General features: G+C 69.9%; 55 protein-coding genes and 1 pseudogene (2 of these 56 running past the window's edge). 30 read left to right on the top strand and 26 right to left on the bottom strand.

The window, feature by feature from the left end; translation table 11 throughout:
• From MKK65_RS27905 to MKK65_RS27890, 4 genes are all read left to right on the top strand, one after another.
• Window positions 1-409: the 3' portion of a sigma-70 family RNA polymerase sigma factor gene (locus tag MKK65_RS27905; protein WP_243961396.1), read on the top strand. 134 nt of this gene lie to the left of the window's left edge; 409 of the gene's 543 nt are visible here — the last part of the coding sequence; its start codon lies off the left edge, out of view; the stop codon is at window positions 407-409.
• Complete coding sequence (locus MKK65_RS27900) at window positions 406-1,173, top strand: anti-sigma factor family protein (RefSeq protein ID WP_243961395.1); 768 nt, start codon at window positions 406-408, stop codon at window positions 1,171-1,173. The genes MKK65_RS27905 and MKK65_RS27900 overlap by 4 nt, the downstream gene beginning before the upstream one ends.
• A gap of 85 nt (window positions 1,174-1,258) precedes the next feature.
• Window positions 1,259-1,936 (top strand): helix-turn-helix transcriptional regulator, encoded by a 678-nt coding sequence (locus MKK65_RS27895; protein WP_243961394.1) that lies wholly within the window; start codon window positions 1,259-1,261, stop codon window positions 1,934-1,936.
• 83 nt (window positions 1,937-2,019) lie between these two features.
• Entirely contained in the window at window positions 2,020-2,247 is a 228-nt protein-coding gene (locus tag MKK65_RS27890) for a hypothetical protein (RefSeq protein ID WP_058191927.1), read from the top strand.
• Window positions 2,248-2,318: 71 nt separating this feature from the next.
• Here MKK65_RS27890 and MKK65_RS27885 read toward each other — a convergent pair whose 3' ends face one another.
• Together MKK65_RS27885 and MKK65_RS27880 are read right to left on the bottom strand one after the other, a co-directional pair.
• Complete coding sequence (locus MKK65_RS27885; protein WP_243961415.1) at window positions 2,319-2,984, bottom strand: NUDIX hydrolase; 666 nt, start codon at window positions 2,982-2,984, stop codon at window positions 2,319-2,321.
• Window positions 2,985-3,015: 31 nt separating this feature from the next.
• A complete protein-coding gene (locus tag MKK65_RS27880; RefSeq protein ID WP_243961392.1) occupies window positions 3,016-3,900 on the bottom strand; it encodes a PhzF family phenazine biosynthesis protein in 885 nt (294 codons plus the stop codon).
• Between the two features lie 154 nt (window positions 3,901-4,054).
• On the opposite strand from MKK65_RS27880, the gene MKK65_RS27875 reads away from it, so the two are divergent.
• Entirely contained in the window at window positions 4,055-4,534 is a 480-nt protein-coding gene (locus MKK65_RS27875; protein ID WP_243961391.1) for an OsmC family protein, read from the top strand.
• Between the two features lie 27 nt (window positions 4,535-4,561).
• On the opposite strand, the gene pdxY is transcribed toward MKK65_RS27875, so the two are convergent.
• Complete coding sequence (pdxY, locus tag MKK65_RS27870) at window positions 4,562-5,410, bottom strand: pyridoxal kinase PdxY (RefSeq protein ID WP_243961389.1); 849 nt, start codon at window positions 5,408-5,410, stop codon at window positions 4,562-4,564.
• A gap of 166 nt (window positions 5,411-5,576) precedes the next feature.
• Here pdxY and MKK65_RS27865 point away from each other — a divergent pair.
• Window positions 5,577-6,656: pseudogene (locus tag MKK65_RS27865) on the top strand (IS3 family transposase); the annotation flags it as partial.
• 458 nt (window positions 6,657-7,114) lie between these two features.
• On the opposite strand, the gene MKK65_RS27860 reads toward MKK65_RS27865, so the two are convergent.
• Window positions 7,115-7,384, bottom strand: coding sequence for a hypothetical protein (locus MKK65_RS27860; protein WP_243961387.1), 270 nt, complete (start codon window positions 7,382-7,384; stop codon window positions 7,115-7,117).
• A gap of 673 nt (window positions 7,385-8,057) precedes the next feature.
• Between MKK65_RS27860 and MKK65_RS27855 the strand changes: the two genes are divergently transcribed.
• The 5 genes from MKK65_RS27855 (at window position 8,058) to MKK65_RS31315 (ending at window position 11,752) form a co-directional block, all read left to right on the top strand.
• Window positions 8,058-8,579: a DedA family protein gene (locus tag MKK65_RS27855; protein ID WP_243961385.1), complete on the top strand. Its 522-nt coding sequence runs from the start codon at window positions 8,058-8,060 to the stop codon at window positions 8,577-8,579.
• A gap of 16 nt (window positions 8,580-8,595) precedes the next feature.
• Entirely contained in the window at window positions 8,596-9,381 is a 786-nt protein-coding gene (locus tag MKK65_RS27850) for a cobalamin-binding protein (RefSeq protein WP_243961383.1), read from the top strand.
• Window positions 9,382-9,493: 112 nt separating this feature from the next.
• The gene (locus MKK65_RS27845; protein ID WP_058193507.1) at window positions 9,494-10,000 is read left to right on the top strand and encodes an MmcB family DNA repair protein; all 507 of its coding nucleotides are present in this window, start codon (window positions 9,494-9,496) and stop codon (window positions 9,998-10,000) included.
• A gap of 142 nt (window positions 10,001-10,142) precedes the next feature.
• Window positions 10,143-11,195 (top strand): cation:proton antiporter, encoded by a 1,053-nt coding sequence (locus MKK65_RS31320; protein ID WP_279597002.1) that lies wholly within the window; start codon window positions 10,143-10,145, stop codon window positions 11,193-11,195.
• A complete protein-coding gene (locus MKK65_RS31315) occupies window positions 11,186-11,752 on the top strand; it encodes a cation:proton antiporter (RefSeq protein WP_313902067.1) in 567 nt (188 codons plus the stop codon). The genes MKK65_RS31320 and MKK65_RS31315 overlap by 10 nt, the downstream gene beginning before the upstream one ends.
• A gap of 25 nt (window positions 11,753-11,777) precedes the next feature.
• Here the strand turns inward: MKK65_RS31315 and MKK65_RS27835 are convergent, their stop codons facing one another.
• Together MKK65_RS27835 and MKK65_RS27830 are read right to left on the bottom strand one after the other, a co-directional pair.
• Window positions 11,778-12,053 carry a hypothetical protein gene (locus MKK65_RS27835; RefSeq protein WP_058193509.1) on the bottom strand — a complete coding sequence of 92 codons (276 nt, stop codon included), beginning with the start codon at window positions 12,051-12,053 and terminating at the stop codon, window positions 11,778-11,780.
• A 143-nt stretch (window positions 12,054-12,196) separates the two neighbouring features.
• Window positions 12,197-12,655 (bottom strand): GNAT family N-acetyltransferase, encoded by a 459-nt coding sequence (locus tag MKK65_RS27830; RefSeq protein ID WP_243961381.1) that lies wholly within the window; start codon window positions 12,653-12,655, stop codon window positions 12,197-12,199.
• Window positions 12,656-12,802: 147 nt separating this feature from the next.
• On the opposite strand from MKK65_RS27830, the gene MKK65_RS27825 reads away from it, so the two are divergent.
• Window positions 12,803-13,711, top strand: coding sequence for a glycine--tRNA ligase subunit alpha (locus tag MKK65_RS27825; protein ID WP_058193511.1), 909 nt, complete (start codon window positions 12,803-12,805; stop codon window positions 13,709-13,711).
• A gap of 4 nt (window positions 13,712-13,715) precedes the next feature.
• Here the strand turns inward: MKK65_RS27825 and MKK65_RS27820 are convergent, their stop codons facing one another.
• Both MKK65_RS27820 and MKK65_RS27815 read right to left on the bottom strand, forming a co-directional pair.
• On the bottom strand, window positions 13,716-14,006 hold the full coding sequence (locus MKK65_RS27820; RefSeq protein WP_409565506.1) for a DUF6883 domain-containing protein: 291 nt from the start codon (window positions 14,004-14,006) through the stop codon (window positions 13,716-13,718).
• Between the two features lie 44 nt (window positions 14,007-14,050).
• Window positions 14,051-14,254 (bottom strand): DUF4926 domain-containing protein, encoded by a 204-nt coding sequence (locus MKK65_RS27815; protein WP_243961377.1) that lies wholly within the window; start codon window positions 14,252-14,254, stop codon window positions 14,051-14,053.
• Between the two features lie 177 nt (window positions 14,255-14,431).
• On the opposite strand from MKK65_RS27815, the gene MKK65_RS27810 reads away from it, so the two are divergent.
• Window positions 14,432-14,878 carry a hypothetical protein gene (locus MKK65_RS27810; protein WP_243961375.1) on the top strand — a complete coding sequence of 149 codons (447 nt, stop codon included), beginning with the start codon at window positions 14,432-14,434 and terminating at the stop codon, window positions 14,876-14,878.
• Window positions 14,879-14,936: 58 nt separating this feature from the next.
• Window positions 14,937-17,120: a glycine--tRNA ligase subunit beta gene (gene glyS / locus MKK65_RS27805; RefSeq protein WP_243961373.1), complete on the top strand. Its 2,184-nt coding sequence runs from the start codon at window positions 14,937-14,939 to the stop codon at window positions 17,118-17,120.
• A gap of 225 nt (window positions 17,121-17,345) precedes the next feature.
• Here glyS and MKK65_RS27800 read toward each other — a convergent pair whose 3' ends face one another.
• Window positions 17,346-18,026, bottom strand: coding sequence for an aldolase (locus tag MKK65_RS27800; protein ID WP_243961372.1), 681 nt, complete (start codon window positions 18,024-18,026; stop codon window positions 17,346-17,348).
• On the bottom strand, window positions 18,023-19,030 hold the full coding sequence (locus tag MKK65_RS27795) for a LacI family DNA-binding transcriptional regulator (RefSeq protein WP_243961371.1): 1,008 nt from the start codon (window positions 19,028-19,030) through the stop codon (window positions 18,023-18,025). The genes MKK65_RS27800 and MKK65_RS27795 overlap by 4 nt, the downstream gene beginning before the upstream one ends.
• A gap of 272 nt (window positions 19,031-19,302) precedes the next feature.
• Here MKK65_RS27795 and MKK65_RS27790 point away from each other — a divergent pair, with 272 nt between their 5' ends.
• The 5 genes from MKK65_RS27790 to denD all read left to right on the top strand — a co-directional run bounded on the left by MKK65_RS27790 (window position 19,303) and on the right by denD (window position 24,807).
• Window positions 19,303-20,622 (top strand): MFS transporter, encoded by a 1,320-nt coding sequence (locus MKK65_RS27790; protein WP_058193517.1) that lies wholly within the window; start codon window positions 19,303-19,305, stop codon window positions 20,620-20,622.
• A 193-nt stretch (window positions 20,623-20,815) separates the two neighbouring features.
• Window positions 20,816-21,730, top strand: coding sequence for an L-threonate dehydrogenase (ltnD, locus tag MKK65_RS27785; protein WP_243961370.1), 915 nt, complete (start codon window positions 20,816-20,818; stop codon window positions 21,728-21,730).
• A gap of 14 nt (window positions 21,731-21,744) precedes the next feature.
• The gene (otnI, locus tag MKK65_RS27780) at window positions 21,745-22,527 is read left to right on the top strand and encodes a 2-oxo-tetronate isomerase (protein WP_243961369.1); all 783 of its coding nucleotides are present in this window, start codon (window positions 21,745-21,747) and stop codon (window positions 22,525-22,527) included.
• Window positions 22,524-23,798, top strand: coding sequence for a 3-oxo-tetronate kinase (gene otnK / locus MKK65_RS27775; protein WP_243961368.1), 1,275 nt, complete (start codon window positions 22,524-22,526; stop codon window positions 23,796-23,798). Before otnI ends, otnK begins: the two co-directional genes overlap by 4 nt.
• Window positions 23,799-23,829: 31 nt before the next feature.
• Window positions 23,830-24,807 carry a D-erythronate dehydrogenase gene (denD, locus tag MKK65_RS27770; protein ID WP_058193521.1) on the top strand — a complete coding sequence of 326 codons (978 nt, stop codon included), beginning with the start codon at window positions 23,830-23,832 and terminating at the stop codon, window positions 24,805-24,807.
• 3 nt (window positions 24,808-24,810) lie between these two features.
• On the opposite strand, the gene MKK65_RS27765 is transcribed toward denD, so the two are convergent.
• Window positions 24,811-25,212, bottom strand: coding sequence for a type II toxin-antitoxin system VapC family toxin (locus tag MKK65_RS27765; protein WP_058193522.1), 402 nt, complete (start codon window positions 25,210-25,212; stop codon window positions 24,811-24,813).
• Window positions 25,212-25,448 (bottom strand): type II toxin-antitoxin system VapB family antitoxin, encoded by a 237-nt coding sequence (locus tag MKK65_RS27760; RefSeq protein WP_058193523.1) that lies wholly within the window; start codon window positions 25,446-25,448, stop codon window positions 25,212-25,214. The genes MKK65_RS27765 and MKK65_RS27760 overlap by 1 nt, the downstream gene beginning before the upstream one ends.
• Window positions 25,449-25,530: 82 nt before the next feature.
• Between MKK65_RS27760 and recQ the strand changes: the two genes are divergently transcribed.
• The 7 genes from recQ to rlmN all read left to right on the top strand — a co-directional run bounded on the left by recQ (window position 25,531) and on the right by rlmN (window position 33,823).
• Window positions 25,531-27,372, top strand: coding sequence for a DNA helicase RecQ (recQ, locus tag MKK65_RS27755; protein WP_243961367.1), 1,842 nt, complete (start codon window positions 25,531-25,533; stop codon window positions 27,370-27,372).
• Window positions 27,373-27,509: 137 nt separating this feature from the next.
• On the top strand, window positions 27,510-28,703 hold the full coding sequence (locus MKK65_RS27750; RefSeq protein ID WP_243961366.1) for a hydrolase: 1,194 nt from the start codon (window positions 27,510-27,512) through the stop codon (window positions 28,701-28,703).
• A 194-nt stretch (window positions 28,704-28,897) separates the two neighbouring features.
• Window positions 28,898-31,123, top strand: coding sequence for a phosphoribosylformylglycinamidine synthase subunit PurL (gene purL / locus MKK65_RS27745; protein WP_058193526.1), 2,226 nt, complete (start codon window positions 28,898-28,900; stop codon window positions 31,121-31,123).
• A gap of 25 nt (window positions 31,124-31,148) precedes the next feature.
• The gene (locus MKK65_RS27740) at window positions 31,149-31,385 is read left to right on the top strand and encodes a BolA family protein (RefSeq protein ID WP_007568343.1); all 237 of its coding nucleotides are present in this window, start codon (window positions 31,149-31,151) and stop codon (window positions 31,383-31,385) included.
• Between the two features lie 24 nt (window positions 31,386-31,409).
• Window positions 31,410-31,904, top strand: coding sequence for a DUF29 domain-containing protein (locus MKK65_RS27735; RefSeq protein ID WP_058193527.1), 495 nt, complete (start codon window positions 31,410-31,412; stop codon window positions 31,902-31,904).
• Window positions 31,905-31,946: 42 nt separating this feature from the next.
• Window positions 31,947-32,285: a Grx4 family monothiol glutaredoxin gene (grxD, locus tag MKK65_RS27730; protein ID WP_058193528.1), complete on the top strand. Its 339-nt coding sequence runs from the start codon at window positions 31,947-31,949 to the stop codon at window positions 32,283-32,285.
• Window positions 32,286-32,548: 263 nt separating this feature from the next.
• A complete protein-coding gene (rlmN, locus tag MKK65_RS27725) occupies window positions 32,549-33,823 on the top strand; it encodes a 23S rRNA (adenine(2503)-C(2))-methyltransferase RlmN (RefSeq protein ID WP_058193529.1) in 1,275 nt (424 codons plus the stop codon).
• A gap of 130 nt (window positions 33,824-33,953) precedes the next feature.
• Here rlmN and MKK65_RS27720 read toward each other — a convergent pair whose 3' ends face one another.
• The 4 genes from MKK65_RS27720 to MKK65_RS27705 all read right to left on the bottom strand — a co-directional run bounded on the left by MKK65_RS27720 (window position 33,954) and on the right by MKK65_RS27705 (window position 42,121).
• Window positions 33,954-35,078: a mechanosensitive ion channel family protein gene (locus MKK65_RS27720; RefSeq protein ID WP_243961365.1), complete on the bottom strand. Its 1,125-nt coding sequence runs from the start codon at window positions 35,076-35,078 to the stop codon at window positions 33,954-33,956.
• A 188-nt stretch (window positions 35,079-35,266) separates the two neighbouring features.
• Complete coding sequence (locus tag MKK65_RS27715; RefSeq protein WP_243961364.1) at window positions 35,267-40,564, bottom strand: alpha-2-macroglobulin family protein; 5,298 nt, start codon at window positions 40,562-40,564, stop codon at window positions 35,267-35,269.
• Window positions 40,565-40,941: 377 nt separating this feature from the next.
• The gene (locus tag MKK65_RS27710) at window positions 40,942-41,241 is read right to left on the bottom strand and encodes an antibiotic biosynthesis monooxygenase family protein (RefSeq protein WP_243961362.1); all 300 of its coding nucleotides are present in this window, start codon (window positions 41,239-41,241) and stop codon (window positions 40,942-40,944) included.
• A gap of 19 nt (window positions 41,242-41,260) precedes the next feature.
• On the bottom strand, window positions 41,261-42,121 hold the full coding sequence (locus MKK65_RS27705) for a Kdo hydroxylase family protein (protein ID WP_058193541.1): 861 nt from the start codon (window positions 42,119-42,121) through the stop codon (window positions 41,261-41,263).
• Between the two features lie 210 nt (window positions 42,122-42,331).
• Between MKK65_RS27705 and MKK65_RS27700 the strand changes: the two genes are divergently transcribed.
• The gene (locus tag MKK65_RS27700) at window positions 42,332-42,784 is read left to right on the top strand and encodes a hypothetical protein (RefSeq protein ID WP_058193533.1); all 453 of its coding nucleotides are present in this window, start codon (window positions 42,332-42,334) and stop codon (window positions 42,782-42,784) included.
• 150 nt (window positions 42,785-42,934) lie between these two features.
• Here the strand turns inward: MKK65_RS27700 and MKK65_RS27695 are convergent, their stop codons facing one another.
• Together MKK65_RS27695 and MKK65_RS27690 are read right to left on the bottom strand one after the other, a co-directional pair.
• Entirely contained in the window at window positions 42,935-43,936 is a 1,002-nt protein-coding gene (locus MKK65_RS27695) for a GNAT family N-acetyltransferase (RefSeq protein ID WP_243961360.1), read from the bottom strand.
• A gap of 154 nt (window positions 43,937-44,090) precedes the next feature.
• A complete protein-coding gene (locus MKK65_RS27690) occupies window positions 44,091-44,573 on the bottom strand; it encodes an Hsp20 family protein (protein WP_058193535.1) in 483 nt (160 codons plus the stop codon).
• 194 nt (window positions 44,574-44,767) lie between these two features.
• Here MKK65_RS27690 and MKK65_RS27685 point away from each other — a divergent pair, with 194 nt between their 5' ends.
• On the top strand, window positions 44,768-45,796 hold the full coding sequence (locus tag MKK65_RS27685) for an alpha/beta fold hydrolase (RefSeq protein WP_243961358.1): 1,029 nt from the start codon (window positions 44,768-44,770) through the stop codon (window positions 45,794-45,796).
• Between the two features lie 174 nt (window positions 45,797-45,970).
• Here the strand turns inward: MKK65_RS27685 and MKK65_RS27680 are convergent, their stop codons facing one another.
• From MKK65_RS27680 to MKK65_RS27665, 4 genes are all read right to left on the bottom strand, one after another.
• Window positions 45,971-46,495 (bottom strand): SixA phosphatase family protein, encoded by a 525-nt coding sequence (locus tag MKK65_RS27680; RefSeq protein WP_243961356.1) that lies wholly within the window; start codon window positions 46,493-46,495, stop codon window positions 45,971-45,973.
• A 103-nt stretch (window positions 46,496-46,598) separates the two neighbouring features.
• A complete protein-coding gene (locus MKK65_RS27675; RefSeq protein WP_243961354.1) occupies window positions 46,599-47,450 on the bottom strand; it encodes an AAA family ATPase in 852 nt (283 codons plus the stop codon).
• A 71-nt stretch (window positions 47,451-47,521) separates the two neighbouring features.
• Entirely contained in the window at window positions 47,522-48,166 is a 645-nt protein-coding gene (locus tag MKK65_RS27670; RefSeq protein WP_007568312.1) for a hypothetical protein, read from the bottom strand.
• A complete protein-coding gene (locus MKK65_RS27665) occupies window positions 48,163-49,425 on the bottom strand; it encodes an ATPase (RefSeq protein ID WP_243961352.1) in 1,263 nt (420 codons plus the stop codon). The genes MKK65_RS27670 and MKK65_RS27665 overlap by 4 nt, the downstream gene beginning before the upstream one ends.
• 378 nt (window positions 49,426-49,803) lie before the next feature.
• Here MKK65_RS27665 and MKK65_RS27660 point away from each other — a divergent pair, with 378 nt between their 5' ends.
• A complete protein-coding gene (locus MKK65_RS27660; RefSeq protein ID WP_243961350.1) occupies window positions 49,804-51,639 on the top strand; it encodes a cation:proton antiporter in 1,836 nt (611 codons plus the stop codon).
• Between the two features lie 20 nt (window positions 51,640-51,659).
• Here MKK65_RS27660 and MKK65_RS27655 read toward each other — a convergent pair whose 3' ends face one another.
• The gene (locus tag MKK65_RS27655; protein WP_058193747.1) at window positions 51,660-52,067 is read right to left on the bottom strand and encodes a hypothetical protein; all 408 of its coding nucleotides are present in this window, start codon (window positions 52,065-52,067) and stop codon (window positions 51,660-51,662) included.
• A 337-nt stretch (window positions 52,068-52,404) separates the two neighbouring features.
• Here MKK65_RS27655 and MKK65_RS27650 point away from each other — a divergent pair, with 337 nt between their 5' ends.
• On the top strand, window positions 52,405-53,580 hold the full coding sequence (locus MKK65_RS27650) for a vWA domain-containing protein (protein ID WP_058193746.1): 1,176 nt from the start codon (window positions 52,405-52,407) through the stop codon (window positions 53,578-53,580).
• A 24-nt stretch (window positions 53,581-53,604) separates the two neighbouring features.
• Here MKK65_RS27650 and MKK65_RS27645 read toward each other — a convergent pair whose 3' ends face one another.
• The 3 genes from MKK65_RS27645 to MKK65_RS27635 form a co-directional block, all read right to left on the bottom strand.
• Window positions 53,605-53,901 (bottom strand): type II toxin-antitoxin system RelE/ParE family toxin, encoded by a 297-nt coding sequence (locus MKK65_RS27645; RefSeq protein WP_313902066.1) that lies wholly within the window; start codon window positions 53,899-53,901, stop codon window positions 53,605-53,607.
• A 24-nt stretch (window positions 53,902-53,925) separates the two neighbouring features.
• A complete protein-coding gene (locus MKK65_RS27640; protein WP_152997563.1) occupies window positions 53,926-54,156 on the bottom strand; it encodes a hypothetical protein in 231 nt (76 codons plus the stop codon).
• 199 nt (window positions 54,157-54,355) lie between these two features.
• Window positions 54,356-54,399: the 3' end of a 2Fe-2S iron-sulfur cluster-binding protein gene (locus MKK65_RS27635; RefSeq protein ID WP_147854870.1), read on the bottom strand. 277 nt of this gene lie beyond the right edge of the window; the window shows 44 of its 321 coding nt (coding positions 278-321); its start codon lies off the right edge, out of view — the gene reads right to left on this strand; the stop codon is at window positions 54,356-54,358.

The following is a 54,399-nucleotide window of genomic DNA, read 5'->3' as shown; positions in this document are numbered from 1 at the left end:
CTACCGGGCGATCGAGACCTTCGCGGAGGGGAACGCGAGGGCGTGGTTCCTGACCATCGTCCGCAACACCGGCTATTCCTGGCTGCAGCGGCACCGGCCCCGGGCGGTGATCTTCGCCGAGGACCTCGCCCCGGAGGCCCGGGCCGCCCTGGATGCCGGGAGCGGTCTCGCCGAGGCGCCGGAGACCCCCGAGGCCACGCTCATCGCCCGCGACGAGGCCGGGCGGCTCGGCCGGGCGATCGCGGCGCTGCCGGTCCCGTTCCGGGAGGCGCTGGTCCTGCGCGAGTATCACGGTCTCGGCTACCGGGAGATCGCCGAGGTGACGGGCGTGCCGATCGGGACCGTGATGTCGCGCCTGGCGCGGGCGCGCCAGCACCTGCTCGAACGGCTCGCGAAGGACGGGCGATGACCGGCGACGACGAAACCCTCCTGCTGCTGAGCGCCTACGCCGACGGTGAATTGTCGCCCGGCGAAGTGCTGGCCATGGAGCGCCGCCTCGCGGCCGAGCCGGACCTGCGCGCGCGGGCCGCGCGCTTGCGCGGCCTCTCGGGCGCCGTGCGCGCGACCCTCGCGGAGGTGCCGGCCCCCGAGACCCTGCGGGGGCGGATCGTCCGGCAGATCGGGTTCGCCGACCCGGAGCCCCGCCGCTCCCGGCTCGGCGCCTGGCCGGCACTGGCCGCGACGCTGGTGGCCGGGATCGCCATCGGCGCGTCGCTCGGCGGGATCGTTCCCCTCGGAACCGCCGAGGCCCCGTCCCCGGTGGGCGAGGCCGTGCTGGCCGGCCATCTGCGGGGCCTGGCCGCGCCGCAGCCCTTCGACATCGCCTCCGCCGACGGGCACGTGGTCAAGCCCTGGTTCAACGGCCGCACCACCATCGCGCCCGACGCCCCCGACCTGTCCGACCGGGGCTACCCCCTGGTCGGCGGCCGGATCGACATCGTCGACGGCCAGCCGGTGCCGACCCTGGTCTACCGCCACGACCGGCACGTGATCAGCGTCACAGTGGTCCCGGCGACCGGCGGCGCGCAGGCCGGCGAGGCCCGCCGGGACGGGACGTTCCTCGAGCGCTGGGAGGCGGGCGACCTCACCTACTGGGCGGTGTCGGACCTCAACGCCCGGGACCTGCGCGGCTTCGTCGAGCTGTACCGCGCCCGGACCGCCCGGCCACGCTGACGATTTCGCGCCCGGCCCGGGAATAACTGCGCGGGGACCCGGGTTCTGCATCCCGTCATCCGCATCGAGCCGACGAGGGCCGCGCGTGATTGCGATTTTGGACCGAGACGCGCGCCCGGCCTGCGGGTCCGGCGTCCCAGGACTTGACCCGGTCCCGGTGGAGACCGCGCTGCACCGTCTGATCGAGCATTTCGAGGAGGGGGTGGCGATCATCGACCGCTCCGGACGCACGCTTTTCCTGAACCGTGCCGCCCAGGCCCTGATCCACCGGGGTCAGCTGCGCCTCCGGAACGGATGCCTGTGCAGCGGATCGCCCGAGCACGGCGCGGCGTTCGGCCGGCTCATCGCCCGCTGCGCCATCGGCGCCGGCTGCTCCGTCCGGCTCGCGGGCGAGACCGGCACCCTCCTGATCGCCGCCTGCGCGATCCCCGGCAACGCCGTGCTCCTGCGCGTCGTCGATCCCGACGCCGCGCCGCTGCCGGACCCGGCCGTGCTGCAGGACCAGTTCGGCTTCACCCCCGCCGAGGCGGCGATCGCCATTGACATCCTGGCCGGGCACGACCTCGCGGCGAGCGCGGCCCGGCGCCGGGTCACCCTGCATACCGCCCGCGCGCATCTGCGCCGCCTGTTCGAGAAGACCGGCACCCGCCGGCAGGCCGAGCTGATGCGCCTCCTGCTGCTCTGCCCGCTGCCGATCCCGGCCGCCGACCCCATCTGTGCGGGACCGGTCGACCTCCCATCCCGCCCTCGTTCAAATGCGTGATGCGGGACGTTTGAAACAGAGCCACGCTCCACCGTGTCGATGCGCGACGCGAAATCCGTATTCGCCGGGGAGGAGAGCGAGATATGATTGTGGCGATCCTGAAATCCATCCAGGCTCGACGGTCGGCGGCGCGGAATTACCGTCTCCTCTCGGCGCTCGACGACGATGTGCTGTGCGATGTCGGCCTGGACCGGCGCACCCTGCGGGCCTTCTGCGACACCGGCTGCGCCCAGCACGCCGCCATCGGCGGCAAGGCGTCCCCGGGGCCGGCGGTCCCGATGCCGGGGGGCCTGACGCCCGCGGTGCGGTGAGACCGATGGGGGCCGGAATCGCGCAGCCGCGCGCCCGCGCCCGGGCTTCGTCGCAGCCGGCCTTCGACAGGCTACGCCCCGAACGCATCCGCCAGATAGGCCCGCACGAAGCCCGGCATCCGGGCCGCCTCGGGGCCGCCCGCGGCCCGGGCCACGTGGATCCCGGCGAGTTCCGGCTCGGCCTCCTGGCGGCGATGCGCCTCGATGCGCGCACACAGGGCCTCCGCCGGCTCCGGGAACCGCACCGGCCGCAGGAAGGCGAGCTGCCCCTCCCCTTCGAGCATCACCCAGCCGGTCGCCGCATCCTCCGGCAGGACGAGGCCGGTCTCCTCGGCGAGCTCCCGGGCGGCGCTGCCGGCGAGGTCGACGGTGGCGCCGCACACGTCGTCGAGGTCCGGGGTGCCGCAGGGGAAGTAGAGCTGGCCGGCATTGGCCGTGTGGGCGCCCATCGCGCCGAGCAGGACGGCGCCGTCGGCGCTCCAGGGCACGATCGCCGCGAAGGCGTTGACCACCCCGCCCTCCTCCCGCCCCCGGTCCCGGTAGGCGATGAAGCTCGAATAGGTTGCCGCGAACAGATCGACCCGGGCGATCCCGGCCGCGACCGCGCAGGCGCTGCCGAGCAGCACGGTGCCGTCGAACATCCCGGGGCTGCCGGCGAGCCGCGCCTGCCAATGGGCGGCGATGGCGTCCGCGTCGTCCCGGGAAAACGGCCAGTCGTGGGCGACGAGCCGGGCCATGACGCCGGCGAGCCGAGTGATCCGGAAGCCGTCAGACACGTAAACGTCCGTCCGACACGATCACGGCCGCGCCGCCGATCTCCACCGAGCGCAGGGCGCCGGCCGCGATCGTGAGCTGGAGCGCGATGTCGCTCGGCCGGCCCAAGGCCTCGCCCTGGCGGATCGCCACGTCGTGGGTGCCCGCCCCCAGGGTCTCGAACTGCATCAGCACCCCCGCGAAGGCGGCGGCCGCCGAGCCGGTGGCCGGGTCCTCCGTGACGCCGAGATGGGGCGCGAACATCCGCACGCGCCAGCTCTGGCCTTTACCCTCGGGATCGGGGGCGTAGAGATAGAGCCCGTCGGCGGCCTCGGGTCCCTGGGCGGGTTTTGCGGCGTCGAGTGCCGCCACCGTGGCGATGGGCACGCAGGTGAAGCTCGGCCCGACCCCGTGGCGGCTCGGGACGTGACGGCCGGTGCCGATATCGCCGGGCGCCAGCCCGAGGAGCGGCGCCAGCACCGCCGGATCCGGCCCCTCCCCCAGGAATTCCGGCAGGGCCGGCAGCTTGAACCGCGCCCGCCCGCCGCTGCCGTCGGCAAACGGCTCGACCACGCAGGGCACGATCCCGATCCGCTCCTCCAGGCCGAAGGCCCGGGCATCCCCCTGCGACGGCCCCTCCAGCGCCAGCAGCACGGCCGCGCCCACGGTGGGATGGCCGGCAAACGGCAACTCGTGCAGCGGCGTAAAAATCCGCAGCCGCGCCCGGTGGCGGGCCTCGCTCGGCGGCAGCACGAACACCGTCTCGGACAGGTTGAACTCCCCGGCGATGGCCTGCATCGCGGCCGTGTCGAGCCCCTCGGAGTCGAACACCACGGCCAGCGGGTTGCCGGCGAGCTTTTGCTCGGTGAACACGTCGAGGGTGACGAAGCGGCGTGCCATCGTATCTTTACTCCAGGCGGCGCCCGCGGCTGGCTGGCGGCGGCGGCCCGCTTTGCTAAGCTATGCGGCCGCGCGACGCGATACGAGCGGCGCGGTCTGGGAAGCCTAGCCGAGTGCGGCACCGCTTCCCAGACGGTCCAGCCGGAAGGGCGTCATGTCCGAGACAGAGCACAGTTACCCGGTCACGGTGACCTGGACCGGCAACCGGGGCACCGGCACCCAGACCTATCGCGGCTACGACCGGGCCTTCGCGGCGGAGGCCCCGGGCAAGCCCCCGATCCCGGGTTCGGCGGACCCAGCCTTTCGAGGCGACCCGGCCCGGTGGAACCCTGAAGACCTGCTGGTCGCCTCGCTCTGCGCTTGCCACAAGCTCTGGTATCTCGGCCTCTGCGCCCAGGCCGGGATCGTGGTGACGTCCTACACGGATACCGCCGAGGGCCGCGTGACCGAGGAGGCCGACGGTGCCGGCCAGTTCACCGCCGTCACCCTGCGCCCCCGCGTGACGATCACCGCCGAGTCGGACGCCGCCGAGGCCCGGGCGCTGCACCACCGGGCGCATGCGATGTGCTTCATCGCCCGATCGGTGAATTTTGCCGTGACCCACGAGCCGACGATCGTGCGGGCGGGGGATTGAAGGAGCGGCGCGCTTGATCTTGGCCCCTCATACCGCCTCCACCGCAAACGTCTCACTTGGGTTCACATACTCGTCCTGCGCGGCCACGGTGAGGATCTCCCGGGAGCCGGCCGCTGCGGTGCGCTTCAAGAGGCCGTAGACCGAGGCGGCGGCGGCGCCCAGCGCTGCGGCGGCCGAACCGGTACGGGCGTAGTGAACCAGGAACATGGCCGCGATGCAGTCGCCCGCACCGTTAACCGCGATGGCAAGCCGCGGGGTGCGGACCCGGAACAGTTGCCCCCCCGCCCCGGCTAGCAGGTCGATGCGGTCGGCCGGCGTGTCCGCGCAGAGCGTCGAGGTGACCAGCACCACCCGGGGCCCCCGGGCCTGAAGCGCCGCGATCGCCGCCCCGGCCTCGGTCCGGGTGCGGCTTGGCAGGCCGGTGAGCCGATCGAGCTCGAACTGGTTGGGGGTGAGGATGTCGGCTGCCGGCACGGCCTGCTCGCGTAAAAACGCCTCGATCCCCGGCCGCACGTAGACGCCCTCCGCGACGTCGCCGATCACCGGATCGCAGCAATAGAGAGCCTGGGGGTTGGCTGCCCGCACGGAGGCCACCGCGTCCAGGATCGCTGTCCCGATCTCGGCCGAGCCCATATAGCCCGACAGTACCGCGTCGCATGCGGGAAACACCCCACGCTCACCGATGCCCCGCACCACCTCGCGAATCATCGCCGCTTCGAAGACCGGGCCGCGCCACGCCCCGTAGCCGGTGTGGTTGGAGAACTGCACCGTGTGGACTGGCCAGACCTCGACCCCGAGCCGCTGCATTGGGAACACCGCCGACGCATTGCCGACATGGCCGTAGGCGACGTGGGACTGGATCGACAGGACGTTCAACGCGGGTGATCCCCGGTTCCGTTGCGAGAGCCGAAGCTGTCGGCGATCCGGGGCGTGGGTGCAAGCGCGGGGGCGGGTGGCTCAGATTTGATGGTTGGTGTGACCTGACCGGCTGGTTTTGGACCGGACTGATTGAGAGGATCAGCCTGGACCGGAGGAGCTGGGGATGAAGCGAGGACAGAGGCCGAGCGCGGAGCAGGTCGTGCTGATGCTGCGCCAGATTGAGGTACAGATGGCACAAGGCAAGAGTATCGCTGTCGCCTGTAAGGGGGTAGATGTCTCTGAACAGAACTCTTACCGCTGGCGTAAGGAGTATGGCGGTCTGAAGGTCGATCAGGCTAGGAAGATGAAGGATCTGGAGCGTGATAACGCTCTGCTTCGCCGCCTGGTGGCGGATCTGTCTTTGGAAAAGCGGGTGCTGGCGGACGTCGCCTCGGGAAACTCGTAGCCCCTGAGCGGATCGTCGGCCAGCATCGGGGCACGCAGCGCTACGTGTCCACGTTGCCGGCCGACGAGGATGCGCTGACCCGTGCCATCATCGCCCTGGCGTCCGAGTACGGACGCTACGGCTACCGCCGCATCACCGCGCGCGCTGCTGCAGGCAGCGGGGTGGCAGGTGGGCAAGGATCCGGGCCAGCGGATCTGGCGTCGTGAGGGGCTCGAGGTCCCGCAGAAGCACCGACCGCGCAGAAGCCTATGGCTGAACGATGGATCCTGCGTGCGGCTGCGCCCGCTCCATCGCAACCACATCTGGAGCTTCGATTTCGTCCAGGCTCGGAGCTGCGACGGATGCTCGCTTCGGGTCCTGACGCTGATCGACGAGCATAGCCGGGCTTACCCGACGCTGAGGGTGGCGCGACGCATCAACAGCGTGGGCGTGATCGAGGCGCTGGCCGACGCCATGTGCCTGCACGGCATCCCGGAGAACATCCGCTGCGACAAGGGCCCGGAAATGATCTCGAAGGCGTTGCGCAAATGGGCCACCAAAGCCGGCTCGCAGATCCAGTACATCGCTCCCGGATCGCCGTGGGAGAATGGTTACTGCGAGAGCTTCAACGGCAAGCTGCGCGACGAGTGCCTACGCCAGGAGATCTTCTGCTCGCTGAAGGAGGCGCAGACCGTGATCGGTCTATGGCAAACCAGGTACAATTGCGTCCGACCGCATTCGTCGCTGGGCTATCGGCCCCCCGCCCCCGTCAGCTACCCGGGGCTGGCCTTCCGGCTACCCATGGCCGCGACCATGCAGGAGCCTGTCATTTGGCTCGGTCCAAAAAAATACCGGTCAGGTCAGGATGGCAAAGGGAATATGCATGCCATCCACGGTGGGGATGGCCGTTCAGGCGATCATCGGCCCCAGGGAATCCGCCGCCGTCCACGCCAAAATGAGCAAGAGCCACCAAGCCGGGGCAATCCCAGACTAAGAGTGGGCCGCCTACTGCTTCACGTCAGAGACGCCTATACGCGTCATCGCGCGCCACAGGATCTGACCAGGGGCCCGCCGCTCGCTGCAGCTTCTTCGCGATGGCGACCAAGGAGAGGCTCAACACGATACTGACGCTGACGAGATAGAAGCCGTCGGCATAGGCCATGACGCAGGCCCCGCGGCAGACCTGGACCGCCAGCATGCCGCGGGCGGCTCCCTTACCGGCTGCCGCGTCGGCGAAGTGCTGGGTGCAGGCCGGCAGCCAGGGCAGTAATCCGATCCTAGGTGCGCGTGACGTTCACCGTGATCGCCTCGGCCAGCACCGAGAAGTGCATTTGCTCGCTCCGGTCGATCATCGTCGACAGCATCGCGATGCCAATCAAGCCGCCGCGATTTCGCATCGTGTTCGACAGGCCTGAAGCGTCGGTGGTCTTTTTCGGGCTCAGGCCGACGGGTGAGTGCTGCGAAAGCGTGATCGTGAACAACGGCTGGCCGATGACGCGCAGGAGCTGCGGTAGGATCAGCTGATCGGCCCCGACGTCGTAGGGCAAGCTGACTTCGATCCAGCAGCTCGTGGCGAAGACAGCGTGCCCGTGACGACGAGTAGCCTCGCGTCAATAATCGGCATCAGCAGGAGTATCATCGTAAATATGACGATTTGTGGGAGTCCGGATTACATGACCACGTAGCCGATCTGATCGGGGTTGTAGCCCAGGATCTGCACGCGGTAGACTAGATTTATAAAGACCGACCCAACGCTGGCTGGCGGCTATCCAGCTCCTCAGTGTTAGGACGCTTTTGTCGATACGGGGAAGCAGACTCCCAAAACATACAACGGCTTGCTACCGTCCACAGCCGATCATGGTGTGCCTCGTTCCGTGGTGTGCCCTTATGCGAACGGCTGGTCGCAACCAGAAGCGTACGCTTGCAGGATGTTGTGACGGTCCGAGGAGCGACCGAACTAAATCAAATGGAGTGTGCGAGGTTAGCATTTCAGAGCTGCGACCTACACACAACGCGCGTAATGCAATCAAGGGAGCGTCTGCAGCCGCTTGAGATGATAGTAATCATCAATACGTTGATCGGAGTTCAAAATCTGTGGCCACCGGCCCCGGCGGCGCCTACTGTCTGCACCTCCACCCAAACCCCAGAACTCAAAACCCTTGTCCCCAGCCCGCCCCCACCTCAGATGGGTCAGTTCGCCCTGCCGCCCCCTCGAGGCCTATGGACATCGAAGCCCTGCGCAGCTCGACCCTCGCCTTCGTCGAGGCGCACAAGGTCTGGACCCCGCTGATCGCCGGGGGGCTCGCCTTCTGCGAGTCGATCGCGATCCTGTCGCTGTTCGTGCCGGCCACCGTGATCCTGATCGGCATCGGCGCCCTGGTCGGGGGGGCCGACATCCCGCTCTGGCCGGTGATCGGCGCAGCCGCGCTCGGCGCCGCCCTGGGGGATTGGCTCTCCTACGAAATCGGGCGCTGGGTCGGGCCGGGCGCCCGCACCAAGTGGCCGCTGCGGCGCTATCCCGACCTCGTCGCCAAGGCGGAACGCTTCATCGGCCGCTGGGGCATCGCCGCGGTGGCGCTCGGGCGCTTCTTCGGGCCGGCCCGGGCCCTTGTGCCGCTGCTCGCCGGCACCCTCGGCCTGGCGCGGCTGCCGTTCCAGCTGGCCAACGTCGCCTCGGCCCTGGTCTGGGCCTTCGTGCTGCTCGCCCCCGGGGCCGGGCTGCTCACCTGGCTCGACCGATGATCCGCAAGGCCCGCTGATGCGCCGCTTCCCCCCGGAGCGCATCGTCTGCCTCACCGAGGAGACCGTCGAGACCCTGTACCTTCTGGGCGAGGAGGAAAGGATCGTCGGCGTCTCGGGCTACGCGGTGCGCCCGCCCCGGGTCCGCCGGGAGAAGCCCCGGGTTTCGGCCTTCACCAGCGCCGACCTCCCCAAGATCCTGGCGCTGGCGCCGGACCTCGTCCTGGCGTTTTCCGACCTCCAGGCCGACATCGTCGCCGACCTGGCCCGCGCGGGTATCGCCGTCCACCTGTTCAACCAGAGGGATGTTGCGGGCTGCCTGGCGATGATTCGCACCCTGGGGGCCCTGGTCGGGGTTCCGGAGCGGGCCGCGGCGCTCGCCCAATCCTTCGCCGAGTCCCTACAAAGGGCTGACGAGCGCGCGAAGGGAACGCCCCGCCTGCGCGTGTACTTCGAAGAGTGGGACGCGCCGATGATCTCCGGAATCGGTTGGGTCTCCGAATTGATCGGCTATGCCGGGGGGCAGGACGTCTTCCCCGAGCTCAGTCGGCAGCCTGCCGCGAAGGACCGGATCGTCACCGCCGACCAAGTGATCGCCGCCGCCCCCGACGTGATCCTGGCCTCCTGGTGCGGCAAGAAGGTCAACATCGATCGCATCCGCGCCCGCCCCGGCTGGGACGCGATCCCGGCGGTGCGAGACGGCCGGATCCACGAGATCAAAGCCCCGCTGATCCTCCAGCCGGGGCCGGCCGCGCTCACCGACGGCTTTGCCGCGATCCAGGTTTTTTTGGGACTAAGCCCTTAATCGAGGATAGTTCTTGCCGGCACGATCCGGGAGTGATGCCGCGCCGCAGGTGACGGGAGCGGCGCGATTCGACAGGATGTCCCGAATCGACACAGGCACATCCCGATACCGCATGTCCGCTTCCCTCGGCCTCCCCGCCCTCCCGGCGGGCACCCTGATCCTGCCCCCCGATGGACGGCAATCGCCCACCGCCCTGCGGATCCAGCGCGGCGTGCGCCGCCTCTTCTCCGAGATGGGCTGCGTCTCCCTTCCGGAATTCTCCTTGGTCAACGGCCGCCGCGCCGACGTCATCGCTCTGTGCGGCGCCGGACGCCTCACCATCGTGGAGATCAAGTCGAGCGTCGCGGATTTCCGCGCGGACCGAAAGTGGCCTGATTACAAGGACTTCTGCGACCGGTTCTTCTTCGCGATTCCCGAGGACGTGCCCGAATCCCTGATCCCGGAGGAGTGCGGCCTGATCGTCGCCGACGGCTACGGCGCCGGCATCCTGCGGGACGCCCCCGAGCACCCGCTCAGCGGCCCCCGCCGCAAGGCCGTCACCCTCCGCTTCGCCCACAGCGCCGCCCGCATCCTCCACGCCCTGGCCGATCCCGGCGCGGTGCGGGAAGGAGCGCTTTAACAAGGTATTCTAAGGGGTTATGCCATTGGACGGGGTTCTGGGGCGAAGCCCCGATGCAGCAAGGCTCCGCCCTGCATCCGCCAAAAGTCCCGGACTTTTTGAAGCCCTGACGTTTTCGTGAAGACTGCGCTATGGCCGGGTGATGACGCCCGTTGCCCTGTTCGAATTGATCCTCACGCTCCTCGGGGCGGCCCTGTTGCTGTCTTTGATGGCCAAGCGGCTCGGATTTCCCCCGGCCGCCGCCCTGGTGCTCGGCGGCATGGCGCTGGCGGTGGCGCCGGGCCTGCCGGCCTTCGATCTCGATCCGGACCTGATCATGGTCCTGTTCCTGCCGCCGCTGCTGCTCGAATCCGCCTATTTCACCGTCTGGCGCGATTTCCGAGCGAGCCTCGGCCCGATCCTGTCGCTGTCGTTGGGCGCCGTGCTGTTCACCACCCTGGTGGTCGGGCTCGTCGCCCACGCGGTGGTGTCGGCCCTGCCCTGGGCCGCCTGCTTCGCGCTCGGCGCCATCGTGTCGCCACCGGACGCCGTCGCCGCCAAGGCGGTGTTGGCCCGGGTCGCCCTGCCCCGCCGGATGGTGACGGTCCTGGAGGGCGAGAGCCTCGTCAACGACGCGTCGGGCCTCGTGCTCTACCGCTTCGCCGTGGCGGCGGCGCTGACCGGCAGCTTCAGCGCATGGGCGGCGACGGGCAGCTTCGCCTGGCTGGCGGTGGCGGGCGTCGCGGTGGGGCTCGCCTGCGGTCTCGCGGTGAATGCGCTGGTACGGCGCCTGCACGACGCCAACGCCGTGACGGTGCTGAGCTTTCTTGCCTCCTACACGGCCTATCTCGCGGCCGAGGAAATCCACGCCTCCGGGGTGCTCGCCGTGGTCGCCTGCGGCCTGATGATGGGTGGGCAAGAGCACGAGACCTTCGACGCCCATGTCCGGCGCCACGCCGTGGCGGTGTGGGAATTCGTGGTCTTCGTGCTGGAAGCCCTGGTCTTCGTGCTGATCGGGCTGGCCCTGCGCGGCGTGCTCGCCCGGACCGGGGGCGATCTCGGGCCGCTCGTCACGGGTCTGCCCCTGGCGGTCACCGTCACGGCGGCCTGCGTGGTCGCCCGGCTGCTCTGGGTCTTCCGGCCGTCTACCTGCGATGGACCTTGTCGGCCCGGGTGCGCGCCCAGGAACCCCGCCCGGACCCGCGGGTGCCGCTGATCATCGGTTGGGCCGGCATGCGCGGGGTGGTGACGCTCGCCGCCGCTCTGGCGCTGCCGGTGGATTTTCCGGGTCGCGACGCGATCCTGGTGGCGGCCTTCGCTGTGATCCTGTTCACCGTTTTGATCCAGGGTACGACGCTCGGTCCGCTGATCCGGACGCTGCGCCTCGACCCGAACCAGAGCCTGCCGGATGGCCATCTCGACGCCGCGATGGCCCGGGTGGTGGTGAGCGAGGCCGGGCTCGCTGCCCTGGAGCGGCTGGTGGCACCCGGATCCGGCGCGCTGCAGCATCCGCGTTTGGTGGAGGAATATCGTCGGCGGGTGCGGGCAGTATCCCGGGACCGCGACGAGCGTGGGGCGCTGGCCGCCGAGAAGACCGAGCATTTCGCCGCCGCGTTGCTGGCCGTGCGATCCGGCCGCTCGGCGCTGATCGCGCTGCACCAGGAGAACCGCATCCATAGCTCGGTGCTGCGGACGCTGGAGGGCGAGATCGACCTGGAGGAGCTCCACCTGAAGCGCCTCGCCGGCGCGCCGGCGGCCCATGGCGCGGCCTGATGAGCCGCGCCTGACGCTGCTGACCTCAGTGGGTGATGCAGGCGTCGGACGGGGTGTTGTAGCCGCTGTAGACGACCCGAACCTTGCGCAGGCAGGGCGCTGCCTCCTTGGGGGCCGCCACGGGGGAGACCTCCACGGGCTCAACTCGCAGGGTCGCCGTGATGGTCGGCTCCTCCGGGGTCGCCAGCGCGCGGCTGGCGCTCATCACGAACGGGGTGGCGGCCATGGCGGAGACGGCGATGGCGGCCAGGACGGCGAGGTTCTTGCGGCCGAAATCGTTAAGCTTGCGAGCCTGTTGCATGATCGGTGGTCCGTCCTGTTCGGCGCGCTGACGCTGCCGAAATCCCCTGTTTGCGGCGATAACTTGGCCGCGAACTTGACGGTTCCCGCTATGCCCCGAAAACAGTCGAGCTGGCGTGCTGGCCCGCACCCACGGCGATGATGTCAGAGGATCTTGCGGTATTGGACGAAGCCCGACCGCACGGCGATCCGGTCGTAGAGCAGCATCGCGTCGGTATTGGTCTCGTGGGTGAGCCAGTGGACGCGCGAACACCCGGCGGCCTGCGCAACGTCATAGACATGCGTGATCAGCCGGCGTCCGATTCCCGCGCCGCGGGCAACATCCGCCACGAACAGATCCTGGAGGTAGCAGTAATCGCCGATCGTCCAGGCCGAGCGATGGCGGATGTGGTTGACGAGGCCGACTGCCTCCCCGTCCCGCCAGGCTAGGGCGCCGTCCACCGGCTCGGACGGATCGTTGAGGCGGCCCCAGGTGCTCTCTGTGACCGCCTCGGCGAGGTCGACCTTGTAGAAGGCCTGGTAGCCTTGCCACAGCGGCAGCCACGCGGCCCGGTCCCCCGCGCCGATCGGGCGGATCTCGATTCTGTCCGGGCTGATGATCATGATCCGCCTCTCCCCCGCTGCGTGGGGGCAAGCTGACCATCGTCCGCCGCCTGGGCGCAAGGGGCGCCCTCGTCTTGCACCCCCCGCCGCCCGCACCTAAACCGGCCCGCCGACCCCCAGACCCGCATCGCCGAGCCTTCGCCGCCCATGTCCCACAAGAAATCGTTCCAGGGGCTGATCCTGACGCTGCAGGAATTCTGGGCGGCGCAGGGCTGCGTGATCCTCCAGCCCTACGACATGGAGGTCGGCGCCGGCACGTTCCATCCGGCGACGACGCTGCGGGCGCTGGGCCCCAAGCCCTGGAAGGCGGCCTATGTCCAGCCGTCGCGCCGGCCCAAGGACGGCCGCTACGGCGAGAACCCCAACCGGCTCCAGCACTATTACCAGTTCCAGGTGATCCTGAAGCCGAACCCGCCCAACCTGCAGGAGCTCTACCTCGCCTCGCTGGACGCGATCGGGGTCGACCTGAAGCTCCACGACATCCGCTTCGTCGAGGACGATTGGGAGAGCCCGACGCTCGGCGCCTGGGGCCTCGGCTGGGAATGCTGGTGCGACGGGATGGAGGTCAGCCAGTTCACCTACTTCCAGCAGGTGGCCGGCTTCGAATGCGCCCCCGTGGCCGGCGAGCTGACCTACGGGCTCGAGCGGCTCGCCATGTACGTCCAGGGCGTCGAGAACGTCTACGACCTCGACTTCAACGGCGCCGAGGGGGCCGACCGGATCACCTACGGCGACGTGTTCCTGCAGGCCGAGCAGGAATATTCCCGGCACAATTTCGAAGCGGCCGACACGGCGATGCTGTTCCGCCAGTTCACCGACGCGGAGGCCGCCTGCCGGTCCTATCTCGACGCCGGCGCGCCCGCCGCCGAGACCGAGCGCCACCGTATGGCGCAGCCGGCCTACGACCAGTGCATCAAGGCGAGCCATGTCTTCAACCTGCTCGACGCCCGCGGCGTGATCTCGGTCACTGAGCGCCAGAGCTACATCCTGCGGGTGCGGGAACTCGCCAAGGCTTGCGGCGCGGCGTGGCTCAAGACGGCGGCCGGCGGGGCGTGAGGCCTCAAAGCGGATAGGCGGTGCAGAAGAAGCGCCGCGGATCGCCGGGCTTCGATTGCCACACGGACCGGAACAGCGGGTTGCGGCCATCCGGGCTCTCGAGAGGTCTCTCGTAGTCGAACTGGTGGCCATAGACGTCCGCGAACTCGCGGACGAGTTGGCTCGGGCGGGGATGTCGGAAGAAGGCGAAGACCAGCACGTCGCCGCCGGATTGCGTGAAGCCGCAGGCCAGCAGGACGCCGCCCTTACGATGATTGGGGTTCAGCAGATAGCCGTGGATCTTGGATTCGGCGATTGCGAGATCGGGCGTTCAGTCGTCGGGATCGTCGGCCACCGCCCTTAGGCTGCCCGTAGGGCTCCCGCGCGAACCGTGGCGTTGTCCGCCACCGGTTCGTCGAACTCGACCTCGTAGGCTTCGCCGCCGGCCCAGATGCCGACGATCGTGCCTTCCATACCGGCCGGGATCAGGTAGCCGTCGTCGGTCTGCACATTGCGCAGCACTGCGACCTCGCTCAGCTCGGCGAAGGCCGGACGGGGCGTCACGGGATCACGGGATCACGGGACTGATACAGCGTGTCGAACGACATGCCGCATCATGTGCGCGCGGTTCGCAAACGCGCAAATGCTTCCATGGGTCGTCGGCGGAGCCCCTTGAGCCCTCGCGCGTTGCAACCCCCGCCAACCGGCGCGCTCCGGCGCGTCCGCAGACGCGGGAATCCCATGATGAAACAGACCCTCCTCGCCCTCGGCGTCCTCGCCTTCGGCTTGGCCCCGGCGCTCGCGGCCGATCCCGGCCCTGAGGCCGTGGTCAAGAAGCTCTACGCCGAGCCGCGCCCGAATCACTCGGCCGTCTACACCAAGCGGCTCCAGGGCCTGTTCGACGCCGACGCCAAGCAGGCCAACGGCGCCACTGGCAGCCTCGATTTCGATTACCGCCTCAACGGCGAGCCCCTGAAGCCCGACACCGTGAAGGCCCTGACCTTCAAGGAGGCCACCGAGGGCAAGGACCAGGCGAAGGTCACGGTGGAGCGGAAGGGCGGGGACGGCTCGAAATCCATCGTCTTCGACCTCGTGCGCGAGGACGGGGCCTGGCGGGTGTCGGACGCCCACGCGATCGGCGATCGCAAGTGGCAGCTCACCACCATCCTGAAGGGCGAGGCGCAATAAATCCGGCCCCGGCCGTTCGACCCTCGACAGGCCTGCGGCGCGGCGATATGGCCGCGCCATGCCCGACCTCCTGCTCGAACTCCGCTCGGAAGAGATCCCCGCCCGCATGCAGCGGCGCGCGGCGGAGGATCTGAAGAAGCTCGTCACCGATGCGCTGGTCGAGCGCGGCTTCCTGTACGAGGGCGCCAAGGCGTTCTCGACGCCGCGCCGGCTGGCGCTGCACATCGCCGGCCTGCCCGCCCGGGGCGAGGCGGTGCGCGAGGAGCGCCGGGGCCCGCGGGTCGGCGCCCCCGAGGCCGCCATCCAGGGGTTCCTGAAGGGCGCCGGCCTGACGAGCCTGGATGAGGCCAAGAGAATCACCGACCCGAAGAAGGGCGAGTTCTACCTCGCGGTGATCGAACGGCCTGGCCGCGCGACCCTGGACGTGCTTGCCGAGCTTCTGCCCGACATCATCAAAAATTTCCCCTGGCCGAAGGCGATGCGCTGGGGCGCGGCCTCGGCCCAGCCCGGCGCCCTGCGCTGGGTACGCCCGCTGCTATCGATCGTCGCGACCTTCGGGCCGGAGACCGAGACCCCCGAAGTCGTGCCGTTCGCGGTCGGCGGCATCGCGGCCGGCACAGTAACCTACGGCCACCGGTTCCTGGCGCCGGGGCCGATCGAGGTCCGCCGGTTCGACGACTACATCCAGGCCCTGGAGCGCGCGAAGGTCATCCTCGACGCCGACCGGCGCAAGGACGTGATCCTGCACGATGCCCGCGACCTTGCCTTCGCGCGCGGCCTCGACCTCGTGGAGGACGAGGGCCTGCTGGAGGAGGTGGCCGGCCTGGTCGAATGGCCGGTGGTGCTCATGGGCTCCTTCGACGCGGCCTTCCTCGACATCCCGGCCGAGGCGATCCGGGCGACGATCCGGGCGAACCAGAAGTGCTTCGTGCTGCGCAAATCCGGCTCGGAGGATCTGGCCCCCGCCTTCATCCTGGTTTCGAATCTTTTGGCCTCGGATGGCGGCCAGGCGATCACGGCCGGCAACGAGCGGGTAGTGCGGGCGCGCCTCTCGGACGCGAAATTCTTCTGGGAAACCGACAAGGCGATCCGCCTGGAAGACCGCCTGCCTAAGCTCGACAGCATCGTCTTTCACGAAAAACTCGGCACCCAGGGCGAGCGGATCACCCGCATCGCCGCCCTGGCGAAAGAGCTGGCGCCCCTGGTTGGGGCCGACCCGGCTTTGGCCGAGCGCGCCGCCCGCCTCGCCAAAGCGGACCTCGTCACTGAAATGGTCGGCGAATTCCCGGAGCTTCAGGGCCTGATGGGCCGGAAATATGCGGCGCTCCAGGGCGAGCACGGAAGCGTCTGCGCGGCCATCGAGGAGCATTACAAGCCGGTCGGCCCCTCCGACCGGGTGCCGAGCGATCCCGTCTCGATCGCGGTAGCACTGGCCGACAAGCTCGACACGCTGGTGGGCTTTTGGGCGATCGACGAGAAGCCGACGGGGAGCAAGGACCCGTATGCGCTGCGGCGGGCGGCCTTGGGGGTGATTCGGTACGTGCTTAACGGCAAACGTTCCAACCTCGTCAAAATCCTGGACGCACATGCCGAGCTCATCGGCGATTCAATAAAGAAAGCCCATCTCGCAAATGCTGGCGACGGGGTCGCATCGTTTGGGCATGGATTTGTATCGGTTGCTTGGGATGGGCGCCAAGTCCGATCATCGAGCCTCGATCTCCTCTCCTTTTTTGCCGACCGCCTCAAAGTCTACCTGCGCGACCAGGGCGCCCGGTACGACCTGATCGACGCGGTCTTCGCGCTGCCCGGCCAGGACGACCTGCTGATGGTGGTGCGTCGGGTTGAGGCCCTGCAGGCGTTCCTAGAGACCGAGGACGGCAGGAACCTGCTCGCGGGCTACAAGCGCGCCTCGAACATCCTGCGGATCGAGGAGAAGAAGGACGGCCGCGCCTACGATGCCGCGCCCGATGCCGCGCTTGCGGCGTCCGGCGAGCCGGCCGAGCGGGCGCTCGCCGAGGCCCTGGCGGGCGCCGCCGCGACGGCATCGCGAGCCATCGCGAACGAGGACTTCGCCGGCGCGATGCGGGCGCTCTCGACCCTGCGCGTACCGGTCGACGCCTTCTTCCAGGACGTGACCGTCAACGCGCCCGCCCCGAAGCTGCGCGAGAACCGCCTGCTGCTGCTCAACGCGCTCCGCGCCGCGACCCGCGCGGTGGCGGATTTCTCGAAGATCGAGGGGTAGCTCCCCCCTCTCCCCGCACGCGGGAGGAGGCCCGCACGGACCTCGTCGTCCGTGCGGGAAGCGCAGGCGCAGCCGGAGCGGCGGTGAGGGGGCGGCTCAGGAAGGGCCTCTCCGGAACCGCCCCCTCACCCTCGGCTGCCGCCTCGCTCCGGCGACGACGAGGTCGCCGGAGCCCTCTCCCCGCAGGCGGGGCGAGGGAATGCACGGCCACCGCTCCTTCACCCCTCATCTGTGATCATGCCCCGCATGATCCTCCACCTCCGGCAGGGTCAGCCCGAAATGGCTGACGAGATCCGCCACCTGCCCGGGGCTGAGCTGCCGCGGGTTGAGGTTGCGAAGGAGCAAGTAAAGCTTGGCGGTCTCCTCCAGCTCCTCGGTGGCGAAGACCGCACCCTCCAGGCTGTCGCCGGCGACCACCGGGCCGTGATTGGCCAGCAGCACCGAGCTGTATTTGCCGGCGAGCCCCCGGATCGCGTCCGCCACCGCGGGATCGCCCGGGCGGTAATACGGCACCAGCGCGGTGCCGCCGGTGCGCATCAGGTAGTAGGGTGTCAGCGGCGGCAGAACCTGGCGCGGGTCGATCTCCGGCAGCATCGAGACCGCCACCGCGTGGGTCGAGTGCAGGTGGACGATCGCCTTGGCCCCGCCCCGGCTCTCGTAGAGCGCCGTATGCAGCGGGATCTCTTTCGTCGGCTTGTCGCCGGAGATCAGCCGGCCGTCCGCGTCCAGCCGCGAGATCCGGGCCGGGTCGAGGAAGCCCAGCGACGCGTTGGTCGGCGTCACCAGCCAGCCGCCGTCGGGCAGGCGCAGCGAGATGTTGCCCGACGAGCCCGGGGTCAGGCCGCGCTCGAACAGCGAGCGGCCGTAGCGGCAGATGTCTTCACGCAGCCGGCTCTCATCGCTCATGCGGTCGCTCCCTCGATCAGCTCGAATCCGAGATCGATTCGTTTGGGACTTTCACCCAGCAGGCAGGCGGCCGCCTGCCTGCCGATTTCCAGGCGCGGGGTGCGCACCGTCGACAGGGGCTGGGGCATCGCCGCCGCGAAGTCGAGCCCGTTGAAGCCGAACAGCGCGATCCGCCCCGGTACGCTCAAGCCCGCCGACAGGCAGGCGAAATAGCCGCCGAGCGCCATGTCGTCGTTGGAGAAATACACGGCGTCGAGGTCCGGGTGGCGCGCCAGCAGCACCTCCAGCCCGGCCCGGCCGGAACCGGGCGAAGACGGCCCGGGCCGGATCTCTCTGCCGTGGAGCGACAAGCCGGCCTCGCCCAAGGCGGCCTCGAACCCGGCGAGGCGCTTGCCGGCGCGCAGGTCCACCTGCAGGTCGTGGCCGAGATAGGCGATGCGCCGGTATCCGCGTGCCACCAGGTGCCGGGCGCTCGCCGCCCCCACCGCCCGGTTGGAGAAACCGACCACGGCATCGATCCCCGCGCCGTCCGTGTCGATCATCTCGACAACGCGCACGCCCCCGGCCCTTGCCAGGGCCACCGTCCCGGGATTGTGCTCCAGCCCGGTGAGCAGCAGCGCGGCCGGGCGCCAGGACAAGAGCGCGGCGGCCAGCGCCTCCTCCCGGTCGGGATCGTAGTCGCTCACCCCGATCACGCAGCGGATACCCACGGCATCCAGGGCGCCGGTCAACCCGCGCAGCAAGTCGGGGAAGACGACGTTGGCGAGCGACGGCACGATCACCCCGGCGAGCTGCGCACTCGCCCCCGGTCCCGCGAGGCTCCCGGCGAGACGGTTCGGCACGTAGCCGAGCCGGGCCACGGCCTCCGCCACCCGTTCCCGGGCGCGCTTCGAAGAGGAGCCGTGGTTGCGCAGGACCCGCGAGACCGTGCTCTCACCGACCCCCGCCTCGCGGGCGACGTCGGTGAGCGTCACGAGCCGCCCCGGCGGCTGGAATTCGTCCATCTCCCGGCCTTTTCGTGCCTCTCCCGCTCCTCCCACCCACGCCCTCATCACGAGGCGGCTTCGCCGCGCCTCAGGATGAGGGGGGTGGATAAGAGGCCGGTCTCGCGCATGGCAGCGCCTTACAGCTCGCCATAGCGTCCTGCATTATACCGCACAACCGGATTGGCAGCGCTGCCAAAAGTCGCTACAGCCCCCGCCAGCGCCGCCGGAACGAGCGGTGAAGACCATTCCTCGCCCGCCTTTCGACGCGGCGCGGACCAGGGAGAACGCCGATGTCGGTTCAAGCCGCCCCGCTGCGGGGCGCGGCCCTCGCGGACGAAAAGACCTTCGTCGACCGGACCTACGGCAAGGTGTTCTGGCGCCTCGTGCCGTTCCTGATGCTCTGCTACGTGGTGGCGTATCTCGACCGGGTGAATGTCGGCTTCGCCAAGTTGCAGATGTCCCAGGAGCTCAAGTTCTCCGAGACGGTCTACGGCCTCGGCGCGGGCATTTTCTTTCTGGGCTACTTCCTGTTCGAGGTACCGTCGAACGTGATCCTGCACCGGGTCGGCGCCCGGGTCTGGATCGCCCGGATCATGATCACCTGGGGGCTGATCTCCGGGGCGTTCCTATTCGTGAACTCGGAATGGAGCTTCTACGGGATGCGCTTCCTGCTCGGCCTGGCCGAGGCGGGCTTCTACCCGGGCGTGATCCTGTACACGACGCAGTGGTTCCCGGCCCATCGCCGGGCCAAGGTGATCGCGGTGTTCATGGCCGCGATTCCGATCTCCGGCATCTTCGGCAACCCGCTCTCCGGCTGGATCATGGACGCGTTCAACGGCGCCCAGGGCCTGTCCGGCTGGCAGTGGATGTTCCTGATCGAGGCCGTGCCGGCGGTGCTGATCGGCGTCGCGGTGTTCCTCTATCTCGACAACCGCCCCTCCGAGGCCAAGTGGCTGACCGACGCGGAGAAGCAGGTCCTCGAGCGCGACATCGCCGCCGACAACCACGGCAAGGAATCCAGCCCGCACTCCATCGCCACCGTGTTCCGCAACGGCCGCGTGTGGTTCATGAGCCTGATCTACTTCGCCTTCGTCACCGGTCAGTACGGCCTGACCTTCTGGCTGCCGACGATCGTCAAGGCGTCCGGCGTGCAGGGCAACCTCAATATCGGCTTGATCAGCGCGATCCCGTTCCTGTGCGCGGCCGTCGTGATGATCCTGCTGGGCCTCTCCGCCGACCGGATGCGCGAGCGCCGCTGGCACCTGATCATCCCGGCGCTCGTCGGCGCCGTCGGCTTCGTCGTCTCGGCGAGCGCGGGCTCGACCACGATCGCCGTGGCGGCGCTCTCGGTGGCGGCGGCCGGCGTGCTGACCTGCTCGCCCCTGTTCTGGTCCCTGCCCACCGCCTTCCTGAGCGGCGCGGGGGCGGCGGCCGGCATCGCGCTGATCAACTCGGTGGGCAACCTCGCGGGCTTCGTCAGCCCCTACGTGATCGGGGCTTTGCGCGACGCCACCGGCAGCACCGCGGCCGGCATGTACGCGCTGGCGGTCATGCTGGTGGTCGGCTCGGCCTGCGTGTTCGTCACCCCGGCCAAGATGGTCAACCGCTGAGGCGGGTATGCCTCGACGCCCTCTCCTCCCTCTTGCGGGGAGGAGCCGGAGGTGGGGGTGGTGCCGGATAGGGCTCAGCGGTCCCTTCTGAGCCACCCCCACCCCTGACCCCTCCCCGCAAGGGGGAGAGGAAAACGCGGTGTTTCAAACACGTGCTGCCGAGTCTGTAACCTTCAAAGCAGGAGCCAACCCGATGGTCACCACCCCGCAGACAGGCCGCGCCGCGGTGATCGGCCTCGGCTCCATGGGCTCCGGCATGGCGGGCTCGCTGCTGCGGGCCGGCTTCTCCGTCGCTGCCTGCGACGTGAACCCGGAGGCCGTCGCCCGTTTCCGGGATGCGGGCGGGATTGCGGCGGCCAATCCGGCCGAGGCGGCGCAGGGCGCCGACGTGGTGGTGAGCGTGGTCGTCAACGCCGCTCAGACCGAGGCGGTGCTGTTCGGCGAAAACGGCGCCGCCGCGGCGATGCCCGAGGGCGCCGTGTTCGTCTCGTCGGCGACCATGGACCCTGCCGTCGCCCGCACGCTGGCGGCCCGTCTGGAGGCCACCGGCCGGCACTATCTCGACGCCCCGATGAGCGGCGGCGCCGCCCGCGCGGCCGATGGCGGGCTGACCTTCCTGGCCTCGGGCTCGCCGGCTGCCTTCGCCAAGGCCCGGCCCGCCCTCGATGCCATGGCCGGCACGCTCTACGAGCTCGGCGACGAAGCCGGCCAAGGCGCGGCCTTCAAGATGATCAACCAGCTGCTGGCCGGGGTCCATATCGCGGCCGCCTGCGAGGCGATGAGCTTTGCCGCCAAGCAGGGCCTCGACCTGGCCCGCGTCTACGAGGTGATCACCAAGTCGGCGGGCAATTCCTGGATGTTCGAGAACCGGGTGCCCCACATCCTCGACGCGGACTACGCGCCGAAGAGCGCGGTCGACATCTTCGTCAAGGATCTCGGCATCGTGCAGGACATGGCCCGGGCGGAGAAGTACCCGGTCCCGGTGGCCGCGGCGGCGCTCCAGATGTTCCTGATGGCGTCCGGCGCCGGCATGGGCCGGGACGACGATGCCTCCGTGGCGCGGCTCTACGCGCAGGTCTCGGGCGCCAAGCTGCCCGGTCAGGCTTAGGGAGTCCGAAGAAAATGCCGCGCTTTGCCGCCAATCTCAGCCTGATGTTCAACGAGGTGCCGTTCCTCGACCGCTTCGATGCGGCGGCGCGCGCCGGGTTCGACGCCGTCGAGTTCCTGTTCCCCTACGAGCACCCGCCCGAGGCCATCGCCGAGCGGCTTCGGGCAAACGGCCTGACCCAGGCCCTGTTCAACCTGCCGCCGGGGGATTTCGCCAAGGGCGAGCGCGGCTTGGCGGCATTGCCTGAACGGTTGGATGAGCTGAAGGCCGGCGTCGATACGGCGCTCCGCTACGCCGAGGCGACCGGCGTCGCCCGGCTGCACCTGATGGCGGGGCTCGCCCCGCACGATGACCCCAAAGCCGCCGAGGCCTATCGCCGGGCGGTGGCCTGGACGGCGGAGCGCCTGGGCGCGGCCGGCCTCGACCTCGTGCTTGAGCCGATCAACAGCCGCAACATGCCGGGCTACTTCCTGAACGATTTCGGCCGGGCCGCGGATCTCATCCGCGCGCTGGCGCTGCCGAACCTGAAGCTGCAGTTCGACCTCTACCATTGCCAGATCCTGCACGGCGACGTGACCATGCGGCTGCGCGCGCTGATGCCGATCGTCGGCCATGTCCAGACCGCGAGCGTGCCCGAGCGGCACGAGCCCGGCACCGGCGAGATGGACGACGCGTTCCTGTTCGACGAGCTGGACCGGCTCGGCTACGCCGGCTTCGTCGGCTGCGAGTACATCCCGGCCGCCGACACCGTGGCCGGCCTCGGCTGGCTCGCCGCCTACAGAGGGAGAGTCCGATGAGTCTCGCGCTGGGATGCGTCGCCGACGATTACACGGGCGCCTCGGACCTCGCCAACACCCTGACCAAGGCGGGCCTGCGCACGATCCAGACCATCGGCTTGCCGGAGGATGACCGGGCCCTGCCGGAGGCCGACGCGGTGGTGGTGGCGCTCAAGAGCCGCTCGATCCCGGCCGACGAGGCCGTGGCGCGGTCCCGCGAGGCGGAACGCTGGCTGCGGGCCCGGGGCGCGGCCCACGTGATGTTCAAGGTCTGCTCGACCTTCGATTCCACGGACGCCGGCAATATCGGCCCGGTGATGGACGCCCTGCGGGACGCGGCCGGCGAGCGCATCGCGCTCGTCACCCCCGCCTTCCCGGAGACGGGACGCAGCGTCTACCAGGGCAACCTGTTCGTCGGCTCGGTGCCCCTGAACGAGAGCCCGCTCAAGGACCACCCGCTCAATCCGATGCGCGACGCCAACCTGGTGCGCGTGCTGGCGCGCCAGAGCGCGGGCGCGGTCGGGCTCATCGACACCGCCACGGTGGCACGGGGCGCCGAGGCGGTGGCGGCCCGGCTCGAAGCCCTGGCCGAAGAGGGCAAGCAGGCGGCGATCGCGGACGCGATCTTCGACAGCGACCTCGAAACCCTCGGCCGGGCGATCATCGCGAGAAAATTCTCGGTGGGTGCCTCGGGGCTGGGGCTCGGTCTTGCCCGCGCCCTCGTCGCCGACGGTCGCGGCACCCGGGATGCGGCCGGCGCCGCCATGGGCGAGCCGGTGGGTGGGGCCACGGCCTGCCTCGCCGGCAGCTGCTCGCAGGCGACCCTCCAGCAGATCGCCGCCGCGGAGGCCCAGATGCCGGTGCTGCGCCTCGACACCGCGGCCCTGCTGGCCGGAGCCGACGCTGTGGCCGAGGCCCTGGCCTTCGCCGACGCACGCCTGGCCGCCGGCCCGGTGCTGATCGCCTCCTCGGCGACCCCCGAGGCGGTCCGGGCCCTTCAGGCTCAGCACGGGGTCGACGCGGTCGGTCACGCCATCGAGGCTGCGCTCGCCGCCATCGCCGAGGGGCTGGTCGCCCGCGGCGTGCGCCGGCTCGTGGTGGCCGGGGGCGAGACCTCGGGCGCTGTGGTCGATCGGCTCGGTCTCCGGGCGTTCCTGCTCGGACCCGAGATCGCCGCGGGCGTGCCGATCCTGCGCAGTGCCGGCCGGCCCGAGCCGATGCTGCTCGCCCTGAAATCCGGCAATTTCGGCGGCACGGACTTCTTCGGGCGTGCCCTGGACATGATGGCCTGACGCGGCAAACCATCGGACGAAGAGGTCTTCCATGCATGCTCTGATTCTCGGCGCCGCCGGCATGATCGGCCGACGCCTTGTCGATGCCCTGGTTGCGGACGGCACGGTTGGCGGCGCGCCGCTCACCGCCCTCACCCTGCTCGACGTGGTGCCGCCCACGGCACCCGCGGGCTTCTCCGGCCCGGTGAAGGCCGAGGCCGCGGATCTCACCGCCCCCGGCGCCGCTGAGGCCGCCATCGCCGAGCGCCCGGAGGTGATCTTCCACCTCGCCGCGGTGGTCTCGGGCGAGGCCGAGGCCAACCTGGAGCTGGGCTACCGGGTCAACCTCGACGGCACGCGGCTGCTGCTTGATGCGATCCGCCGGGCCAACGCCGCGGACGGCTACCGGCCGAAGCTGGTCTTCACCTCGTCGCTGGCGGTGTTCGGACCGCCCTTCCCCAAGGTGATCCCGGACGACTTCATCCTGCGCCCGGCCTCCTCGTATGGCGTCCAGAAGGCCATGGGCGAGCTGATGCTCGCCGACTACGCGCGGCGCGGCTTTTTGGACGGGATCGGCCTGCGGCTGCCGACCATCTGCGTGCGCCCGGGCAAGCCCAACAAGGCGGCCTCGGGTTTCTTCTCCGGGATCATCCGAGAGCCGCTGGCCGGTCAGGAGGCCGTGCTGCCGGTGCCCGAGACGGTGCGCCACTGGTTCGCGAGCCCCGCCGCCGCGGTGGGCTTCCTGATCCACGCGGCCGGGCTCGACCTCGCGGCGATCGGCCCGCGGATCAGCCTGACAATGCCGGGCGTCTCCGCCACCGTGGCCGAGGAGATCGAGGCCCTACGACGCGTGGCCGGCGACAAAGCCGTGGCGCTGATCCGGCGCGAGCCGGACGCGACCATCGCCCGGATCGTTTCCTCCTGGCCGGAGGCGTTCGAGCCGGAGGCGGCGCTCGCGCTCGGCTTCCGGGCGGACGAATCCTTCGACGCGATCGTTGCCCAGCACGTGGCGGAGTTCCACTGCGGCTGAGATTCAGCCGCGGGCGGAGCGGATGTCGGTCCGCGGGAAATCGTCGCCGATATAGAGCAGCGGCACGCCGTGGACCTGCGCGCAGGCATAGGCGAAGCAGTCGCCGAGGTTCAGGCGGGCGGGGTGGCGGCCCTTGCCAAAACGGGCATGGGCGGTGAGGGCGAGGGCGGATTCCACCGCCGAAATCGGCACGATTCGCAGACCAGCGATGCGGATGAACGCGTCGACCTCCGTCTCGGCGTCTGCCACGGAGATCGCCTTCTTGCGCGCCACCGCGACCACCGTCTCGAAGACGGCGATGCCCGATGTGAGCGGCGTCATCGCGCCATCGAGGCAGTCCAGCAGGACGGAACGCTCCGGCTCGGCCGTCAGGATCGCCACGAGAGCCGAGGCGTCGACGAACATCACTCGTCGTTCAGGCTGTCGTAGAACGCCTTGTCGGCCTCCAGGCCCGTGCGCGGTACGGCATCCATCTTGTCGAGCAAGGGTTTCAGGCGTTCCGCGAGCGGCACGCGTCGGCTGCGCCGCGCGATCTCGTTTTTGAGCGCGATTCGCACCGCTTCGGTCTTGCTCACGCCGGCCCGCGATGCCAGCGTCTCGGCCAATTGGTTGACCTCTTCGCTGCGGATGTTGAGCGGCACGACAGCCTCCGTGTAGACGTAGGGAGGCTAGTGCCTACACACCTGAGCCGCAAGCGCGCCACCACCCCGTACAAGGATCCCGATGACCCGCCTCGACGAGGCCCGCGCCGCGCTGAAGAAGACCTTCGGGTACGAGGATTTCCGGCCCGGGCAGGACGAGGTGATCGGCGCGGTTTTGGACGGCGACGACGTGTTCGCCGTGATGCCCACGGGCTCGGGCAAGTCGATGACCTACCAGCTGCCGGCGCTGATCGATGCCGGGTTGACCGTGGTGGTCTCGCCCCTGATCGCGCTGATGCACGACCAGGTGCAACAGATGCGCAGCGTCGGCGTCGAGGCCGCCACCCTCAATTCGTCCGTGTCGGAGGTCGAATCGCGCGAGACCTGGCGCAGCCTGCGCTCCGGGGAGCTGCGCCTGCTGTTCGTCTCCCCCGAACGCCTGCTGATGGAAGGCTGCATCGAGGCCCTGCGCGGCGTCGGGGTTCGGCGGCTTGCGGTGGACGAGGCCCATTGCGTCTCGCAATGGGGGCACGATTTCCGGCCCGAATACCGGGAGATCGCCCGGGCCCGGCAGGCGCTCGGCAACGTCCAGACCCTGGCGCTGACCGCCACCGCCGATGCCGCCACCCGGGCGGAGATCGCCGAGCGGCTGTTCCCGCAGGGGCGCGGCCCGAAGATCTTCGTCCACTCGTTCGACCGGCCGAACATTCGGCTGACGTTCCAGCCCAAGGACAACCCGGCCCGGCAGATCGAGCGGTTCCTGAAGCACCGCCGGGCGGAGAGCGGGATCATCTACTGCTCCTCGCGCAAGCGCGTCGAGCAGCTGGCCGAGACCCTCAAGAAGGACGGGTTCGACGCCCTGCCCTACCATGCCGGGCTCGACCAGGGCACGCGGATGCGCAACCAGGACCGGTTCCTCCAGGAGGACGGGGTGGTGATGACCGCCACGATCGCCTTCGGCATGGGCATCAACAAGCCCGACGTGCGCTTCGTCTGCCATGCCGACATGCCCAACAACGTGGAGGGCTACTACCAGGAGATCGGCCGCGCCGGCCGCGACGGGCTGCCGGCCGACACGCTGACCCTCTACGGCCTCGACGACATGGCGTTGCGCCGCCGCCAGATCGACGAGAAGGAGATTTCCGACGAGCGCCGCCGGGTCGAGCGGCGCAAGCTCGAGGCGATGATCAGCCTGTGCGAGGGCGCCACCTGCCGGCGCCAGTCGCTGCTCGGCTATTTCGGCGAGGCGAGCGAGCCCTGCGGCCGCTGCGACCTCTGCCGCGGCGGCGTCACCCTGGTCGACGGGACCGTGGCGGCGCAGAAGATCCTGTCGGCGATCGTGCGCACCGGCCAGCGCTTCGGCGCGGCCTATATCTGCGACGTGGTCCACGGCAAGGAGAGCGAGCAGGTCCGCCGCAACGGCCACACAAGCCTCAAGACCTTCGGGGTCGGGGCGGACAAGCCGGTGGCCGCCTGGCGGGCGATCCTGCGCCAGCTCTTCGCCGCCGGGGCGATCGCCGAGAACGCCGACGGCTATGGCGGCCTGTCCATGACCGAGAAGGGCGAGGCGATCCTGTTCGGCCGTGAGCCGGTCAAGCTGCGCCCCGATCCGGAGCCGAAGGCCGAATCGCGTGAGCGCCGCCGCACCGCGCCGCGCGAGGAGGGCGAGATCGCGCTCTCGGAGACCGACGAGGCCCTGTTCCAGCACCTGCGCGGCCTGCGCGCCACCCTGGCCCGGGCCGAGGGCATCGCCGCCTTCATGGTATTCCCGGACCGGACCCTGATCGAGATGGCTCGGCAGAAACCTGTCGACCTCTGGGCGCTGCGGGCGGTCCACGGGGTCGGCGAACGCAAGCGCGAGGCCTATGGCGAGAAGTTCGTGGCCGCGATCGGCGAGTTTCTGGCCGCGCCGCCGGCGGCGTGAGCGATGGGCCGGCGCAAGCCCCAGGCAGTTTCACCCTCGGCGCGCCCGGCCGCTTCATGTAGGCAAGCCGCCACCTCGAATCGATCGGACTCGTCATTTCGACACGCATCCCCGTCGCCGACGCACCGGCCCAGCACATGTCCGGAAAGCCGGACGGCGACGCGCCGCGGGTGCTGACCTCCCGCATCGTGTTCTACCTGCCGGGTTTCGATCCGCGCGATCCGGAGACCTATTGGGGCCTGTTCCGCCGCGAGGCCCGGTTCACCGCTGCGCGCCGGGGCGCCGCGATCACGGTCGGCGATCCGGTCCGCTCGGCGGACGGGGTCGAACTCGCGTGGACGGCGGATTCGCGCGGGGTCTCGACCCGCTACGTCCTGCTGCGCTGGGAGGACATCGTCCGCGCCCGCTTCCCGCAATCCGACTGGACGCGGCTCCGGGGTGTGCCGGCTTTGCTCTGGCGGCTGTGGCGGACGGGCTACATGGCGAGCCTGCGCCGGGAGGGCTGGCGCTTCTCCACGGTGATCTTCTGCGTCCACTACATCTACATCGCGCTGGCGCTTCTCAGCCTCGCCGCGGCGGCGGGGCTCGCCGCGCTGGCACCGGCGGCGGCCCAGCCCTGGGCCCTGGTGGCGGTGCCGCCGCTCGCCTACGCGATCCTGGCCGGTCTGATCCGGGCGACCCGTGGCAAGCCGCTCTACGTCCCCCACCTCGTGGACGACACCGCCTTCACGCATTCCTACGCGGCGGGCGAGGCCCCCGAGATTGACCCCCGGCTCGACGCCTTCGCGACGCGCATCCACGCCGCGGAGGGCGAAGCCGACGAGGTGGTGGTGGTCGGCCATTCCTCGTCGAGCTTCCTCGGCATCGAGGTGCTGGATCGGGTGCTCGCCCGCGACCCCGGCTTCGGATGCCGCGGCACGCCGGTCTCGTTCGTGAGCATCGGCAGCGTCATCCCCTGGCTCGGCCTCGACCCGGCCGCCCGCAGATTCCGCGACAGTCTCCTGCGTTTCGGCCGGGCCACGCAGATCGGCTGGCTCGACGTGCGTGCCACCTGGGATTGGCTCTCGATCCACAAGAACAACCCGATCACCGCCTGCGGCCTCGCCCCGCCCGATCCCGCCCGCCCGTCCGTGCGCTGGGTGGCGATCCACGAGCTGATCACCAGCGCCGATGTCGGCCGGCGGCAATGGAACCTGTTCCAGATGCATTTCCAGCTACTGATGGCGAGCCAGCGCGACAGCGGCTTCGACTATCTCGACGTGGTTACCGGGCCGGAGCCGGTGCACGCGCTCGTCGCCGGCTGCCGGGAGGACGGCGCGCCCGGACTCTAGCGTGGCGACCGCGTCATCCGCCCGGCTGTGCGGATCCGTCCGGGCCGGCCCCCAATCCCCAGCCCCGCGCCGGCGGATGTTGCCAGCGCAGGCGCTTCCGCTTTAGAGCCGGGGCAGCCTGAGATCTCAGCCCGGTTCGGGTTCGCCGCGGTATGCGTCTCTCAAGACGGACCGCTCTCTGCCGAGACCTTCGCATGTTCCGCAACGACGTTCCGATCACTCCCGAGCTCGTGGCCCAGCACGGCCTCACGCCGGAGGAGTACGAGCGCTTCCGCGGCCTGATCGGGCGCGATCCGACGCTGACCGAGCTCGGCATCGTCTCGGCGATGTGGAATGAGCACTGCTCGTACAAGTCCTCGCGCAAGCACCTGCGCGGGCTGCCGACCTCGGCGCCCTGGGTGATCCAGGGTCCTGGCGAGAATGCCGGCGTGATCGACATCGGCGACGGGCTGGCCTGCGTCTTCAAGATGGAGAGCCACAACCACCCGAGCTACATCGAGCCCTATCAGGGCGCGGCGACCGGCGTCGGCGGCATCCTGCGGGACGTGTTCACCATGGGCGCGCGGCCGATCGCGGCGCTCAACGCCCTCCGGTTCGGCTCCCCCGACCACCCGCGCACCCGCGGCCTGGTTTCGGGCGTGGTGGCCGGGGTCGGCGGCTACGGCAATTCCTTCGGCGTGCCGACCGTCGGCGGCCTGACCGGCTTCCACCGGCGCTACGACGGCAACATCCTGGTCAACGCCATGGCCGTGGGGCTCGCCCGCACCGACGCGATCTTCTACGCGGCGGCCACCGGGGTCGGGAACCCGATCGTCTATCTCGGCTCGAAGACCGGCCGCGACGGCATCCACGGCGCCACCATGGCGTCGGCGGAGTTCGACGAGGCCTCCGAGTCGAAGCGCCCGACCGTGCAGGTCGGCGACCCCTTCGCCGAGAAGCTGCTGCTGGAGGCCTGCCTGGAGCTGATGGCCTCGGGCGCGGTGATCGCCATCCAGGACATGGGCGCGGCGGGTCTGACCTGCTCGGCCGTCGAGATGGGCGCCAAGGGCGATCTCGGCGTCGAGCTCGACATCGAGAAGGTGCCGGCCCGCGAGGCCGGCATGACCCCCTACGAGATGATGCTGTCCGAGAGCCAGGAGCGCATGCTCATGGTGCTCAAGCCCGGCATGGAGGCCGAAGCCGAGGCGATCTTCGTGAAGTGGGGCCTCGACTTCGCGGTGATCGGCCGGACCACCGACACGCTACGGTTCGTGGTCAAGTGGCACGGCGAGACCGTGGCCGACCTCCCGATCAAGGAACTCGGCGACGAGGCGCCGCTCTACGACCGGCCGCACCGCGCCAACACGCACCTGCCGGTGATCGCCGCATCCAGCGTGCCGGCGCCGGCCTCCCTCACCGAGGCGCTCAAGCGCCTCGTCGGCTCGCCCGACCTCGCCTCGAAGCGCTGGGTCTACGAGCAGTACGATCATTTCATCCTCGGCAACACCGTGCAGAAGCCCGGAGGCGACGCCGCCATCGTGCGGGTCGAGGACGGCCCGAAGGGCTTGGCGCTCACCTGCGACGTCACCCCGCGCTACTGCGAGGCCGACCCGGTCGAGGGCGGCCGGCAGGCGGTGGCCGAGGCGTGGCGCAACATCACCGCGGTGGGCGCCCGTCCGCTCGCCATCACCGACAACCTCAACTTCGGCAACCCGGAGAAGCCCGAGGTGATGGGCCAGCTCGTCGGCTGCCTCCAGGGCATCGGCGAGGCCTGCCGGGCGCTGGACTTCCCGGTCGTGTCGGGCAACGTCTCGCTTTACAACGAGACCAACGGCGTCGGCATCCTGCCGACCCCGACCATCGGCGGCGTCGGCGTGCTCGACGACGTCGAGCGCCACGCCACCATCGCCCTCAAGCGCGAGGGCGACGTGCTGGTCCTGGTCGGCTCTGGCGAGGGCTGGCTCGGCCAGTCGGCCTATCTGGCGGTGATCGAGGGCCGGGAAGAGGGCGCACCGCCGCCCGTCGACCTCTCGCTCGAGCGCCGCAACGGCGACTTCGTGCGCGCCCTGATTCTCTCCGGCACGGTCGACACCGTCCACGACCTGTCCGACGGCGGTCTTGCCGTTGCGCTCGCCGAGATGGCGATGGCCGGCGGCATCGGCGCGGCCCTGCCGGATGTGCCGGTGGACTTGCCCCCCCACGCCTACCTGTTCGGCGAGGACCAGGGCCGCTACCTGCTGGCGGTCGATCCGGAGGCGGCCAGCGACCTGCTCTACAGCGCCTCGGCCCAGGGCATCGACGCGGCCGTGGTCGGGGTCACCGGAACCGACCGTTTGACCCTGCCGGGTGGCGAGACCATATCGCTGTCCGAGCTGAGTGCGGCCCATGAACGCTGGCTGCCCGCCTACATGGCGAGCCAGCCGGCCGCGCCGGCCGCCTGAACCCCTTACGCCCAGGAGTTTTTCGATGCCGATGGATGCGGGCGAGATCGAGCGCATGATCCGCGAAGCGCTGCCCGACGCGCAGGTCGAGATCCGCGACCTCGCCGGCGACGGCGACCACTACGCCGCCACGGTCCTGTCCGCCGCCTTCAAGGGCAAGACCCGGGTGGCCCAGCACCAGATGGTCTACGGCGCCCTCCAGGGCCGGATGGGCGGCGTGCTGCACGCCCTTGCGCTGACCACGGGCGTCCCTCAGGATTAGCGCCCGTTCGCGAGAGTCGTCCCGATGGACCGACCGAGTCTCTACGACGACGACATCGTCACCTGGGCCGAGGAACAGGCTGCGGCTCTGCGCGCGCTCGGAGCCCGCAGCGACCTGTCGAATGCGGTCGACTGGGCGAACGTCGCGGAGGAGATCGAGAGCGTGGGGCGATCCCATTTGCGGGCGGTCGAGGGCCTGCTGATCCAGACGCTCGCCCACCTCTTGAAGCGTGCCTCCGCGCCCCTCGCCCCGTCAAGCTTGCATTGGCGCGAGGAGATCGCGACATTCCAGATCACGGCTTGGAATGCGTACGAGTCGTCGATGAGGCAGAGGTTGAACTGGCCGAGGATCTGGAAATCCGCGGTCACGGCCGCGGAGGCTGGTCTCGGCGCCTTTGGGAACCAGATTCTTCCGGGCCTCCCGAAGGCGTGCCCGATCGCGGCCGAGGACCTTTTGACCGAACGCTTTGATATCGATCAGGCGCTTCGTGTGATCGCCGCCTCAGTTGCACGCCGCTGATCGAGACCGCACATACGAGACCGAAGAACCGAGGATAGAGTGATGACCGACGCCAACGCGACCATCCAGAACGAGATCGCCTCCCAGGACGTGGTGGTGTTCATGAAGGGCACGCCGCAGATGCCGCAATGCGGCTTCTCGGGCCAGGTGGTGCAGATCCTCAATTACCTCGAAGTGCCGTTCAAGGGCGTGAACGTGCTGGCCGATCAGGGCATCCGCGAGGGCATCAAGGCCTTCTCGAACTGGCCGACCATCCCGCAGATCTACGTGAAGGGCGAGTTCGTGGGTGGCTGCGACATCACCCGGGAGATGTTCCAGTCGGGTGAGCTGCAGACCTTCCTGGCCGAGAAGGGCGTCCCCGTAAAGACCGCCGCCGCCTGATCTTTCGGGACTCGGCTTGACGGATGAGGGCGCCTCCGGGCGCCCTTTTTCGCGCCCGGTCACCCTCGCTCTGCGTCGGGTCACCCGTGGGCGGGGCGCATTCGCGTTCGCCGGCGCGATCGCCTATATCAGAACCGTTCCATGCCCAGACGCCGTCGATCTCCGTGTGACCGGCGGCGTCTGGGCCTTTGTCGTGACGCGCTCTCTTTCGCCGAACCGGCTTCCACTTCGGCGGAGAGCGCTCTGAGGATAGATCGATCATCATGGCGACGCCGTCGCTCGACAGCGCCCGCGCGGCCGAACCCGCGATCGAGAAGGCGCCCGATTTCCAGCCCGCGCTGCTCCCCGGGCGGCCCCCGTCCCTGGTCGGGCTCACCCGCGACGCGCTCAAGGCGCAGCTCATCGGCATGGGCGTGCCCGAGCGCGAGAGCCGCATGCGGGCCGGCCAGATCTGGCACTGGGTCAATTTCCGCGGGGCGACCGACTTCGCCGAGATGACCAATGTCGGCAAGGGGCTGAAGGCCGAGCTCGCGCGGCACTTCACCCTGGAGCGGCCGGAGGTCGCCAGCCGCCAGGTCTCCCGCGACGGCACCCGCAAGTGGCTGCTGCGCATGGCGCCGACCAACCCGCAGGAGCACAATCGCGGCGCCGAGATCGAGTGCGTCTACATCCCGGGGCCGGACCGAGGCACGCTCTGCGTGTCGAGCCAGGTCGGCTGCACCCTCACCTGCTCGTTCTGCCACACCGGCACGCAGCGCCTCGTGCGCAACCTGTCGTCCGCCGAGATCGTACAGCAGCTCGTCACCGCCCGCGATGAGCTCGGCGACTGGCCCGGTCAGATGCCGAGCCGCGACGCCTCCGGCGCCGGCGAGGCCGGGCGGCTCGTGACCAACATCGTCTTCATGGGCATGGGCGAGCCCCTGTACAATCTCGACGCGGTGATCGACGCGGTGGGCGTGATGTCGGACCAGGAGGGGCTCGGCCTCTCCCGGAGGCGGATCACGGTCTCCACCTCCGGGGTGGTGCCGCAGATCCCCCGGCTCGGCGAGGCGGCCAATGCCATGCTGGCGATCTCGCTCCACGCCGTGCGCGACGACCTGCGCAACGAGCTGGTGCCGCTCAACCGGAAATATCCGATCGCCCAGCTGCTCGAGGCCTGCCGAACCTATCCGGGCGTGAGCAACGCCCGCCGCATCACCTTCGAGTACGTGATGCTGAAGGGCGTCAACGATTCGGATGCGGATGCGCGCGAGCTGGTCCGCCTGCTCAAGGGCATTCCGGCCAAGATCAACCTGATCCCGTTCAATCCCTGGCCCGGCAGCCGCTACGAATGCTCGGACTGGGACCGAATCGAGCACTTCTCCGAGATCGTGTTCAACGCCGGCTACGCCTCGCCGGTGCGCACGCCCCGCGGCCGGGACATCCTGGCCGCCTGCGGCCAGCTCAAGAGTGAGACCGAGAAGCTGCGCGCCCGGGCCCGGCTGATGCAGGAAGAGGGCATCGGCGCAGAAGGATTCTACGCGGGCCTCGACGACTGAGGCGGTCACGGTTTCGAAAGGCCCGAGACCTTTCGTGGGTGCAGGGCAAAGCCCTGCCGCCGGGCTTGGCCCGGTGTCGGGCTCCGCCCTGACGACCCGCCAAAGGGCAGTGCCCTTTGGAATCCCGGGGTCACGCCGCGATCCGCTGCCCGTCCGCCCGACGCAGGGGCGCGTCCTCGGCACCGACCCATTCCGTGCGGTGCCGCGGCAGGGCTTCCGGATGCTCGGCCTGCAGCCAGGTGATCATCGCCTCGCGGATCACGCAGCGCAGGTCCCAGGCTTGGGGCGCGTTGCGGGCGCTTACCAGCATCCGGATCTCGATGGTCGATTCCTTGGCGTCCGAGACTTGGAGGTTGACCACCTTGCCGTCCCAGAGCGGCGTGGCGGCGGCGATCTCGGAGAGTTTCTCGCGCATCCGCGCCACCGGGGCACGGTGGTCGACGTACAGGAACACGCTGCCGATCAGCGAGGCGCCATCGCGGGTCCAGTTCTGGAACGGCTTCTGGATGAAGTAGGTCAGCGGCAGCACCAGCCGGCGCCAATCCCACAGGCGCACCACCACATAGGTGGAGGTGATCTCCTCGACCCAGCCCCACTCGTTCTCGACGATGATCGCATCCTCGATCCGGATCGGCTGGGTGATGGCGATCTGGATGCCGGCCACGAGGTTCGACAGGACCGGCTGCATGGCCAGGCCCAGGATCAGGCCGGCGGCGCCCGCCGAGGCCAGCAAGCTCACCCCGTACTGGCGCACCGGCTCGAAGGTCATCAGCGCCACCGAGACGGTGATGAGGCCGACCAGGGTCACGGCGGCCCGCTCAAGGATGCGCATCTGGGTGAAGTGCTTGCGTGCCAGCAGATTGTCCTCGGCGTCGAGCTTGAACCGGCGCAGGTAGATCACCGTGGCGATGTGGAGCGCGGTGGCGCAGCACCAGCCGGTCAGGGTCACGAAGGCGACCAGCAGGATCTGGTTGAGGGCGATCCGCACCTCCCAGGACAGGTGCACCGTGGTCGAGGCGAGGCTGATCGCCACCACGATCAGGCCGAGCCGGCTCGGACCGTGGGTGCGGGAGACGAGGGAGCGCCAGAACAGGCTCTTGCCCGCCACCGCCCGCTTCAGCGCCCGGTAGGCGACGCCGTGCAGCGGCATCACCACGGCACAGCAGGCGACGATCACGATCAGGCTTTCGGCCCACCACGGCAGATAGGCCAGCACGGAGGCGGCACGGCCTGCCAGGGCATCAAGGTCCGGCATCGGGCATAACCTCCACGGGTTCCGAACGGGACCTGGAGGAATGGGTCGCGCCGGTCAGGGTTCCGCATCGCACCATGCCGGCGCTGCAACGCAGCAGCCTGGTGAGGGCGCGGCCGCACGGTTGCGTTTCGGCGGCCCGCTCGGGCATTCGCGCGCCTGTCCGTGACGCGCGAACGCAATCCTGCGTGCTACCGCGCCACGCCGATCTCGACGCTCCCGGCGCCGGTCCGGCCGAACCGCGCCGGGCGGTACATGTCCTCCACCGAGGCGCCCGGATGCACGTAGGTGCCCGGTGAGACCGCCCGGACCGTGTAGGCCACGGTGAAGAACGCCGGCTGGCTCGGGTCGCGGTCGTAGGCGGCTACGAACCGGTCGTCGCGGAACTCGGTGTGGACCGGTTGCACATCGGATTTGGCGAAGGCGAGGCCCTGGAGGGCGTCGGCATCGAGCAGCTTCGGGTTGTCGATCTCCAGCCCCGCCGGCAGCGGATCGACCAGCAGGAGCCGGGCGGCCTGCGCCTTGTCCTCGGTGACCTTGAGCACCACCACGAGCCGGTCGTTCTGGTGCAGGCCCTGAGCCGGATCGATCAGGCTGCCGTCCAGCCGGTGGAACGTGCGCGCGATCGTGTAGCCCTGCGCGGCAGCGGGCTCAGGGATCAGCGGGCTGCCGGTCACCCCCAGCACCACCTGCACCGGAGCCCGGCCGGTATTGGTGAGTTCGACGCTGCGGCCGTCCAGCGCCGCGCCCCGGTAGATCCGGGCGAGCGCCCCGGTCCGCACCGCACCGTCGAGGCTGAAGGACAGCGCGTCCGCCTCCTTGGACAGGCTCTCGGCGGCGAGCACCAGCCAGGCATTCTCCTGGGTGCTGGTCGCGCGGGTGTCCTGCCGCTCCTCGCCGATGAGGGCGGCCACCGGGGCCAGGGCGGCCTGGGTCAGCCCGCTCTCCGCCGCCAGAGCGATCAGTCCGGCCCCGTCGCGCAGGCGGGAGCCGTAATCGGCCCGGTAGAGGCCCGCATCCCGCCGGGACTTCAGCGCGGCGAGCGCCGAGTCCATCACCGTGACGGCGCGGCCCCGGTCGCCCAGCAGCGCCAGGGCGGCGGCGAGCTGCGCCCGGGCGAGCCCGGTGGCGAAGGCGTCGAGCTTGGTGTCGGCGAGGTAGCGTAGGTCGCCCATCACCGGCCGGCCGTTGCGGGCCAGGGCGTAGGCCGCGTAGGCGAGGTCGGCGCCGCCGTCCCGCACCTCCGTGGCGTTGGCGACACTGTTGCGCAGGCGGTCGAGGGCCTGGGCGAAGGCCCCCTGGGGCACCGCGAAGCCGCGCTCCCGGGCGCGGGTGAGGAAGTCGCTCACGTAGGCATCGAGCCAGAGGTCGCCCGAGCCCTGCGCCGACCACAGGCCGAAATCGCCGCTCGCATCCTGGCGGGCGAGCAGCCGCTCGATCGCCTCGCGCACCCGGTCGTCGACGCTGCCGTCGAGGGCGAGCTTGTCCAGGGCGGCCAGGCGGTTGACGTAGAGCAGCGGCATCGCCCGGCTGACGATCTGCTCCGAGCAGCCATAGGGATAGCGGTCGAGGGCCTGGAGCAGGGCGGGCACGTCGAGGCCGGGCAGCGCCGAGGCCGAGAGCGAGACGCTGCCGGTCCCGGGCAGCAGGTCGGCCAGCAGGTCCGCACTGACGGTCAGGCCGGTCCCGGGGGCGAGCGTTCGGACCGAGCGGCGCAGCAGAGCCCCGGTCCCCGGCAGCACGCCGAGCGAAAAACTCTGGCTCAGGGTGCCGTCGAGGCCCGGCCCCGACAGGGCGAGGTCGAGCCGCGCCGGGCCGGGGCCCGCGGCGGTGAGCGGGATCGCCACCTGGCCCCGGCCCCCGGCCTCCAGCCGGATCGTCTGCCGCAACGCGCTTGCGCCGATCAGGATCGGGCCGGAGGGGGCAATATCCACCGTGTAGTCGCCGGCCCGGCCCTCGACATTGTCGAGGGCCACGAACAGGCGTGAGCGGTCGCCGGTATCGAGGAAGCGCGGCAGGGTCGCGGCGAGCACAACAGGGTCGCGGATGATCACGTCCGCCTGCGCCTGGCCCACCCGGTCGCCGCTCCAGGCGGTGACCATCACACGGCCGGTGCCGTTGAAGGCCGGCAGCGGGAAGGTGACGCTGGCGGCGCCGTCCGGCCCCACGGTCACGACGCCCGAGAACAGGGCGAGCGGCGCCTGGGTCGGCGGCGCGTCGGCGAGCTCGCCGCCGCCCGCGTCGCCGCCGGAGCGGATCGCCCCGGCCGAGCCCTGCATGCCGTCGATCAGGTAGCCGTAGAGGTCGCGGAATTCCGGCCCCAGGGCCCTCTGGCCGAGGAAGTACTGGGTCGGGTTCGGCGCCTCGTAGCGGGTCAGGTTGAGGATGCCGACATCGACCAGCGCCACGGTGATCCGCGCCGCCTCGCCGGGCTTCAAACCGGTGAGCTGCACCGGGAGGGTCAGGTCCTGGCGCGGGCGGGCCCACTCCGGCGCCTTCACGGCCACGCCGAGGCTGCGCTGCGCGCGATCCACCGAGAACCAGGCGAGCCCCAGCGCCCGGCCCGGCAGGCGCTTGGCCGCCTGGTCGAGGGGCCGGTAGGCGGTGGCGACCAGATAGGCGCCCGCGCCCCAAGCGGCCTTGACGGGCAGGCTCACGGTGGTGCCGCCCGCCGGAACGCTGACTTCCACAGTCTCGTGCACCCGGTCGCTGACGACCATGAGGCTGGCCTGGCCCTTGAACTTCGGGCTGAGCGTGGCCCGCAGCGTATCGCCCGCGGCATAGGCGGCCTTATCGAGGGTCAGGTCGAGCAGGTCGGGCGCATCCGCGGTCTCGGAGCCGCCCCAGCCGACCTCGAAGCCGAGGCTGGCGGTGGCCTCCGGGGCGCCAGCCGTGGCGAGCTCCAGCCGGTAGCGGCCGACTTGGCCTACCGGCGCCTCGATCCGGCCCGGGGCCCCGGCCGCGAGATCGAGGCTGCCGCTGGCGACCCGCCGGCTGGTCTTGACCGCCTCGAACGACCAGCGGCCATCCGCGCGATACCATTGGTAGGTCCGCTCCACCCGCGACAGGGTCCAGGTCACCCCGGGCCGGGCCAGCAGCGTCCCGTCCGGGGCGGTGAAGACCGCGTCGAAGGCGGCGCGGTCGCCCTCCTTCAGCTCCGAGAACGTCTTGCGGAGGGCCAGCACCGGCCCGGCCGGCAGGATCGGCAGGGTCAGGCTGCGCGACAGCGCCCGGCCGCCGGGCTCGCCCACCGCGAGGGTGATCTTAGCCTCCAAAGGCCGGGGCGCGGCCACCTCCGGCAGGGGCACGGTGACGGTGGCGTGCCCTTGCGCGTCCGTGGTGGCGTGGGTCGCGAGCTCCTGCACGCTCGGCTCCACGGCCTCGTCGTCGAGGCCGGTCGTGTAGCCTGCCAGGCCCTTGATGCCGCTGCCGGAGGCCGCCTGCACGACGACGCTGCCCGACACGTCGAGCCCCGCACCCGGGGCGCCGTAGAGGTAGCGCGCGGCGACATCGACCTGCGCCGCCTCGCCCCGGCGCAGCGCGGCCTGGGCGGCCTTGAGGGTCACCTCCAGGCGCTCGGGGACGTAATCCTCCACCAGGAAGCTGGTCGTGCCCAAAGCCGGGGCCTTCGGGTCGGTATAGGCCGAGACCCGCCAGGTGCCGTGCATGGCCCCCGACAGCAGCGGCAGGGGCAGCGCCCGGCCGCCGAGCCCCTGGTCCGGCACCGAGACCCGGCGATACTCGACCCCGTCCGGGCGCTTCACCACCAGGGTCAGGGGCAGGTCCGGCACCGCCGCGTTGCGGGGATCGCGCAGCAGGGCGGTGATCTGCACCGTCTCGCCCGAGCGGTAGACCCCGCGCTCGGTGAACAGGTAGGCGTCGAGCCCGCCGGTCTCGGGGCGGCCCTTCACGCCCCGGTCGGTCAGGTCGAAGGCGCCGAGGTTGAGGTCGAGGAAGCCGTAATCGTCCCCCGCCTGGGCGACCACCAGGCTCGGCGCGGTCCCGCCCTCCCCGCGGGCGAGGCCCGGATCGAAGGCGGCATGCCCCTGCGCGTCGGTCTTGGCGGTGCCCAGAACCTCGTTGTTGCGGGCGATTAGCCGGATCGCGGCCCCCGGCAGCACTTGCGCGGAGGCGAGGGAGCGCAGCACCACGTGGACCCCGTCCCGCCCCTTGGTGGCGGTGAGCCCGAGATCCGAGACCACGAACCACTGGGTCGCCTGGGTCTCGTAGCTGTCCTCGTCCGGCGCGGCCGTGCCGGAGGGGCGGGCCAGCATCACGTAGAGGCCGGGCTCCAGCTTGCCCAACGCCTGCAGGACCGGGAAGGCGGTCACAGCCTCCTGGTTCAGCTCGGCCTTGGCGGTGTCGAGGGTGCCCTTCCAGACGCGCACGCCCTTCTCGGCCGCGATCGACCGGGCGGTCGCGCCGCTGAGCTGGCCCAGAAAATCCTCCGTGCGCAGGGTCGGCAGCAGGCCGCGGTCGCCGATCCGCAGGACCTCCAGGTCGAGCTTCGGGGTGTTCACCGAGATCAAGGGCACGCCGGCCTGGCCGGTGCGCGGCAGGACGTAATTGCGCCCGGTGAACCGGACCTGCGGGGCGCGGTCACGGACGTAGATCTCGTAATCGGCGGCTTTGAGCAGGGGCTCGCCCACCGTCGACGGCAGGCCCTGACGCAGGACCACCGCGTAGCGGCCGCCATGCTTCAGCCCGTCGATGCAAACCTGCGAGCCCTCCGCCGTCACGGCGGCGCTGCTGCTGCCCGAGACCGCCACGTAGGGGGCGTAGTCGGTTTTGGGCAGAACCGGCTCCGAGACGGTGAAGCACAGGCGCGGGGCGGCGGCGTCCGAATCGACCTTGTAGTCGAGCACCCGGAAGCCGTGCTCGGCGCGCAGGGTCTCGTAGGTCCGGCGGATCCCCGCGTCGCCGTCGAGGGCTAGGCTGGCCGCGTAGGCGTTCAGGGACGGCCGCCAGGACGCTTGTCCGGCCTCCAGGGCGGCGAGCTGGGCCAGGGATGCCGCCGCGTCGGCGGGCGATCCGGAGCGCTCGTAGGCCCGGTAGGCCGCGGCGGCGGCCCGGTCCCTCAGGCGGGCCCGGCCCTGATAGTCGTTCTCCTCCAGGGTCTCGACCGCCGCCGCGGCGGCTCGGGCATAGGCCTGCCAGGCGCGGATATTGGCCGGATCGGCCGCCACGGCCGTGGCGAGCGGGGCTAGTGCCGCGTCCGGCTTGTCGGCGGCGAGCAGCGCCTGCCCGGCGGCGAGGGACTGGCCGGCGGGCTTGAGCGGCCCCCCGGCCTCGGCCTTGAGCGCCGCCTCGAGCCGCACGGCGGCGCTGGCGAGATCGTCCCGGACGAACTGTTTCTCGAAGGCGGGCGCCTGAACCGCCGCCGGCCGCGGCGCGGCCCGGGGCTTCGGCGCCGTCTGGGCGAGGGCCGACCCGCAGGCCAGGCCCGCCAGAAGCGCTACAGCACCCGCAAGCCGGTTCCGCCACGCCATACGCCTGCCCTCGTCGGCCCCGGATCCCGGACGATTCGCCCAGGGATCGGACGGGCGGGAGCCTAGCACCTGCGGGTCCGGCCGCAACGCTCTGGATGCGTGTTCCGAGCTGCTCCGCGGCGCCTTTTTAAAGGGCTACGGCCGCGACAGGGTCGAGGCACAAGGGGCTTTTGCAGGCCGCGACGCACCCACGCGCTCTCCCTCCCCCGCAGAGGGGGGAGGAAGACGCGCTTGGGTGTAGACTTGGCCCACATCCGGCAGCGATGTGTGAACATCGGAGCTCGCACGGGAGAGGAACCCGCGCCTGTCACGGGGAACGGCGCGGCCGGTCGTGCCGCGCCATCACGACGGACGCAAACCGAAACCAAAAAACCGGATTAAAATGCCTTGAGCACCTGCTCGGTGTGCTCCACCGAGACCGGCCCGGCGAAGCAGTGCGAGACCAGGGCGCGGTAATCCTGCCAGGGCTGCGAGCCGGTGAAGTCCTTGGTGTGGGCTTCCAGCGTGTCCCAGTGAATCATCAGGCGGTAGCGCTGGGGATGCTCAATCGAGCGGCGCACCTCGAAGGCGCGGCAGCCCTTGGCGACCTTGAAGATCGCCGAGGCCTCGGCGATGCCGGCCTCGAACGCCGTTTCTAGGCCGGGCTTGATCTCGATCTGTGCGATTTCGAGGATCATCGTGTCGGGCCCTTGTCGGTTATGGATGGAGGGGGCGGCCGAGCTTGGCCGCCAGGATGCGCTGTGGACTTAAAGAGGGGTCGGCCTGGGCGGCGACCGGCAGGTAGGCGGTCTGCTCCAGCATGTAGCGGCCGCCCATCGCCCCATGCATCACGAGGTCGGAGAAGGTGACCCAGGTGGCGCCGGGCCGGAATGCGACATCGGCCTGCGGAGCGCTCGCCTGATAGGTCTCGTCCTGCTTCAGGGCGTCGTGCAGGTGTAGCATCAGGTGGTCGTATTCGGAGCGCCTTGCCTTGGTGATCCGCAGGGCCGCGAGCACGTGCGCCGAGAGGGCTGAGTAGCGCGGGACCCGCGGCAGGAATTTCTCCGCCATCGAGCCGAAATCCTCGCCGACCCGCCAGCGCCGCGGCTCGCCCGACGGGTTGATGTTGCGGAACACCCGCAGGATCCGCTTCTCGCCGATCGGGTTCGACGGGAAGGCGTCGACATGCATGCGGGTGTCGTCGCGCCGCCAGCTGAGCTTGCGCTGGTCCACATCGTAGGGGCGGTAGGAGGTGCCGGCCAGGCTCACCCGGTCGGCATAGTCCGGCAGGTAGGTGCCGATCAGGTCCCGGGCGAAGGCGCGGTAACGGATCAGGAGCTGGCGCAGGGCTTCCTGCTCCTCCGGGGTGCCGGCGGCGCCGCGCAGTGCTGCGGCCTCGCCGCGAATGTTCACGTTCTTGGCCTTGCCGTCCGCGAAGGGCCGCTCGGTGAAGCGGCGCTCGAAGGCGCTGAACGGGAACGGCAGGTCCGGGAACAGCAGCACCGCCCCGGCTTCCAGCTCCCGGGCCAGGGAGCCGGCGGATTCGCCGGGGGCGACGGTGCGGATCGGGCTGATCATCGTGCGCGGGCCGGGCCTGCCTGGGCGGAGGGGCGCAATCCTGTAGCCGAGCCGCTGCCGGGAGGCCAGGGGCCGCATTTCCGGTGGATGACATCGTCCGTCCACCGGCACCGCCGGCGACACCGGCCCGGAGCGCTTGCGCAACTGCGGCGTTCCCGGCACGTTCTTCCACAGAGTACCGGCCAACGAGCCCGGCGGAGGATGGCGCCGATGGCGACCCTGAAGGAATTCGAGGAAGCCCTGCGCGAGCACGGCATGAACATGGCGCTGGCGCTGCTGGAGCGCTTGCGCGAGCGCGACCGCGCCACCCGCACGGTCAAGCCGGCCCGCCGGCTGACCGGCCAGAAGATGACCCCCGAGCTCGCCCGGGCGATCCTGGACCTGCACGCCTCCACGGGCATGACCCAGCAGGAGATCGCCTTCAAGGTCGGGGTCAACCAGGGCCGGGTCAACGAGGTGATCAAGCGCGGCAAGTGGCTGTCGGACGATCCCCAGGCCCCCGAGGCGGTGGCCCGGGACAAGGCCCTCGCCCGCATGCGCGGCGATCCCAAACCGAAGAAGCCGCCCCTGGCCGCGTCCCGTTCGAAGGAGCGCAAGGCTGCCCCTGCCAAGGCTCCCGCCAAGGCACGCAACCAGGGCCAGCTGGCGTTGGGGGATCTGTAGGAAAGAATGAGATTCCAAAGGGCTTGCAGCCCTTTGGCGGGGTTCGGGGCGCGCAGCCCCGAATTCACAGGTCTCTCAAGCGCTTTCGCAGGGCTCTGCCCTGCACCCGCAAAAGGTCACGGACCTTTTGAATCCGGGATTTTTACGGGCTCAGTTCCCCGGCGCGAAATGCCCCCGGTAGCGCGCGCCGATCGCCTCGACTGGGAGCGCCACGAACACGTCGGTGGTGCCGAACTGGCGGTCGATCACCGCGCCCTCCCCGAAGGTGGCGCCGAGCCGCAAATAGCCCTTGATCAGCGGCGGCAGCGCCTGCAGCGCCGCCTTGGGGTCGATCGCCTCAAGCGGCAGCCGGTCCATGGAGACCGCGCGCTCCGGCAGGGCCCGGGCCCGCCATTCCTCCGGGGCGCGGGCATGGTGGTGCAGGAACGACAGCGGCAGGGCCAACCGATCCGGATCCGTGCCCCCCAGGCTGGCGCAGCCGATCAGCGCGTCGATCCGGTGGTGCAGCACGTAGGCGTAGATCCCCTGCCACAGCAGCTCGACCGTGCGCTTGCTCCGGTAGGGCTTCAGCACGCAGGAGCGGCCGAGCTCGAGCAGCCGCCGGTGCTTCTGCGCCGCCAGGATCGGCTCCAGGTCGTACTCGCCCTCGGAATAGAAGCCGGCATGGCGCTCGGCCACCTCGCCCCGGAGCAGCCGGTAGGTGCCGACCACCTTGGGGCGGTGCTCGACGAACGGCTTCTTCCGCCGCGGCGCGGCATGGTCGAGGACGAGGAGATGGTCGCAGAGCGCGTCGTAGGCGTCGGCATCGCGTCGCGATAATGCGGCGAGACCTGTGGGGATCGCCGCCATCTCTTCGTAGAAAACCTTGAAGCGCAGGCGCTGCGCGCGCCGGATTTCGGATTTCTTCGCCGCGAGACGCACCTCGAGATTGCCGATCCGGCCGAGGCTGCGCCCCTCGAACGGCTCCGGCAGGCGGATCGCCTGCTCGGCCGACAGGATGTCGGTGATGCCCGCCGGCTCGGACTGAATGAGCGCGTGCCGGCGGCGCAGCTTCGCGATCGGCGCGCCGACGCCCCATTGGACGCCTTGCACGCCCTTGTGCCAGCCGGCTCCGAGCGCGCTGTAGGCTCCGCGGGCGAGATTGGCGACCATGGTCGGGTTCACTCCGGGCGCACGACCGTGCACCGTCCGGACCAACTAAAGAGCATGAAGCCCACACGTCATTATGACAGTCGCGACACGAAAACGCCCCGGCCTGGGCCGGGGCGTTCCATCACGCTAGCAGGTTTTCAGGCAGGAGGCCGGATCAGGCCGCCTGCTGGACCGCGTCTTTCCGCACGTCACCCTCGATCACCGGCGCGGACGGGGTGCCGGCCGTGGCGATCTGGATGCGACGCGGCTTCTTCGCCTCCGGCACCTCGCGGACGAGGTCGATGTGGAGGAGGCCGTTCTCCAGGGCCGCACCGGTCACCTGGACGTGGTCGGCGAGCTGGAACCGGCGCTCGAAGGCGCGGGCCGCGATGCCCTGATGCAGGAACTCCGCCTTGGCCTCGGCCTTGCGCTCGCCCTTGAGGGTAAGCGCATTCTCCCGGACCTCGATCGACAGGTCGGACTCGGTGAAGCCCGCGACCGCGACGGTGATGCGGTAGGCGTTCTCGCCGGTCCGCTCGATATTGTAGGGCGGGTAGGTCGGCGCCGCCTCGGCGGTGGCGAACTGGTCGAGAGCGGAGAACAGACGATCGAAACCGACGGTGGAACGATACAGGGGGGCGAGATCGAACTGACGCATGACATATCCTCGTACGAGCAACATGCAGGATTGGTCCGCCCAATGGGCCGGACCCGTCTTTCGTGCCGCCTGACGGCCGGCACAGACGGAATATCGGGGGTGGAAAAACCGCCTTCAAGACCCGCGGCAAGGGCCGAATCCGAGATTTTTTCGGCTACGGTCACGCCGGCGCGCGGACGCAGTGAGGTGGGCCCGTGAGGCGGTTCGACGGCGATATCGGGCGGGATCCGCTCCTGACCCTGCGTGGCACGCCCGACAATCCGGTGCCGCCCGGCGGCACGCTGATCGCGGTCGGAACCCGCGACGACTGCACCCTGCGGGCGGCCTATTGGCAGACCACGGCGCGGACCTGCCGGGGTACGGTCTGCCTGCTCCAGGGGCGGGCCGAGTTCATCGAGAAGTACTATGAGACCATCCAGGACCTCCGGACGCGCGGCTTCGCCGTGGTGGCGTTCGACTGGCGCGGCCAGGGCGAGTCGGACCGGCGCGTGGACGATCCGCACAAGGGCCACGTCGCGCGCTTCGATGATTACCGCCTCGACCTGCGGGCCGTGGCGGAGACGGTGCTGGTGCCGCTGATGCCCGAGCCGCATATCGGCCTGGCACACTCGATGGGTGGCTGCGTCGCCCTGATCGGCGCCCTCGATGGCTGGCTGCCGTTCCGGCGCCTGGTGACGGTGGCGCCGATGCTGTCGATCCGGATGGTGCGCTGGCCCGCCGGGGCGGCGTTCCTGTCGCAGGCGCTACACCGGATCGGATTGGGCGACCGCTATATTCCGATGGGCAAGCCGGTCTCGATCGCCACCAAGCCCTATGACGGCAACCGCCTGTCGCGCGATCCGGTGCGTTACGCCCGCAACGCGGCCGCGGCCCGGCAGGTCGGCGCCGGGGCGGTCGGAGACCCGACCATCGCGTGGCTCGCCGAGGCGTTCCGGGCGATGGCGCGCCTGTGCGACCCACGCGTCGCCCCGCGCATCACCCTGCCGACCCTGATCGTTGCGGCCGGCGCCGACCCGGTCTGCGGCACCCTGGACACCGAGCGGTTCGCAGCCCGGATGAAGGCCGGGCACATCCTGGTGCTGCCGGATTCCCGGCACGAGATCCTGAGCGAGCGCGATGCCATCCGGCAGGATTTCTGGGCCGCCTTCGACGCCTTCGTGCCGGGCACCCCCCTGCCCTCGCACAATGAGGTGGAGGCGCACCAAGCCGTGCCGGTGGCCTGACCTGTCGCCGCGCCCTCGTTATAATGGGCTCCCAAAGGGCTCAGCCCTTTGGCGGGGTATCGGGGCAGGGCCCCGATGTATCGGGCGAAGCCAGAAAGAAGGGCTCCGCCCTTCACCCGCAAAAGGCCGACGGCCTTTTGAAACCGAGACTGTTGCGGCGCGTCGTTCGAGGGTTCAGCCACCCAGCTCGGGATCGATATCCCGCGGGCGCACGTACCGCTCCAGCCGTCCCTGCCCTGGGCTGACCGCCGACCAGGTCGCGGCGTCGAAATCGATCACCGCGTAGGCGGCGGTCGGAAACTCCGTGGCGAGGCGCGCCCGCTCCTTGCGCGGCCCCTCCCCGGCCAGGGCCGCCGCCAAGTCGCCCAGCCCCGGATTGTGGCCGATCACGATCACGGTTTCCACGGCGTCCGGCGCGCCCCGGATCACGTCGAGGACCCGCGTCGACGGCGCTTCGTAGATCTCGCGGTGATACTGCGCCTCGGGGGCGCCGAGGGCGGCGGAGATCGCCTCCCAGGTCTCGCGGGTCCGGGTGGCCGTGGAGACGAGGGCCAGTTCGGGCCGGAAGCCGGCCTCGGCGAGGTGGGCGCCCACGGCCGGGGCGGCCCGGCGGCCGCGGTCGTTGAGCGGCCGTTCGTGGTCGCCGACGCCCGCCGGACGGTCCGACTTGGCGTGCCGCAACAGGATCAGCCTGCGCATGGAGCGTGCCCTTCTCGGCGGGAATGATCGACGGGCGCCCGACCTTCGCCGCGGCTTCGGTTAGCCCAAAGCGCGGCGCGCGGGAACCGCGGCGGGCCGGGTCTCAGCCGCCCCGCTGCTCCCGGCGCATCATGAAGGCGAGCTTCTCGAACAGGCTGACATCCTGCTCGTTCTTCAGGAGCGCGCCGTGCAGCGGCGGGATCAGCTTGCGGCCGTCGCGCTCGCGCAGGGTCTCGGGGGAAATATCCTCGGAGACGAGGAGCTTGAGCCAGTCCAGCAGCTCGGAGGTCGAGGGCTTCTTCTTGAGGCCCGGCACCTCGCGGGTCTCGAGAAAGACCCTCAGGGCCTCCTCGACCAGGCGGTGCTTGATGCCCGGATAATGGACGTCGACGATGCGCATCAGCGTCTCGGCGTCCGGGAACTTGATGTAGTGGAAGAAGCAGCGGCGCAGGAACGCGTCCGGCAACTCCTTCTCGTTGTTCGAGGTGATGATCATGATCGGCCGGCGCGCGGCCCTCACGGTCTCGCCGGTCTCGTAGACGTGGAACTCCATCCGATCGAGCTCGGTGAGGAGGTCGTTGGGGAACTCGATATCGGCCTTGTCGATCTCGTCGATCAGCAGCACCGGGCGCTCGGGGGCGGTGAACGCCTCCCAGAGCTTGCCCCGCCGGATGTAGTTGCCGATATCCGAGACCCGCGGGTCGCCGAGTTGCGAGTCGCGCAGCCGCGAGACCGCATCGTATTCGTAGAGGCCCTGTTGGGCCTTGGTGGTCGACTTGATGTTCCAGACGATGAGCGGCGCGCCCAACCCCTTGGCGATCTCCTCGGCCAGCACGGTCTTGCCGGTGCCGGGCTCGCCCTTGACCAAGAGCGGGCGCTCCAGGACCACGGCGGCGTTGACCGCGGCGGTCAGGTCGGGGGTCGCGACGTAGGACTCGGTTCCAGAAAATCGCATCGCGCTCTCGGAGAAGCTGGCCTGAATGCCACCGGTAGCGCGTGCCGGAGCCGCCCCGCAAGCGAGACCGGCTAACCCTTCTCGTGCCAGACGCAGTTCCGGGCCAGGATCTCCAGGTTCACGTCGGATTTCTGCGGCTGCGGCAGGGTCTTGGTGTCCATGGCGAGGTCGATCTTGATCTCGACCTGCCCCTTCGACTCGTTGGAGCGGCGCGAAAAGTAGCAATACTGCTGGTAGGGCTGGTCGGCGTTGTCCTTGAAGTTCCAGCCGGTGACGATCTGGCCGTCGAGATAGGGCACCTGCTTGAACACCGTGAAGGTGGTGTTCACCGCCGCTTTCGAAGCTGGCGCTGCGTCGCTGCCGAGCTGCGCCTTGGTCGGTGTCGGCGTGCCGCCGCCAAGCTTGGGCAGGCCCTCGAGCTTGAGGGTGTTGTCGGTCAGCGTGACCTCGCCCTTGGTCTTCAGGGTCACGTCGGAGAGCGCGGCCTGCATGGCGGCGGCGATCTTCTCGGCGGCCGTGTCGAACTGGTTGAGGGTCGCCCACCCATAGGCCGCCGCCCCAACGCCGATGCCGGCCAGGCACGCGAAGGCGCCGAAGCCCAGCGCCCGGAACAGGAAGGCTCGGGCCGCGACGTAGCTCGAATCCGCCCGCAGGCGCGAATTCACCTGCTGGGCGAGGGCGACGTTCTCAGGGGTTCCACCGGCGACGTAGTTCATGCGCCGGCTCCCGCGGCAGGTAGGGTCTGCTGGCCCGGATGGCTCTGGCCGGGCAGGCTCTGCTGGCCCTGGGCCGGCCGGTTCATCGGGATCACCGCGCCCGTGGCGTTGGCCGCCCGGGGCAGGATCGGCTCGGGGTTCGAGCGCAGCGCGTCGGCGATCGCGTCCAGCATGAACGGCGCGGCCTCCGGGTTCACTGCGGCGCCGAGATCGTCCTCATCCATGAAGGTCCGGCGGGTCGAGACCGCACAGAGCGCCAGGATGGTCGACGCGAAGGCGGCGCACAGGGCCGGCAGGAACACGAAGATCCGCAGGAAGGCGTGGACCTGTTGCTCGGTCACGTCGATCGGGTCGACGCCGTAGACCATCGCGGTGAAGGAGTGCAGCTGCGAGCGGTTGACCGCGTTCCGGTAGCCCTGCTCGGCATCGGCCACGCGCCGGTCGGCGGCGCCGGGATCGAGCGCGGCGCGCGCCTTGCGGGCCTCCTCGAGACTCTTCACCAGCACTGCACGGTCGGCCGACGCCTTCGTGACGCCCGCGGACAGGGCGGCCACGCGCGGATCGGCCACGCATTTCAGGTTCTGATACTTGCGGCCCTTGCTGTTCGTGCCGAACACCCGCTCACAGCGCTGGGCCGGCAGGCCGGCGAGCTGCTGGGCGTTGTCGGTGGACCGCTTCTCGATCTGGTCGAGCTCGGCCGTGTACTGCGCCACGCGCTCGTCCGCGGCCTTGATGCGGTCGCCGATCGTGGCGCGGTCGGCCTGGGCATCCTTCAGGGCGGTCTTGGTCTTGGCCGCTTCCATCAGGCGGGGATGGAACATCATCTCGCCGAGCTGCGACACCGACTTGGTGGTCACCCCGGCCGCGAAGATGATGCCGAGCACCGCCAGGCCGCGGACGAAATGCGAGCGCTGGGTGCGGGCGAGGATGCCGAGCGGCACCCGGCACAACTCGACGGCGGCGTAGACCAGAGGCGCCAACAGCATGAAATAGAAGGCGTGCCAGTCGCCATCGCTGTAGACGCCGGCGAACAGCCAGGCGCCCCAGAGCGAGGCGCCGATCACCATGAACTCGACCAGGTAGGCGATCGCGACGTAGCCCCACTTGATGCGGTAGCCGCGGTCGACGTGACGCTGGTGCTGCCACCGATCCGATTCGAGCTTCCATTGGCGGCGCTCGCGGGCGAGGTCGCGACTCGGTGGCGCCGCGGGACCGGAGAATATCGACTTGATGGAGATCATCGGCCTCGTCACATCCATCGGGTCCTGTCGCGGGCGCGCGCGTCCCTGCCCTTCCGCATCATCTTTTTTCCGAAAGCTGGAAACCACCTTTCGGGACGATGCTCAAATGCAAGCGCGGCCCTGGCCGAACTTAACCCCCGGTTAACGCCAGCGTGTATGCGGGCATTGTGCCGAATTTGGGCCGCCCCGCACCCATTCCCCGGTGGATCACCGGCAAGCGCCGCCCGGGTGGCTGAAATGTCTCACCCGCCTCGTGTATCCGGCTTGTGTCAGAGCGCACCTCGCCACCCTTGCATCAGCCGAAACCGGTTGCCCAGGGCCGGACGCCGACCCATGATCGCGCGACCGTGATCGGATTCCGCCCCGGTCGGAAACACGAGGTTCGATCCGCCGCCGATGCCAGAGGTCCACGCCGGTTCATACAAGGAAGCGATCCTGTTCCTCGTCACCGCGGGTATTGTGGTGCCGTTGTTCCACCGCCTGCGGATTTCCCCGGTGCTGGGCTTCATCGGCGCGGGCGCCCTCCTCGGACCCTTCGGCCTCGGGCGGCTCGCCGATACCCATCCCTACGTCCACCTCTTCACCATCGGCAACCGCACCGAGATCTCGCATCTGGCCGAGTTCGGGGTGATCTTCCTGATGTTCATGATCGGGGTCGAGCTGTCGTGGGAGCGACTGCGGACCCTGCGTCGGCTCGTCTTCGGCCTCGGCTCGCTGCAGGTCGGCTGCTCGGCGCTGATCCTCGGGGCGATCCTCTACGGGCTGCAGGTGCCGCTCGCCGGCGCGGCGATCGTCGGCATCGGCCTTGCCCTGTCGTCGACCGCGGTGGTGCTGCCGGTCCTGGCCGAACAGAAGCGGCTGAACGCGCCCTCCGGCCGCGCGAGCTTCGCCGTCCTGCTGTTCCAGGATCTCGCGGTCGCCCCGGTCCTGTTCGCCATCGCGGTGCTGGGCCGCAGCGACGAGGGCGACAAGGGCTGGGCGCTGGCCATGGCGCTGGGCCAGGCCGCCATCGCGCTGGTTCTGATCGTGGTCGCCGGACGCCTCGCCCTGCGCCCGCTGTTTCAGCTCGTGGCGCGGACGCGCTCCACCGAGCTGTTCATGGCGGCCTGCCTGCTGGTCATCGTCGGGACCGCGCTGACGGCGGCGGCGAGCGGATTGTCGATGACGCTAGGCGCCTTCGTGGCCGGGCTGCTGCTGGCCGAGACCGAGTACCGCCGGGCGATCGAGGCGACGATCGACCCGTTCAAGGGCCTGCTGCTCGGGGTGTTCTTCGTCTCGGTCGGCATGAACCTCGACCCGGCCCAGCTCATGGCGGCGCCCGGGGCGATCATCGGCCTGTCGCTGGCCCTCGTCCTGATCAAGGCCGCCGTGGTGATGATGGCGGCGCCCGCCCTCAAGATCTCCCGGCCCGTAGCCCTGGAGGCGGCCCTGCTGCTCGGGCCGGGCGGGGAATTCGCGTTCGTGCTGATCGGGGGCGCGGTCGCCACCGGGCTGGTGCCGGAGGATGTCGGCGCGGCCGCGCTGATCGTGACCACGGTCACGATGATCATGATTCCGGCGCTCGCGGCCTTGGGCCGCCGGCTGAGCCGTCGCGCGACGAGCGCCGGCCTCGCCGCCATGAAGTCGGAGCCGCTGCCGGACAAGATCGAGAACCGGGTGATCATCGCCGGCTTCGGCCGCGTGGGACGCCAGGTCGGCGAGATGCTGGACCGGCACGGGATCCCCTACCTCGCCCTCGACTCCGACGCGGCCCGGGTGGCCGAGCAGCGCCGGGCCGGGGCACCGGTCTATTTCGGGGATTCCGGCAACACCGAGATCCTGCGCCGCTGCGACATCGCCACGGCCCGCGCCCTGGTGGTCACCCTCGACAATCCGCGGGCGGTCGAGCAGGCGGTGGCGGCGGCCCGGGCCGAGCGGCCGGACCTGACGATCGTCGCCCGCGCCCGCGACGCCCGCCACGCCTCGGCCCTGTACGAACTCGGCGTCGACGACGCGGTGCCGGAGACGATCGAGGCCTCCCTGCAATTGTCGGAGGCGGTGCTGGTCGATGTCGGCGTGCCGATGGGCCTCGTCATCGCGTCGATCCACGAGCGGCGCGACGAGTACCGCGCGCTGCTGAAGAAGCGCGAGAACGAGGCGAAGCCGATCTTCCGGGCCCGGCGCACGGTGGGCAAGGCCCTCGGCAAGCCGCCGGCCAAGAAGGAGGCCGCGGCCGCGCGCCAAGAGGCCTGAGTGGGCCTAAGCCGGTCGGTTCAGGCCGGGGCCAGATGCGCCTCGGCGTGCTTGGGCTGGCGGGTCACGCGGTTGCGCGGCGCCGGCTCGAAGCCATCGGCGAAGCTGCACCGGTAGACCAGTTCGTCCGCCGGTCCGAGGCCGGTGACCAGGGGGACGGTCACGGTGTCCCCCGAGAAGCGCCAGCCCCGGGCGCCCTTGTCCCAGTACAGCCATACGGTCCCGGGGAACCCCCGCAGGGTGAACACCGCGGCCTTGCGCGACAGGGCCTGAACGGCGCGCGGCGCGTACATGCCCTTGGCGCGGTAGGCCTCCCGGGTCGTTTCGGGCTGGCGATCCATGAAGGTGTTGCGCACCAGCTGAATCGTGGCACCCGGCTTCCCGAGAAACCGCTTGAAATCCGTCACATTCCGCAGGATGACCGCCATCGCAGGCCTCCTCGCTTCGTTTGGTGCGGCACGCGTCCTCGCGGCTGAACACACCTGATGCCCCGAGTTGAGCGATTCCCGTGACGGTTTCAGTGACTGTTCGAGGCTTGGCCTGGTACATATCAACAGATTCGACGACTTATGCCCAGCTTATGAGTCTCCGTGGCGGTTGGAGACTCTCCAGGGGCTTCAGGATTAGGCCTTTATCTGCTTCTGAATCTTGTCGACCATCTGCGACGACTCGGAGAACAGGCTCAGACATCCGACCCGGCCGACCGTAAGCGTGTCTGATTCGCCTGGGCTTGACCCGGGCGTTTTGCTGGCGCGTTCTTCCGAGATGCTGCTGCAGTTCTTCACGGCCCTCCGGGAGGCCAAGGTTCCCGTCTCCCTCAAGGAGTACCTCACCCTGCTCGGTGCCCTGGACCGGGGCTTGGCCGAGCACGACGTGGAGGCCTTTTACTTCCTGTCGCGCACGGCGTTGGTGAAGGACGAGGCGCATCTGGACCGATTCGACCGGGTGTTCGGCACGGTCTTCAAGGGTTTGGAGACGCTCGGCGCGGCGGTGGAGCCTGCGGCGATCCCCGAGGAATGGCTGCGCAAGCTTGCGGAGAAGTACCTGACCGAGACCGAGAAAGCCGAGCTGCAGGCGCTCGGCTGGGACACGTTGTTCGAGACGCTCAAGCAGCGGCTCGCCGAGCAGAAGGAGCGGCATCAGGGCGGCTCGAAATGGATCGGCACCGGCGGGACCTCCCCATTCGGCGCCTATGGCTACAATCCCGAGGGCATCCGCATCGGCCAGGACGGGAACCGGAACTTCCGCGCGGTGAAGGTCTGGGACAAGCGCGAGTTCAAGGATCTCGACGACGACCGCGAGATCGGCGCGCGCAACATGCGGATCGCGCTGCGGCGGCTGCGCCGCTTCGCCCGGACGGGTGCGGCCGAGGAGCTCGACCTCGACGGCACGATCCGCGAGAGCGCCCGCCAGGGCTATATCGACGTGCGGTTGCGACCGGAACGGCGCAATGCCGTCAAGGTGCTGCTGTTCCTCGACGTGGGCGGCTCGATGGACTTTCACATCGAGCAGGCGGAGGCTTTGTTTTCGGCGGCGCGCTCGGAGTTCAAGCACCTCGCGCATTACTACTTTCACAACTGCCCCTACGAGGCGGTCTGGACCGAGAACCGACGCCGGCACGAGGCCAGGACCCCGCTGCTCGACGTGATCCGCACCTACGGCAGCGACTACCGCGTGGTGTTCGTGGGCGACGCCTCGATGAGCCCCTACGAGATCGCCACGCCGGGCGGCTCGGTGGAGCATTGGAACGCGGAGCCCGGCGCCGCATGGATGCAGCGGCTCCTCGACCATTTCCCGAAGTCGGCGTGGCTCAACCCGGTGCCGGAGACGCACTGGGGCTACACTCAGTCGATCGGGATGGTGCAGCGGCTCATCGGCGGCCGCATGTTCCCCCTCACCCTCGACGGGCTCGACGCGGCGGCCCGGGCGCTGGTGCGGTGAGGGCCGGTCAACACAGACAGGGCGTCAAAGGCTATCCCAGTTCTGGCCGGGTCCGAAGACGCGGAGCACATCGACTGTCCCCGCGCCTTCGTCGTCTATAACCGTGTAGACAATTCGGTGGCCCGCTACGCTGCGGGATCGCGTTCCTTCATGCTCGCCGTCCGGCCACATGAGCGGGGTGTGTCGCAGGTCCCGAAGAGCTCTGTTGATCTGAGCAAGGCGGTGTGCCGCCCTCTCCCCTGCGCCAGGCTGGCGGAGCCATCTTCGCACGGAGACGAGATCGGCCGCCGCCGCGCGGGAGGTCCTGACGCGAAACGGCACTGTCTGAAATCCGCAGGATAGAGATCAGGGCTTGGGCGAACTGGTCGAGGCTTCCGGAAGCTCGACCGGCTCTCCGTTTTCCCAAGCATCAAGCCAAGCATCCAGATCGCCATCGGCGATGTAGCGACCGCCCTCGATATCCGCTTTGGCGACCGCCAGCATAGACGCTTCGGCTGCGAGGCGAGCCTTACGCTGCTGTGCCGTTTCATCGGGCGAGTCCAGCCGCTGTTCCTGCCGGAATTCAACCCTGGTCATGTTCAGGCTCCCGCATCATCGTCCCGAAAGATGGTGGCTTGCTTTCGGAAAACGATGATGCCCGCGCGACAGCTTAGTCCCGCGCGAGCCTCATGGGGAGTCATTCTCGACTTCACCTGCGCGCTGAATAAGACGCGTGACGGTAAGCCCCATCGAAGGCGGGCAACCTCATTCTCTCGTCAGCGCAGTGCCTGACGGGCTACCCCTGCTGCGCGGGGGTCGAGACCACGAGCCCGTCCAGGT

Origin of the sequence: Methylobacterium sp. J-001, from assembly GCF_022829565.1 — a bacterium.
Classification (GTDB): domain Bacteria; phylum Pseudomonadota; class Alphaproteobacteria; order Rhizobiales; family Beijerinckiaceae; genus Methylobacterium.
This window is presented reverse-complemented; position numbering and strand designations above follow the sequence as displayed.

Bases quoted from the DNA above. Each gene is read 5' to 3' on its own strand.
- MKK65_RS27900 (WP_243961395.1), top strand. From the start codon at position 406: ATGACCGGCGACGACGAAACCCTCCTGCTGCTGAGCGCCTACGCCGAC.
- MKK65_RS27890 (WP_058191927.1), top strand. From the start codon at position 2,020: ATGATTGTGGCGATCCTGAAATCCATCCAGGCTCGACGGTCGGCGGCG.
- MKK65_RS27885 (WP_243961415.1), bottom strand. From the start codon at position 2,984: ATGGCCCGGCTCGTCGCCCACGACTGGCCGTTTTCCCGGGACGACGCG.
- MKK65_RS27880 (WP_243961392.1), bottom strand. From the start codon at position 3,900: ATGGCACGCCGCTTCGTCACCCTCGACGTGTTCACCGAGCAAAAGCTC.
- MKK65_RS27875 (WP_243961391.1), top strand. From the start codon at position 4,055: ATGTCCGAGACAGAGCACAGTTACCCGGTCACGGTGACCTGGACCGGC.
- MKK65_RS27855 (WP_243961385.1), top strand. From the start codon at position 8,058: ATGGACATCGAAGCCCTGCGCAGCTCGACCCTCGCCTTCGTCGAGGCG.
- MKK65_RS27850 (WP_243961383.1), top strand. From the start codon at position 8,596: ATGCGCCGCTTCCCCCCGGAGCGCATCGTCTGCCTCACCGAGGAGACC.
- MKK65_RS27845 (WP_058193507.1), top strand. From the start codon at position 9,494: ATGTCCGCTTCCCTCGGCCTCCCCGCCCTCCCGGCGGGCACCCTGATC.
- MKK65_RS31320 (WP_279597002.1), top strand. From the start codon at position 10,143: ATGACGCCCGTTGCCCTGTTCGAATTGATCCTCACGCTCCTCGGGGCG.
- MKK65_RS27835 (WP_058193509.1), bottom strand. From the start codon at position 12,053: ATGCAACAGGCTCGCAAGCTTAACGATTTCGGCCGCAAGAACCTCGCC.
- MKK65_RS27830 (WP_243961381.1), bottom strand. From the start codon at position 12,655: ATGATCATCAGCCCGGACAGAATCGAGATCCGCCCGATCGGCGCGGGG.
- MKK65_RS27825 (WP_058193511.1), top strand. From the start codon at position 12,803: ATGTCCCACAAGAAATCGTTCCAGGGGCTGATCCTGACGCTGCAGGAA.
- MKK65_RS27810 (WP_243961375.1), top strand. From the start codon at position 14,432: ATGATGAAACAGACCCTCCTCGCCCTCGGCGTCCTCGCCTTCGGCTTG.
- glyS (WP_243961373.1), top strand. From the start codon at position 14,937: ATGCCCGACCTCCTGCTCGAACTCCGCTCGGAAGAGATCCCCGCCCGC.
- MKK65_RS27800 (WP_243961372.1), bottom strand. From the start codon at position 18,026: ATGAGCGATGAGAGCCGGCTGCGTGAAGACATCTGCCGCTACGGCCGC.
- MKK65_RS27795 (WP_243961371.1), bottom strand. From the start codon at position 19,030: ATGGACGAATTCCAGCCGCCGGGGCGGCTCGTGACGCTCACCGACGTC.
- MKK65_RS27790 (WP_058193517.1), top strand. From the start codon at position 19,303: ATGTCGGTTCAAGCCGCCCCGCTGCGGGGCGCGGCCCTCGCGGACGAA.
- ltnD (WP_243961370.1), top strand. From the start codon at position 20,816: ATGGTCACCACCCCGCAGACAGGCCGCGCCGCGGTGATCGGCCTCGGC.
- otnI (WP_243961369.1), top strand. From the start codon at position 21,745: ATGCCGCGCTTTGCCGCCAATCTCAGCCTGATGTTCAACGAGGTGCCG.
- otnK (WP_243961368.1), top strand. From the start codon at position 22,524: ATGAGTCTCGCGCTGGGATGCGTCGCCGACGATTACACGGGCGCCTCG.
- denD (WP_058193521.1), top strand. From the start codon at position 23,830: ATGCATGCTCTGATTCTCGGCGCCGCCGGCATGATCGGCCGACGCCTT.
- MKK65_RS27765 (WP_058193522.1), bottom strand. From the start codon at position 25,212: ATGTTCGTCGACGCCTCGGCTCTCGTGGCGATCCTGACGGCCGAGCCG.
- recQ (WP_243961367.1), top strand. From the start codon at position 25,531: ATGACCCGCCTCGACGAGGCCCGCGCCGCGCTGAAGAAGACCTTCGGG.
- MKK65_RS27750 (WP_243961366.1), top strand. From the start codon at position 27,510: ATGTCCGGAAAGCCGGACGGCGACGCGCCGCGGGTGCTGACCTCCCGC.
- purL (WP_058193526.1), top strand. From the start codon at position 28,898: ATGTTCCGCAACGACGTTCCGATCACTCCCGAGCTCGTGGCCCAGCAC.
- MKK65_RS27740 (WP_007568343.1), top strand. From the start codon at position 31,149: ATGCCGATGGATGCGGGCGAGATCGAGCGCATGATCCGCGAAGCGCTG.
- MKK65_RS27735 (WP_058193527.1), top strand. From the start codon at position 31,410: ATGGACCGACCGAGTCTCTACGACGACGACATCGTCACCTGGGCCGAG.
- grxD (WP_058193528.1), top strand. From the start codon at position 31,947: ATGACCGACGCCAACGCGACCATCCAGAACGAGATCGCCTCCCAGGAC.
- rlmN (WP_058193529.1), top strand. From the start codon at position 32,549: ATGGCGACGCCGTCGCTCGACAGCGCCCGCGCGGCCGAACCCGCGATC.
- MKK65_RS27720 (WP_243961365.1), bottom strand. From the start codon at position 35,078: ATGCCGGACCTTGATGCCCTGGCAGGCCGTGCCGCCTCCGTGCTGGCC.
- MKK65_RS27715 (WP_243961364.1), bottom strand. From the start codon at position 40,564: ATGGCGTGGCGGAACCGGCTTGCGGGTGCTGTAGCGCTTCTGGCGGGC.
- MKK65_RS27710 (WP_243961362.1), bottom strand. From the start codon at position 41,241: ATGATCCTCGAAATCGCACAGATCGAGATCAAGCCCGGCCTAGAAACG.
- MKK65_RS27705 (WP_058193541.1), bottom strand. From the start codon at position 42,121: ATGATCAGCCCGATCCGCACCGTCGCCCCCGGCGAATCCGCCGGCTCC.
- MKK65_RS27700 (WP_058193533.1), top strand. From the start codon at position 42,332: ATGGCGACCCTGAAGGAATTCGAGGAAGCCCTGCGCGAGCACGGCATG.
- MKK65_RS27695 (WP_243961360.1), bottom strand. From the start codon at position 43,936: ATGGTCGCCAATCTCGCCCGCGGAGCCTACAGCGCGCTCGGAGCCGGC.
- MKK65_RS27690 (WP_058193535.1), bottom strand. From the start codon at position 44,573: ATGCGTCAGTTCGATCTCGCCCCCCTGTATCGTTCCACCGTCGGTTTC.
- MKK65_RS27680 (WP_243961356.1), bottom strand. From the start codon at position 46,495: ATGCGCAGGCTGATCCTGTTGCGGCACGCCAAGTCGGACCGTCCGGCG.
- MKK65_RS27675 (WP_243961354.1), bottom strand. From the start codon at position 47,450: ATGCGATTTTCTGGAACCGAGTCCTACGTCGCGACCCCCGACCTGACC.
- MKK65_RS27670 (WP_007568312.1), bottom strand. From the start codon at position 48,166: ATGAACTACGTCGCCGGTGGAACCCCTGAGAACGTCGCCCTCGCCCAG.
- MKK65_RS27665 (WP_243961352.1), bottom strand. From the start codon at position 49,425: ATGGATGTGACGAGGCCGATGATCTCCATCAAGTCGATATTCTCCGGT.
- MKK65_RS27660 (WP_243961350.1), top strand. From the start codon at position 49,804: ATGCCAGAGGTCCACGCCGGTTCATACAAGGAAGCGATCCTGTTCCTC.
- MKK65_RS27655 (WP_058193747.1), bottom strand. From the start codon at position 52,067: ATGGCGGTCATCCTGCGGAATGTGACGGATTTCAAGCGGTTTCTCGGG.
- MKK65_RS27650 (WP_058193746.1), top strand. From the start codon at position 52,405: ATGCTGCTGCAGTTCTTCACGGCCCTCCGGGAGGCCAAGGTTCCCGTC.
- MKK65_RS27640 (WP_152997563.1), bottom strand. From the start codon at position 54,156: ATGACCAGGGTTGAATTCCGGCAGGAACAGCGGCTGGACTCGCCCGAT.